Origin of the sequence: Janibacter sp. GXQ6167 (assembly GCF_041365945.1) — a bacterium.
Taxonomy (GTDB): Bacteria; Actinomycetota; Actinomycetes; order Actinomycetales; family Dermatophilaceae; genus JBGFSK01.
Genome location: NZ_JBGFSK010000006.1, coordinates 1 through 57,671, shown reverse-complemented (window position 1 = coordinate 57,671; position 57,671 = coordinate 1). Strand labels below are relative to the sequence as shown.

The 57,671-nt window shown below is 67.5% G+C and carries 46 protein-coding genes and 3 tRNA genes; 20 read left to right on the top strand and 29 right to left on the bottom strand.

The window, feature by feature from the left end; translation table 11 throughout:
• Nucleotides 1-41 precede the first annotated feature (41 nt).
• The 3 genes from AB8K43_RS10400 (at nucleotide 42) to AB8K43_RS10390 (ending at nucleotide 5,788) form a co-directional block, all read left to right on the top strand.
• Nucleotides 42-740 carry a hypothetical protein gene (locus tag AB8K43_RS10400; RefSeq protein WP_370894069.1) on the top strand — a complete coding sequence of 233 codons (699 nt, stop codon included), beginning with the start codon at nucleotides 42-44 and terminating at the stop codon, nucleotides 738-740.
• Nucleotides 737-2,296, top strand: coding sequence for a DNA polymerase Y family protein (locus AB8K43_RS10395; protein ID WP_370894067.1), 1,560 nt, complete (start codon nucleotides 737-739; stop codon nucleotides 2,294-2,296). Before AB8K43_RS10400 ends, AB8K43_RS10395 begins: the two co-directional genes overlap by 4 nt.
• Before the next feature lie 84 nt (nucleotides 2,297-2,380).
• Entirely contained in the window at nucleotides 2,381-5,788 is a 3,408-nt protein-coding gene (locus AB8K43_RS10390) for an error-prone DNA polymerase (RefSeq protein ID WP_370894065.1), read from the top strand.
• Here the strand turns inward: AB8K43_RS10390 and AB8K43_RS10385 are convergent.
• The 6 genes from AB8K43_RS10385 to AB8K43_RS10360 form a co-directional block, all read right to left on the bottom strand.
• A complete protein-coding gene (locus AB8K43_RS10385; RefSeq protein WP_370894063.1) occupies nucleotides 5,785-6,396 on the bottom strand; it encodes a pentapeptide repeat-containing protein in 612 nt (203 codons plus the stop codon). The two genes, AB8K43_RS10390 and AB8K43_RS10385, sit on opposite strands and share 4 nt — an antisense overlap.
• 5 nt (nucleotides 6,397-6,401) lie before the next feature.
• Nucleotides 6,402-8,084, bottom strand: coding sequence for an energy-dependent translational throttle protein EttA (gene ettA, locus AB8K43_RS10380; protein ID WP_370894061.1), 1,683 nt, complete (start codon nucleotides 8,082-8,084; stop codon nucleotides 6,402-6,404).
• A 62-nt stretch (nucleotides 8,085-8,146) separates the two neighbouring features.
• Nucleotides 8,147-8,614, bottom strand: coding sequence for a single-stranded DNA-binding protein (locus AB8K43_RS10375; RefSeq protein WP_370894058.1), 468 nt, complete (start codon nucleotides 8,612-8,614; stop codon nucleotides 8,147-8,149).
• A 178-nt stretch (nucleotides 8,615-8,792) separates the two neighbouring features.
• The gene (locus AB8K43_RS10370) at nucleotides 8,793-10,442 is read right to left on the bottom strand and encodes a GTPase (protein ID WP_370894057.1); all 1,650 of its coding nucleotides are present in this window, start codon (nucleotides 10,440-10,442) and stop codon (nucleotides 8,793-8,795) included.
• On the bottom strand, nucleotides 10,439-12,151 hold the full coding sequence (locus tag AB8K43_RS10365) for a dynamin family protein (protein ID WP_370894055.1): 1,713 nt from the start codon (nucleotides 12,149-12,151) through the stop codon (nucleotides 10,439-10,441). Before AB8K43_RS10365 ends, AB8K43_RS10370 begins: the two co-directional genes overlap by 4 nt.
• A gap of 382 nt (nucleotides 12,152-12,533) precedes the next feature.
• Nucleotides 12,534-12,607 (bottom strand) — tRNA-Arg (locus AB8K43_RS10360).
• Nucleotides 12,608-12,677: 70 nt separating this feature from the next.
• Here AB8K43_RS10360 and AB8K43_RS10355 point away from each other — a divergent pair.
• On the top strand, nucleotides 12,678-13,364 hold the full coding sequence (locus AB8K43_RS10355) for a 4'-phosphopantetheinyl transferase superfamily protein (RefSeq protein WP_370894053.1): 687 nt from the start codon (nucleotides 12,678-12,680) through the stop codon (nucleotides 13,362-13,364).
• Nucleotides 13,365-13,468: 104 nt separating this feature from the next.
• On the opposite strand, the gene AB8K43_RS10350 is transcribed toward AB8K43_RS10355, so the two are convergent.
• The gene (locus tag AB8K43_RS10350) at nucleotides 13,469-14,707 is read right to left on the bottom strand and encodes a PrsW family intramembrane metalloprotease (protein ID WP_370894051.1); all 1,239 of its coding nucleotides are present in this window, start codon (nucleotides 14,705-14,707) and stop codon (nucleotides 13,469-13,471) included.
• Between the two features lie 89 nt (nucleotides 14,708-14,796).
• Between AB8K43_RS10350 and orn the strand changes: the two genes are divergently transcribed.
• On the top strand, nucleotides 14,797-15,432 hold the full coding sequence (gene orn / locus AB8K43_RS10345) for an oligoribonuclease (protein WP_370894049.1): 636 nt from the start codon (nucleotides 14,797-14,799) through the stop codon (nucleotides 15,430-15,432).
• Nucleotides 15,433-15,519: 87 nt separating this feature from the next.
• Here orn and AB8K43_RS10340 read toward each other — a convergent pair.
• Both AB8K43_RS10340 and AB8K43_RS10335 read right to left on the bottom strand, forming a co-directional pair.
• Nucleotides 15,520-15,595, bottom strand: a tRNA-Lys gene (locus tag AB8K43_RS10340).
• Between the two features lie 86 nt (nucleotides 15,596-15,681).
• Nucleotides 15,682-16,461 carry a copper resistance protein CopC gene (locus AB8K43_RS10335; RefSeq protein WP_370894047.1) on the bottom strand — a complete coding sequence of 260 codons (780 nt, stop codon included), beginning with the start codon at nucleotides 16,459-16,461 and terminating at the stop codon, nucleotides 15,682-15,684.
• Between the two features lie 97 nt (nucleotides 16,462-16,558).
• Here AB8K43_RS10335 and AB8K43_RS10330 point away from each other — a divergent pair.
• A tRNA-His gene (locus AB8K43_RS10330) sits at nucleotides 16,559-16,634 on the top strand.
• Here AB8K43_RS10330 and AB8K43_RS10325 read toward each other — a convergent pair.
• The 8 genes from AB8K43_RS10325 to AB8K43_RS10290 form a co-directional block, all read right to left on the bottom strand.
• Nucleotides 16,627-18,306, bottom strand: coding sequence for a recombinase family protein (locus tag AB8K43_RS10325; RefSeq protein WP_370894045.1), 1,680 nt, complete (start codon nucleotides 18,304-18,306; stop codon nucleotides 16,627-16,629). The two genes, AB8K43_RS10330 and AB8K43_RS10325, sit on opposite strands and share 8 nt — an antisense overlap.
• Before the next feature lie 177 nt (nucleotides 18,307-18,483).
• The gene (locus AB8K43_RS10320) at nucleotides 18,484-18,690 is read right to left on the bottom strand and encodes a hypothetical protein (RefSeq protein ID WP_370894043.1); all 207 of its coding nucleotides are present in this window, start codon (nucleotides 18,688-18,690) and stop codon (nucleotides 18,484-18,486) included.
• Between the two features lie 3 nt (nucleotides 18,691-18,693).
• On the bottom strand, nucleotides 18,694-19,272 hold the full coding sequence (locus tag AB8K43_RS10315) for a hypothetical protein (protein WP_370894041.1): 579 nt from the start codon (nucleotides 19,270-19,272) through the stop codon (nucleotides 18,694-18,696).
• A complete protein-coding gene (locus AB8K43_RS10310) occupies nucleotides 19,269-19,706 on the bottom strand; it encodes a single-stranded DNA-binding protein (RefSeq protein ID WP_055345276.1) in 438 nt (145 codons plus the stop codon). The genes AB8K43_RS10315 and AB8K43_RS10310 overlap by 4 nt, the downstream gene beginning before the upstream one ends.
• Before the next feature lie 82 nt (nucleotides 19,707-19,788).
• Nucleotides 19,789-21,567: a type IV secretory system conjugative DNA transfer family protein gene (locus AB8K43_RS10305; protein ID WP_370894038.1), complete on the bottom strand. Its 1,779-nt coding sequence runs from the start codon at nucleotides 21,565-21,567 to the stop codon at nucleotides 19,789-19,791.
• On the bottom strand, nucleotides 21,564-22,115 hold the full coding sequence (locus AB8K43_RS10300) for a hypothetical protein (RefSeq protein ID WP_370894036.1): 552 nt from the start codon (nucleotides 22,113-22,115) through the stop codon (nucleotides 21,564-21,566). The genes AB8K43_RS10305 and AB8K43_RS10300 overlap by 4 nt, the downstream gene beginning before the upstream one ends.
• On the bottom strand, nucleotides 22,112-23,596 hold the full coding sequence (locus AB8K43_RS10295; RefSeq protein ID WP_370894034.1) for an ATP-binding protein: 1,485 nt from the start codon (nucleotides 23,594-23,596) through the stop codon (nucleotides 22,112-22,114). Before AB8K43_RS10295 ends, AB8K43_RS10300 begins: the two co-directional genes overlap by 4 nt.
• Entirely contained in the window at nucleotides 23,593-24,423 is an 831-nt protein-coding gene (locus AB8K43_RS10290; protein ID WP_129392815.1) for a hypothetical protein, read from the bottom strand. The genes AB8K43_RS10295 and AB8K43_RS10290 overlap by 4 nt, the downstream gene beginning before the upstream one ends.
• Nucleotides 24,424-24,466: 43 nt before the next feature.
• On the opposite strand from AB8K43_RS10290, the gene AB8K43_RS10285 reads away from it, so the two are divergent.
• Both AB8K43_RS10285 and AB8K43_RS10280 read left to right on the top strand, forming a co-directional pair.
• A complete protein-coding gene (locus AB8K43_RS10285) occupies nucleotides 24,467-26,260 on the top strand; it encodes a hypothetical protein (RefSeq protein WP_370894032.1) in 1,794 nt (597 codons plus the stop codon).
• 19 nt (nucleotides 26,261-26,279) lie between these two features.
• Nucleotides 26,280-27,098: a hypothetical protein gene (locus tag AB8K43_RS10280; RefSeq protein WP_157732532.1), complete on the top strand. Its 819-nt coding sequence runs from the start codon at nucleotides 26,280-26,282 to the stop codon at nucleotides 27,096-27,098.
• Between the two features lie 49 nt (nucleotides 27,099-27,147).
• On the opposite strand, the gene AB8K43_RS10275 is transcribed toward AB8K43_RS10280, so the two are convergent.
• The 3 genes from AB8K43_RS10275 to AB8K43_RS10265 are packed head-to-tail and all read right to left on the bottom strand — an operon-like array spanning nucleotide 27,148 to nucleotide 30,324.
• Nucleotides 27,148-28,617, bottom strand: coding sequence for a PrgI family protein (locus tag AB8K43_RS10275; protein ID WP_370894030.1), 1,470 nt, complete (start codon nucleotides 28,615-28,617; stop codon nucleotides 27,148-27,150).
• A 3-nt stretch (nucleotides 28,618-28,620) separates the two neighbouring features.
• Nucleotides 28,621-29,994 (bottom strand): conjugal transfer protein TrbL, encoded by a 1,374-nt coding sequence (locus AB8K43_RS10270; protein ID WP_370894267.1) that lies wholly within the window; start codon nucleotides 29,992-29,994, stop codon nucleotides 28,621-28,623.
• A gap of 33 nt (nucleotides 29,995-30,027) precedes the next feature.
• Entirely contained in the window at nucleotides 30,028-30,324 is a 297-nt protein-coding gene (locus tag AB8K43_RS10265) for a DUF6112 family protein (RefSeq protein ID WP_370894266.1), read from the bottom strand.
• Nucleotides 30,325-30,506: 182 nt separating this feature from the next.
• On the opposite strand from AB8K43_RS10265, the gene AB8K43_RS10260 reads away from it, so the two are divergent.
• A complete protein-coding gene (locus AB8K43_RS10260; protein WP_370894028.1) occupies nucleotides 30,507-31,931 on the top strand; it encodes a DUF349 domain-containing protein in 1,425 nt (474 codons plus the stop codon).
• Between the two features lie 14 nt (nucleotides 31,932-31,945).
• Here the strand turns inward: AB8K43_RS10260 and AB8K43_RS10255 are convergent, their stop codons facing one another.
• From AB8K43_RS10255 to AB8K43_RS10215, 9 genes are all read right to left on the bottom strand, one after another.
• Nucleotides 31,946-32,212, bottom strand: a complete 267-nt coding sequence (locus AB8K43_RS10255) for a DUF6112 family protein (protein WP_370894026.1) — start codon at nucleotides 32,210-32,212, stop codon at nucleotides 31,946-31,948.
• A 6-nt stretch (nucleotides 32,213-32,218) separates the two neighbouring features.
• Nucleotides 32,219-33,829: a M23 family metallopeptidase gene (locus AB8K43_RS10250; RefSeq protein ID WP_370894024.1), complete on the bottom strand. Its 1,611-nt coding sequence runs from the start codon at nucleotides 33,827-33,829 to the stop codon at nucleotides 32,219-32,221.
• 13 nt (nucleotides 33,830-33,842) lie between these two features.
• Nucleotides 33,843-34,532 carry a hypothetical protein gene (locus tag AB8K43_RS10245; protein ID WP_370894022.1) on the bottom strand — a complete coding sequence of 230 codons (690 nt, stop codon included), beginning with the start codon at nucleotides 34,530-34,532 and terminating at the stop codon, nucleotides 33,843-33,845.
• 36 nt (nucleotides 34,533-34,568) lie between these two features.
• Nucleotides 34,569-35,570: a ParB N-terminal domain-containing protein gene (locus AB8K43_RS10240; protein ID WP_370894020.1), complete on the bottom strand. Its 1,002-nt coding sequence runs from the start codon at nucleotides 35,568-35,570 to the stop codon at nucleotides 34,569-34,571.
• On the bottom strand, nucleotides 35,567-36,457 hold the full coding sequence (locus AB8K43_RS10235) for a hypothetical protein (RefSeq protein WP_370894018.1): 891 nt from the start codon (nucleotides 36,455-36,457) through the stop codon (nucleotides 35,567-35,569). The genes AB8K43_RS10240 and AB8K43_RS10235 overlap by 4 nt, the downstream gene beginning before the upstream one ends.
• A 93-nt stretch (nucleotides 36,458-36,550) precedes the next feature.
• Nucleotides 36,551-36,955, bottom strand: a complete 405-nt coding sequence (locus AB8K43_RS10230; protein WP_370894016.1) for a hypothetical protein — start codon at nucleotides 36,953-36,955, stop codon at nucleotides 36,551-36,553.
• Complete coding sequence (locus tag AB8K43_RS10225; RefSeq protein WP_370894014.1) at nucleotides 36,952-37,632, bottom strand: DUF2637 domain-containing protein; 681 nt, start codon at nucleotides 37,630-37,632, stop codon at nucleotides 36,952-36,954. Before AB8K43_RS10225 ends, AB8K43_RS10230 begins: the two co-directional genes overlap by 4 nt.
• Nucleotides 37,632-38,564 (bottom strand): bifunctional DNA primase/polymerase, encoded by a 933-nt coding sequence (locus AB8K43_RS10220; protein ID WP_370894012.1) that lies wholly within the window; start codon nucleotides 38,562-38,564, stop codon nucleotides 37,632-37,634. The genes AB8K43_RS10225 and AB8K43_RS10220 overlap by 1 nt, the downstream gene beginning before the upstream one ends.
• Nucleotides 38,564-39,631, bottom strand: a complete 1,068-nt coding sequence (locus AB8K43_RS10215; protein WP_370894010.1) for an ImmA/IrrE family metallo-endopeptidase — start codon at nucleotides 39,629-39,631, stop codon at nucleotides 38,564-38,566. Before AB8K43_RS10215 ends, AB8K43_RS10220 begins: the two co-directional genes overlap by 1 nt.
• A 311-nt stretch (nucleotides 39,632-39,942) precedes the next feature.
• Here AB8K43_RS10215 and AB8K43_RS10210 point away from each other — a divergent pair, with 311 nt between their 5' ends.
• The 11 genes from AB8K43_RS10210 (at nucleotide 39,943) to AB8K43_RS10160 (ending at nucleotide 56,984) form a co-directional block, all read left to right on the top strand.
• Nucleotides 39,943-40,374, top strand: a complete 432-nt coding sequence (locus AB8K43_RS10210) for a hypothetical protein (RefSeq protein ID WP_370894009.1) — start codon at nucleotides 39,943-39,945, stop codon at nucleotides 40,372-40,374.
• A gap of 60 nt (nucleotides 40,375-40,434) precedes the next feature.
• Nucleotides 40,435-40,899, top strand: coding sequence for a hypothetical protein (locus AB8K43_RS10205; protein WP_370894007.1), 465 nt, complete (start codon nucleotides 40,435-40,437; stop codon nucleotides 40,897-40,899).
• Nucleotides 40,896-41,906, top strand: coding sequence for an MAB_1171c family putative transporter (locus tag AB8K43_RS10200; RefSeq protein ID WP_370894005.1), 1,011 nt, complete (start codon nucleotides 40,896-40,898; stop codon nucleotides 41,904-41,906). Before AB8K43_RS10205 ends, AB8K43_RS10200 begins: the two co-directional genes overlap by 4 nt.
• Nucleotides 41,903-43,039, top strand: coding sequence for an alpha/beta hydrolase (locus AB8K43_RS10195; RefSeq protein WP_370894003.1), 1,137 nt, complete (start codon nucleotides 41,903-41,905; stop codon nucleotides 43,037-43,039). The genes AB8K43_RS10200 and AB8K43_RS10195 overlap by 4 nt, the downstream gene beginning before the upstream one ends.
• A gap of 135 nt (nucleotides 43,040-43,174) precedes the next feature.
• Nucleotides 43,175-43,375 carry a helix-turn-helix domain-containing protein gene (locus AB8K43_RS10190; protein WP_300149317.1) on the top strand — a complete coding sequence of 67 codons (201 nt, stop codon included), beginning with the start codon at nucleotides 43,175-43,177 and terminating at the stop codon, nucleotides 43,373-43,375.
• An 89-nt stretch (nucleotides 43,376-43,464) separates the two neighbouring features.
• On the top strand, nucleotides 43,465-47,067 hold the full coding sequence (locus AB8K43_RS10185) for a helicase-related protein (protein ID WP_370894001.1): 3,603 nt from the start codon (nucleotides 43,465-43,467) through the stop codon (nucleotides 47,065-47,067).
• On the top strand, nucleotides 47,064-49,934 hold the full coding sequence (locus AB8K43_RS10180; RefSeq protein ID WP_370893999.1) for a DUF1156 domain-containing protein: 2,871 nt from the start codon (nucleotides 47,064-47,066) through the stop codon (nucleotides 49,932-49,934). Before AB8K43_RS10185 ends, AB8K43_RS10180 begins: the two co-directional genes overlap by 4 nt.
• Nucleotides 49,935-49,937: 3 nt before the next feature.
• Nucleotides 49,938-51,125, top strand: a complete 1,188-nt coding sequence (locus AB8K43_RS10175) for a PDDEXK nuclease domain-containing protein (RefSeq protein WP_370893997.1) — start codon at nucleotides 49,938-49,940, stop codon at nucleotides 51,123-51,125.
• Entirely contained in the window at nucleotides 51,116-54,514 is a 3,399-nt protein-coding gene (locus AB8K43_RS10170) for a DUF499 domain-containing protein (protein ID WP_370893995.1), read from the top strand. The genes AB8K43_RS10175 and AB8K43_RS10170 overlap by 10 nt, the downstream gene beginning before the upstream one ends.
• 8 nt (nucleotides 54,515-54,522) lie before the next feature.
• Complete coding sequence (locus AB8K43_RS10165) at nucleotides 54,523-55,914, top strand: Shedu immune nuclease family protein (protein ID WP_370893993.1); 1,392 nt, start codon at nucleotides 54,523-54,525, stop codon at nucleotides 55,912-55,914.
• Between the two features lie 5 nt (nucleotides 55,915-55,919).
• Nucleotides 55,920-56,984, top strand: a complete 1,065-nt coding sequence (locus AB8K43_RS10160; RefSeq protein ID WP_370893991.1) for a DUF3644 domain-containing protein — start codon at nucleotides 55,920-55,922, stop codon at nucleotides 56,982-56,984.
• Nucleotides 56,985-57,671: the final 687 nt, after the last annotated feature.

Here is a 57,671-nt window from a genome sequence, read left to right as displayed (position 1 = left end):
GGGGATTGACCCGATGATCGAACATGTGTTCGACTTAGAGGGTGTCCGCTGCAGCCGTCGTCGCCGAACTCGCCGCTCGGGTGCAGGCCATGGAGGCAACCCGCCCGGCCCGCACCGCGCTGGCGCTCGACGATGCCGGTCACGCCCTGCTCCCCGATGGCTTGGTCGCCGGGAACACCTACCTGATCGAGGGGTCGACGACCCTGGCCGCGGCCCTCGCCGCGAGCGCCTGCGCCCCTGGCTACTGGAGCGCGGTCATCGGGGTCCCGGCGCTCGGCGCGGAGGCCGCCCACGCCCATGGGCTTGACCTCGATCGCACCCTCCTCGTCCCCGACCCGGGCCCCGACTGGTGCGAGGTCGTCGCCGCCGTCATCGAAGCGGTTTCGGTCGTGGTGCTCACGCCACCGTCGCGGCCGAGCCCTGGTGAGGTCGCGCGCATCTCGGCCCGGTTGCGGGCCCGGACCGCCGCGCTGATCCTGCTCGCCGAGGATGAGGCCGGACCGGCGCGGGCCTGGCCTCGCGTCGCCTCCCGGATCACCTTGCACGGCAGTCGGTGGCGCGGGATTGGCGAAGGGCGCGGACACCTCACTGGTCGTGAACTCGGCATCGAAGTCACGACCCGCAGCGCTCCCCCACGCCGAGTCACCCTCATCCAGCAGATCGATGGCCTGCGCCGCCCGAGCGAGGGCAGCCAAAGCGCCGAAGGGCGCCGCGGCGTCGACATCCAGGTCGCGTCATGACCGCCTCGTTGGCTTCGGCCACCCTCGCGCACACCGAAGGCAGCCGCCGTCTCGTGCTGTGGTGCCCCGACTGGCCGGTGCGGGCCGCCGCCACCAGCATCAGTTTTGGCGAGCGCGTCCCGGTGGCGGTCTTCGCCGCCGGGCGGGTCCACGCCTGCTCGGCGACCGCGAGGCGGGCCGGCGTGCGGCGGGGCTTAAGGACCCGAGAAGCGCAGGCCCGCTGCCCGGACCTGCTTGTCCTGCAACACGATCCGGCTCTCGACGAGCGCGCCTTCGCACCCTTGGTCGCCGCGGTGACCGAGCTCGCGCCCGCCGTGCAGGTCCTACGCCCCGGCACCCTCGCGTTGCCGATCACCGGTGTCGCCCGCTATCACGGCGACGAGACGGTGGCCGCAGCCCTGCTCGCCGAGTGTCTGGTGGGACTTGGCATCGACGACCTGCGGATCGGGATCGCCGATGCCACCTTCACCGCCGAGCAGGCCGCCCGCCTCGCCGCCGCGCAGGAGTGGCGGGTCATCCCACCCGGCGGCGATGCCCACTTCCTCGCACCCCTGCCGGTCTCCTGCCTCGCTCGCCCCGAGTTGGAGAGCCTCCTGCGCCGCCTCGGCCTGCGCACCCTCGGCGAGTTCGCGGGGTTGGACGAGCACGATGTGCACCACCGTTTCGGCCCCGATGGGCTCGCCGCGCACCGCCAAGCGTCGGGCACCGAAGCCACCCCCTTCGTCGCGCATCGGCCCCCGCACGAACACGAAACGAGCGTGCACCTCGATACCCCCCTGCGCCGGGCCGAGCAGGTTGTCATGAGCTCTAAGGAGGCGGTCATCACGCTGATCCGAGAGCTCGACCGGGCGCGTCTGGCGTGTACCGCGGCATGGATCGAGGTCGGCGATGACGAAGGGCGGGTGACCGAGCGGCGTTGGGCCCACCCGGGGTGCTTCGACGCCCACGACCTGCTCGACCGGATCCGCTGGCAACTCGACGCCGAGCCCCCGGCCTCGCCGGTCGTCTCGGTGCGGATCGTCCCGGACGAACTCATCCCCGCCGGTGATCTCGCCGAGGGCCTCTGGGGCGAGCGCGCCGGACCACACGTGCAGCGGGCCGCGAGCGCCGTGCAGGGGATGCTCGGGCGCTCCGCGATCGGCACGGCGGCCCTTGCCGGTGGTCGGGCCCCCGGTGAGCGCCAGGTCTTCGTGCCCTGGGGCGATGCGCCCCCGCGCTCGGTCGCTGCGCCCTGGCCGGGTCACGTGCCGCCACCACAGCCAGCCACGGTCTATCCGCAGCCGCGCGAGGCGAGCCTGCAGGACGCCCGCGGCGAGAACATCGCGCTCACCGAGCGCGGCGCCCTCACCGCGACGCCGACCCACTGTCGCCCCCAGGCCGACGGGCCGATGCTGCCCGTCACCGCCTGGGCCGGCCCCTGGGAGAGCGAGCAGCGCTGGTGGGCGCCCGGCGAGACCCGCCGTGTCGCTCGCGTCCAAATCGTCGCCGTGGACGGCTCGGCCTGGCTGCTCGCGCTCGAGGGCGGGCGGTGGTGGACCGAGGCGCGCTATGACTAGGCGCGCCCGAGACACCCGAGTCGATGTATCCGGACGTCACCAGCGACCACGGGATACATCGACTGCGCGAGAGGGAGTGGGCTGATGGGGTGGGAAAACCGGCCCATGCCCTGGCGCGAACTCGAAGGGACCCTCTCTGGGACCAGGATCGGGCGGACCCGTCCCGACGGCAGCGACGCGCCGGGATGGTCCCACCACCGAGCGCCCTATATCCCGCCGACGCTCACCCCTTCGCCCTCGCAGGTGCCCTACGCCGAGTTGCACGCGCACTCCTCCTTCAGCTTCCTCGACGGGGCGAGTAGCCCCGAAGCGCTGGTGCAAGAGGCGGTTCGCCTGGGCTTGCGGGGCCTGGCCCTGACCGACCACGACGGCTTCTACGGCGCGGTTCGCCTCGCCGAGGCCGCCGAAGGCCATGACCTCCCGACGATCTACGGCGCCGAACTCTCCCTCGACGTCCCCGCACCCCAGGCCGGGGTCCCCGACCCCGCCGGTGAGCACCTCGTCGTCCTGGCCCGAGGCACCGAGGGCTATCACCGGCTCAGTTCGGCGATGACCCGCGCGCACCTTGCCGGGGAGAAGGGGGCGCCGCGCTACGACCGCGACGCTCTCACCGACGAGATCGCCGGGCACGTCCTGGTCCTTACCGGATGCCGGAAGGGTGCCGTGCCCGCCGCCCTCGGCGATGGCCTGCTCACCCCCTTCAACCATCGCGCCGCGGACCGAGCCCTCCATGAACTCATCGAGCGCTACGGCCGCGAGCAAGTCTTCGTGGAGCTCACCCACCACGGTCGGCCCGGGGACGACGCGCGGATCGACGCGCTCGCCGCGGTCGCGGACCGAGCCGGAGTGGGGGTCGTCGCGACCACCGGTGCGCACGCGGCGGCGCCCGACCAGGCCCGCCTCGCCCAGGTCGTCGCGGCGGTCCGGGCGCGCGGGAGCCTCGATGACCTTGACGGCTGGCTCCCCGCGGTCGGGCGGAACCACCTGCACTCCGGAGATGAGATGCACCGCCTCCTCGGCCACATCCCCGGGGCGATCGAACGGACGGTCGAGATCGCCGCCGAATGCTCGTTTTCGCTGCGCAAGGCGACGCCCCGCCTCCCGCGGCATCACATCCCGGCGGGCCACACCGCGATGTCCTGGCTACGCGAACTCGTCCGCCGCGGCCTGCCCTGGCGCTACCCCGAGGCGACGCCAGCGCACCACGCGCGGATCGAGCATGAGCTCTCGGTCATCGAGTCCAAGGACTTCCCCGGCTACTTCATCATCGTCCACGACATCGCCGCCTTCGCGAGTTCGCAGGGCATCCTCTACCAGGGGCGAGGGAGCGCCGCCGCCTCGGCCGTGTGTTACGTCCTCGGGGTCACCGCGATCGACCCGATCCGCTATGCCCTGCCCTTCGAGCGCTTCCTCGCGACGACCCGCGACGAGGAGCCGGATATCGACATCGACTTCGACTCCGACCGGCGCGAAGAGGTGATCCAGTGGGTCTACGAGCGGTACGGACGGCTCAACGCCGCGCAGGTCGCCAATGTGATCACCTACCGGCCGCGTTCGGCGGTGCGCGATGTCGCCAAGGCGCTCGGCCACTCCCCCGGCCAGCAAGATGCCTGGAGCAAGCAGGTCGGCCGGTGGAACGACCTCGCCGGCGGCGAGCACGAGATCCCCGATGATGTCATCGCGCTCGCCGGGGACCTCATGCACGCTCCACGCCACCTCGGGATCCACTCCGGCGGGATGGTCTTGACCGAGCGGCCGGTGAGTGAGGTCTGCCCGATCGAGCCCGCCCGCATGCCGGGGCGCACCGTGCTCCAGTGGGACAAGGACGACTGCGCCTGGATGGGCCTGGTGAAGTTCGACCTGCTAGGCCTGGGCATGCTCGGCGCGATCCAATACACCTTCGATCTCGTCGCCGAGCACCTCGGGGAGGAACTCACCCTCGCGAACCTGCCGAAGGAGGAGGCCGGGGTCTACGACATGCTCTGCCGCGCCGACTCGATCGGCGTCTTCCAGGTCGAGTCCCGCGCCCAGATCGGCACCCTGCCACGCCTTCGCCCCCGCTGCTTCTACGACCTCGTCATCGAGATCGCGCTAATCCGGCCCGGCCCGATCCAAGGCGGCGCGATCCACCCTTACCTGCGCCGTCGCACCGGCATGGACCCCGTCACCTACCTGCACCCCTGCCTCGAACCGGTCCTCGAGCGCACCCTCGGCGTCCCGCTCTTCCAAGAGCAACTCATGCAGATGGCGGTCGCGATCTCGGGCTTCGACGCCGACGAGGCCGATGCCCTCCGCCGAGCGCTGGGCTCCAAACGGGGCATCGAGCGGATCGCGGACCTGCGCGATCGCCTCTTCGCCGGGATGGCCGCCAATGGGATCACCGGTGATGATGCCGAAGAGGTCTACGCCAAGATCGCGGCCTTTGCGAACTTCGGCTTCGCCGAGTCCCATTCGCTGAGTTTCGCGCTGCTCGTCTACGCCTCGTCATGGCTGAAGTTGCACCACCCGGGCGCCTTCCTCGCCGGGCTGCTGCGTGCCCAGCCGATGGGCTTTTACTCCCCACAAAGCCTCGTCGCCGATGCCCGGCGCCATGGCGTCACCGTGCACCGGCCGTGCATCAACGCCTCGGGCGTGCATGCCGGGTTGGAGCCGCTCGAAGGGGGGCCGCGCCCACCGGGGGACCACGTCGCGGCGACCGGCCAGCCCGAGTGCCTCGCGACCGAGCAGCCCACGGTGCCCCCCTTCGTCCCAGGCACCGCCGATCCCACACCGCAGCACCGGCGCGACGGGGCGCTCGCGGTCCGGTTGGGCCTCGCCGCGGTCACCTCCCTTGATGTCGACACCGCGCAGCGCATCGTCGACGCCCGAGAGTCAGGTCCCTTCACGAACCTGATCGACCTCACCCGGCGGGTCGCGCTCACCGCCCCCCAGGTCGAAGCCCTCGCAACCTCAGGAGCCTTCGACGGGTTTGGCCTGACCCGCCGTCAGGCCCTGTGGGGTGCGGGCCTCGCCGCCCAACAACAACCGGGCCAGCTCGAAGAGGTCACTCCCCGGGTGGGAGCGCCCCGGCTGCCCGAGCTCAGCCCGGTCGAGGAGACGATGGCCGATCTGTGGTCGACCGGCGTCGCGACCGGAGACCACCCGATCGCGCACGAGCGCGGCTTCCTCGACGCGATGGGGGTCCTCGCGGCCTCGCAGCTTCGGGACGCGCGCAGCGGCTCTCGGATTCAGGTCGCCGGGGTCGTGACCCACCGGCAGCGCCCGGCGACGGCCGGGGGCGTCACCTTCATCAACCTCGAAGACGAGACCGGGATGACCAATGTGATCTGCACCGAGGGGGTCTTCGCCCGGTGTCGCCCGCACTCGGTGACCGCGCCCGCGCTGCTCGTCCGGGGCCTGCTCGAGATCCGCGATGGCGCGGTCAATGTGCTCGCGGACCGGCTCCAGCCGCTCGCCATCTCCGGGAAGGTGCGCTCTCGCGATTTCCGCTAGTCGACGACGATCCCGAAGGGGGTGAGCAGGCCCAGCGCTTCCGCCGGGTCGAGGCGTAGTCCGGTGACGGTGTTGTCGCGGGGGTCGAGGGTCAGTTCCACGCTCGATCGCAGGTCCGCATCCCGCAGGTCGGTGCGCACAAAACGGGCGCCCGCGAGATCGCAGCTGTCGAAGCGAGCCCGCCTAAGGTCCGCGTCGTCGAAGTCCACGCCGCGCATCCGGCAACCCACGAAGCGCGCTTCGATCAGGCTCATCCCGATGAAGGAGCTGTCGTCGAGCCGCGAGTCGACGACGGTCCAGGGTTCGGCGATCAGACCGGAGGTCCGGGTTTGCGCCCAGGCAACCCCGAGGGCACGGGAGTCGCGAATCGTGCACCCGCCCACGAGGGTGTCGGTGAGGTCGACGCGGCTGAGGTCGCTCTCAACCACCGTGCAATCGCGCAGGGTGCAGCGGATCAGCCCGGCGCCGACGAGAGTGACGCGCTCGAAGGTGCAGTCCTCGAACTCGACGTCGCTGACCCGCTCGCCCGGCTCCAGCCCACCCGTGAGGTGCTCACCGACCACCGACGTGGTGGCGCCGAGCACCTCACGGAGCGGGCGGGCTGACACCGGGATCAGTCGCGCGTCAGCTTGCGGTAGGTGACGCGGTGCGGGCGGGCCGCCTCTTCGCCGAGGCGCTCGACCTTGTTCTTCTCGTACGCCTCGAAGTTGCCCTCGAACCAGTACCACTTCGCGGGGTCCTCTTCGGTGCCTTCGTAGGCGAGGATGTGGGTCGCGACACGGTCGAGGAACCACCGGTCGTGGGAGATGACCACGGCGCAGCCCGGGAAGTCGAGCAGCGCGTTTTCGAGCGAGCCGAGCGTTTCGACATCGAGGTCGTTGGTCGGCTCGTCGAGGAGCAGCAGGTTCCCACCTTCCTTCAGGGTCAGGGCGAGGTTCAGCCGGTTGCGCTCACCACCGGAGAGGACCCCGGCCTTCTTCTGCTGGTCCGGACCTTTGAAGCCGAACTGGCTCACGTAGGCCCGGCTCGGGATCTCGACCTTGCCGACCTGGATGTGGTCCAGCCCGTCCGAGACGACCTCCCAGAGCGACTTCTCGGGATCGATGCCGCCGCGGGACTGGTCGACATAGGAGATCTCGACAGTCTCGCCGATGTCCACGGTCCCGGCGTCGGGCTCTTCGAGGCCAACGATCGTCTTGAAGAGGGTCGTCTTACCCACACCATTGGGGCCGATGACACCGACGATGCCGTTACGGGGCAGGGTGAAGGACAGATTGTCGATCAAGACGCGGTCATCGAAGCCCTTCCTCAGATCCTTGACCTCGATCACCTTGCTGCCAAGGCGCGGGCCCGGCGGGATCTGGATCTCTTCGAAGTCGAGCTTGCGGGTCCGGTCGGCTTCGGCCGCCATCTCCTCGTAGCGCTGAAGGCGGGCCTTGGACTTCGTCTGGCGGGCCTTGGCGTTGGAGCGAACCCACTCAAGCTCGGACTTCAGGCGCTTGGCGAGCTTGGCGTCCTTCTTGCCCTGGATCTGCAGACGCTCCTGCTTCTTCTCCAGGTAGGTCGAGTAGTTGCCCTCGTAGGGGTAGAGCCGGCCGCGGTCGACCTCGGCGATCCACTGCGCGACGTTGTCCATGAAGTACCGGTCGTGCGTGACCGCGACGACGGCGCCCGGGTAGGCGGCGAGGTGCTGCTCGAGCCACAGCACCGACTCGGCGTCAAGGTGGTTCGTGGGCTCGTCAAGGAGCAGAAGGTCCGGCTTGCTGAGGAGCAGTTTGCACAGGGCCACGCGGCGGCGCTCACCACCGGAGAGGTTGGTCACGGGCAGGTCCCCGGGCGGGCAGCGGAGGGCATCCATCGCCTGCTCCAGCTGGTTGTCGAGGTCCCAGGCGTCGGCGTGGTCGATCTCCTCCTGGAGCTTGCCCATCTCCTCCATCAGCGCGTCGAAGTCGGCATCCGGGTCGGCCATCTGCTCGGAGATCTCGTTGTAGCGGTCCAGCTTGGCCTTGATCTCGCCGGCGCCCTCCTGGACGTTTTCAAGGACCGTCTTGTCCTCGGTAAGCGGCGGCTCCTGCAGCAGGATCCCGACCGTCGCGCCCTTCGCCAGCTGCGCTTCACCGTTCGACGGCTGGTCGAGACCGGCCATGATCTTCAGGATCGTCGACTTGCCCGCGCCGTTTGGACCGACCATGCCGATCTTCGCGCCAGGGAAGAAAGACATCGAGACGTCGTCGAGGATGACCTTCTCGTTGTGCGCCTTGCGCGCTCGGGTCATGGTGTAGATGTACTCGGCCATGAGGGCAGGCTATCCAGGCGACCCCGTCCCGCCCGAATCCGCGCCCGAAGGTCAGCGATCGGTCATGCCGCCTCCCCACTGCCCGGCTCGTCCTCGGCGGCCGTCGAGGTCGTATCCACGGGCGGCTGAGGGTCCGAATCCGACGGCGGCGACGGCGCGGCCGCTTCGCCGTGGCGGACCCTGGTGAACTGACATTGACCGCGGCGCAGATCGGGACCGACCGTGTCCGCGGTGATCTCAGCCGTCGCCGATGAGCACCCGTCCTCGCGGGTCCAGGACGAGACGCGAAGACGACCGCTCACGATGACCGGCTGGCCCTTGGTGAGGGACGCGTGGACGTTCATCGCGAGCGCGCGGAAGGCCGCCACCCGGTAATAGCTGGGCGTCCCCTCGCGATAACTGCCGTCCGGCAGGCGCCAACTCTCGTTGACCGCGACCCGGAAGGTCACCATCGGCGCCCCGCTGCTCGTCGTGCGGGCTTCGGGGTCGGCCACGAGATTGCCCGTGATCGTGATGGGGGTGTCATACATCGCGTGCTCCTTCGCCCGATCACGCGCCTCGGCGGCGCGATCACCTCTTTTAGGATCGGGCGGAACTCAGCGCGCGGCCCTCGAAGGAGCTCGTTCGGTGGATAGCCGCCGGCATGGGTGACGCGCTGTGGACGGCCGCGGAGGCCGCCCGTCGGCCGTCGGCCCGCCCTTTCGACCGTCAGCCGCGAGCTTGTTCGAGCAGGTGCCGGGTATTGGCGTGCCGGGTGAGCACCCCGCGCACCGGGTCCAAGACCCGCTCGTCGGCGACCTCACGGATCGACTCGTGCAGTCGACGCTCGATCAAGGCGGCGCGGCGCTTGGCTCCCGCGCGAGCGGCGGCCCGAGCCACGGCGGCGAGCACCAACCCCAAGATCAGGCCACCGGCGACCAGCAACAAGGGCGTGGCGAAGGGGCCGACCTTGGCCGTCGGCAGCGGCGGCAACTGCAGCCAGGCGACCACCGCGGCCGCGATGAGCCAGACCGCGCCCACGATGACGGCGAGCGCGAAGAGATTTTGCAGGAGGCCCACAACGGTCCACCACATCGGACGCTTGTCCCGAAGGGGGGTGCGCACCACGGCCTGGTCCAGAGAGTCTCCGAGGTCATCCGCCGAGGGAACCGCCGCATCGGCGACCGCATCGGCCCAGCGCGATGGGAGCCACTCGCTGCTCTGCTCGCCGACCCGGCGGGTCGCGAGGTCGACCGCTGCCCGGGCAGCCGGGGTCGGCGGTGGGAGCGAGGAACGGCCCAGCACGGCGCGGATATCGGCCTCGGTGAAGTCCGGCGCCTCGCCGGTCTTGTCCAGGCGCAACCGCTTGAGCGGCGCCGGCTTAAACGCCCGCATCCATCGGCTAAAGGGCCATCCGGTCTGGGCCAGTGCTTCCATCACGAAATCGCGCCGCACGGCATCGACCACGGTCGGCACCCCCGCCGCGCGAGCCAACGCCACCACCAACTCCTGCTCGGAGCGCTGATCGATGTCGGCCTCGGTCCCACCGACGGAGCGCTTCAACTCGCGCGCGGTGGTCGTCAGGTCTGCTGCCAGCCGGTGCCGGGCGGCCTCGGCGGAGGAGACCGCGACGTGCAGGCGGTGGTGCAGTTCGTCGATCCCGGTCCCGTCCTTCACCGAGGTCGAGATCACCTGGGGGTTCGCGATGCCGTCGGCACGAAGGAGCCTCCCGAGATCGGATGCGCACTGCTCCCGGCCTGCTTCGGAGAGCCGGTCGACCTGGTTCAGGACGGCGACCATGACCGCGTCGTAGTCATTGAGCGCCGCCACGTAGTCCTCGTGGAGGATCGCATCGGCGTACTTTTGCGGGTCGGTCACCCAGACGAAGACATCGGCCAACTCGAGCACGCGGCGCGATTCCTCGCGGTGAGCCGCTTCGCGGGAGTCGAAGTCGGGCAGATCCAGCAGGACCAAACCGTCGAGATCGGAGGCGCTACCCCCTTCGACCCGGTGCCGGTTGGACACCCCCAGCCAGTCGAGGAGTTCGCTCGCCGGCTCCTCACCCCAGATCGCGGCGGTGGGCGTCGAGGTCATCGGGCGCTTGGCTCCCGCCCGCGCCACCTCGGCCCCGACGACGGCGTTAAATAGGCTCGATTTGCCGGAACCGGTGGCGCCAGCGAGAGCCACGACCGTGTGGCCGCCCACGAGCTCGATCCGCTCGGTGACCTTCTTCAGGACCGCCTCAGCGCGCTCGCGCGCCAGTGGGTCGAGTTGCTCTCCGCCCTGCCAGAGGGCGTCGCGCAAGGCCTCGGCCCGAGCCGCCAGGACCTCCCCAGAGACCGCCTTGACCTTCGCCTGACCTTTGATGAGGGGACTCACTGCGCTGCCTTCACTGCGTTGGCGGCCTGCGTGAGGCGCCGCACCTGCCCTTCGGTCACCGTGACTTCGCCGACGGCCCGGCCGTAGCGATCACGTTCGTTGGCGTACAACTCGGTCACGCGTTCATCGAGCAGTTTGCGGGCCTTCTTCGCCATATCGCGCACGGCCTGATCGCCGAAGATCGCCTCGAGCACCTTCTGCGCGAGGACCGTCGTGCCGCCGGCGATCGCGGCCTCGGGGGCCACCAGGGCGCCGCCGGTGTGCGCGAACGAGACCAGCATGAGGAAGAGGCCGATGCCGTTAACCCCGTAGGCCGCGATCCGTGCATTGGTGCGACGGTCGCTTCCTTCGGCCCGGACGAGGTCCAAGATGTCGCTCTGCCAATCGCGCACGATGCGCTCGACCTCTTCGCGTAACTGGCCCGACGACCGAGTGAGGCCGGGATTCTGCTCCAGCAAGTAGGGGCCGGCTTCGGTGGCCCGCCACTGGCGCGCGACCGACGCGGCGGCGGTATTGGCCTGCGCCTCGATCATCGCGGCCACGCCGGAGTGCAGGGCCTCGTCCAGCGGAGCGGAAGGGCGCGGATCCCCCTTCACCGCGGCCGCCACCCGGTCACGGAAGCGAGAGATGCCCTGCTCGACCTTGCGGAAGAACTCGCCGGTCCCGACGAACTCCTGCCAGCGGGCGAGGACTTCACCGCGAAGGAGCTGACCATCGCGCATGCCGTCCCGCACGCCCTCTTCGGCGCGGTCGTACTCGGCGTACGCGATCTGCTTCAGGGTGAAGGTCTGCTCCTGCTGGGCGGTGACCGCCTGCACGAGCTCGTCGGTCCGCTCCTCGAGTGAGCGCAAGGCTCCCCCGAGCGTCTGGCGGATCACGATGCCGCGAGCCCGCTGGTCGCTCGCGAGCGCGGTGAGCCAGGAGCGCAGCCGTGCGATATCGGCGCCCGGGATGAGACCCCCTTCGGTCAGGGTCGTCTCCGGGACCGTGAACACCGGCGAGGTCTCCAGGCCCTGATCGCGCAACATCTCGAGCAGATGGCCGCGCACCTCATCAACGGCCTCGCGGTCGATCCGGTCGAGCACGATCGCAACGGCGGTACCGCGCTGCGAAGCGGTCCGGAGCAGATCCCACGGAATCGCATCGGCGTACCGCGCGGCCGTCGTGACGAAGAGCCACAGATCGGCGGCGGCGAGCAACTGGTTCGCGAGTTCGCGGTTGGCAGAGACGACCGAGTCGATGTCCGGGGCGTCGAGGAGCGCCAACCCCGGCGGAAGGGCGTCGGCCGGGGTGAGTCGCACGGTGCCCGGTTCGGCCTTGACGGCGACATCGCCGGTGACGCGGGCGAGCAACGGAAGGACCCGGTTCGTCGTGAACCAGCGCGCATCCGACGGGTGGTGGATCAGGACCGGGGAGGTCGTCGTCGGCCGCAACACACCGGATTTACTGACCTCACGGCGCAGGACCGAGTTGACGAGCGTGGACTTGCCCGCGCCCGTGCTCCCCCCGACGACGGCGAGGAGTGGAGCGTCGATCGAGGCCAGCCTCGGGATCACGTAGTCATCGAGTTGGCGCAAGAGAGCCTCACGGTTGGCCTTCGCCTCCGCCGTAGACGGCACCTCCAGCGGCAGCGACGAGCGCTCCACCTCGTCACGCAGCATGGTGACGCGACGCAGCATCTCCGCTGTGTCGTCAGTTCGTATCACCATGCTGTTCACCCTACCTACGCCAGCGGGTGCTCCTCACCGTCGCCACGCGGGCCATAACGTGCCAAACCTCGGGTGATTTCGCCGGTTGAAGGGGGTGAAACTGCCCCCTCCCCTCCCTTTGGATACCTACTGGCGGGTACGGCCGCGACCGGCTCGCGGCGACCTTCGCACCTGTCGGTGCTCTCCCCTCGCTGCGCCCGTCGGTGCGCTCCCCTCGCTGCGCTCCCCTTGTGCGCCCCCGTCGGTGCGCCGTTGGCTGCGCCCCCGTCGGTGCGCCCCCGTCGGTGCTCTCGACCCGCTCGCACGCTCGCGTGTCGAGAGCACCTATTACTTCTGCCGGGGTTCGCTCGCGATACCGCTCGCGAGCTCGCGCTATCGCGAGCGCCCCCGGCAGGACTCGAACCTGCGACCTCGGGATTAGAAGGCCCTTGCTCTATCCACCTGAGCTACGGAGGCAACAGCCCGAGATGACACCACGGACCGAGACCCGAGTGTAGTGATTGCGATGACCTGCGATGATCGTCATATGCCAGCCCGAGTGGTCGTGACGACATGCCCCGTCATCGACGACCCCTCGCTCCTTGCCGTATTGGACGCCAGCGAGGTCGAGCGCGCCGATCGCAAACGCGAACCCTCGCCCTATATCAGCGCCCACGCCCTCATGCGCCGCGCCATCGGCGCCACCTTGGAGGTCGATCCTCGGGGCCTTCGGTTCGAGCGCCGGTGCGCCACCTGCGGTTCGGATCGGCACGGCAAGCCCCACATCGTCGACCGACCCGACTGGTCCTTCTCGCTCTCCTACACCGGCCGCGCCGCAGTCGTGGCGCTGAGCCCCGATGGGGAAGTCGGCGTGGATGTGGAGGAGATCGCCGAAGCGGACTTCGGTGGCTTCGATCAGGTCACCCTCGCGGCCAGTGAACTCGACGCGTTCGCCGATCTCACCGGCGAGGCTCTCCTTGTCGCGCGCGCTCAGGTCTGGGCGCGCAAAGAGGCGATCCTCAAAGCCACCGGCCACGGTCTCGTCGTCGACCCGACCGAGGTCGTCGTCACCGGGCCCCTCGAACCGGCAGCCCTCGTCGATTGGCAAGCCGACCCCGAGCCCCCGCAGGCGGTCGCGCTGAGCGATCTCGAGCGCGTGCCAGAAGGTCACCGCGCGGCCGTCGCCGTCCTCGCTGAGGGCCCGATCGAGGTGATCTGGCAGGGCGAGGGTTAACTCCTCGCCGAAGGGAGGTCACGTCGCCACCCCCTTCACCTCGGGATGGCGACGTGACCTCGCTCCCCCTTCGTCACCGCAGCGACCGACAACGGGGCCACGGGTCAGCGCAACGAGGTCCCCGCGAGTTGTCGGCGCCGGACGGTCATCGAGTCCAGGAGTCTGCGTTCGCACTCGAGCGAGGCCGGGTCAGCGGAACGCAGATGCATCCGGGCACGGAGCAGGGCGAGTTCGGTCGCGGTGTCTTGGAAGGCCTGCATCGTCTCCAAGCCGCGCTCGCCGCCGTTGAACTTGGCCCAGGTACGCGCTTCGCGGCGCTGGCGCATGGACGAGAGCATCACGACTTCGCCGACCGAGAGCCACCCGGTGTCCACGTACGGCTGCAGATGGACGGCGATCAGTCGCCCTTCGCGCGCGCGGACCCACACCACGAAGGCCATAAAACTCACGAGCACCGCCAGGCCGACGACATAGGCGAGGGCGAAGCTGCCCGGGCCGGCGATCGCGCTCAAATTCCACAGACCGTGCATGAGCACAGCGAGACACCACCCGGTGATCGGCGCGACGATCCGCACCAGGATCGAACGCGTCGACAGCGCAATCCCGATCCCGATCCCGGTCATGACCGTAAAGAGCGGATGGATGAAGGGCGAGGCGATCCCCCGCAGGACGAAGGTCTGCAGCAGCGCCTCGGAGCCGAAATCTGTGTACGCCTGACCCAGATAAAGGATGTTTTCGGTGAAGGCGAAGCCCGCAGCCACGATCCCGGCGTAGACGATCGCGTCGGTGAGCCCATTGAGTTCGCGCCTGCCGACGATCAACAACAGCACGAGGAAAAGGCCCTTGAAGGACTCCTCGGTGATCGGCGCGACGATCACGGCGGTGACGGCCCCGGCGGCTGACTCGTCACCGCTCGCCCCGAGGACGATCTGGGCAGTGGTGTTTAAGACCCCGGCAAAGAACGCCGCACCGAGCGCGCCCCAGCCGAAGGCGGTTAACAGATAGCGGGTGGGTTCGGCCTCGAAGCGGTCGAGCCACAGGAAGACCGGGATCACGATCCCGAGCGGCACCGCCGAGAGCAAGACGGCGAAGAGGCTGACGCGCACCCCAAAACTGGCGTTAAACGTCGCCGCAAAGACGCTCGCGAGCAGGGCGAACCCGACGACGATGATGCCGCCGAGCAACCATCGCCGGATCATCGGGCGGCCCGTGGGGTTCGGGACGGCATGCAGGGGCGCGTAGCGCGGGTCGTATGGTCGTTCGCCGCCCCACGATCCGCCGGTGCCTGGAGCGTGGGTCCCCGGCATATGGGTCCCCGGCGGTGTCGCGTTGGGCCAGTTCATGGGGCCAAGGCTATGCGAGAGCGCCGACATGGGGCCTGCCCGAACCATTCGCGCGCTTACCCCCTTCGCTGGTCGATATCCTTGCGCGGGTGACGACGAACCCCACCGACCGCAAACTGACCGACCGGATCGTCTGGATCGATTGCGAGATGACCGGACTCGACCTGGAGCAGGATGCGCTGATCGAGGTGGCCGCGCTGGTCACCGATTACGACCTCAACCAACTCGGCGACGGGATCGACGTCATCGTCCGCCCGCCCGCGGAGGCGTTGGCCCAGATGGGTGAGTTCGTCCGGGAGATGCACACCTCCTCGGGTCTGCTCGAGGAACTGGAAGGGGGCGTCACGCTCGCCGACGCGGAGGCGCAGGTCCTCGCGTACGTGCGGGAGTGGGTTCCCGAGCCTGGCAAGGCTCCGCTCGGGGGCAATACCGTCGCGACCGACCGCAGCTTCCTCGCCCGCGACATGCCGGCGCTGGAGTCACACCTGCACTACCGGATCATCGATGTCTCCTCGATCAAGGAACTCTCCCGCCGCTGGTACCCGCGGGCGTACTTCCAGGCTCCGGAGAAGCATGGCGGGCACCGGGCGATGGCCGACATCGTCGAGTCGATCGCCGAGTTGCGCTACTACCGCGAGGCGGTTTTCCGGCCCGAGCCGGGTCTCGACACGCCCACCCTGCGCGATGTCGCGAGCCGCCATGCGGTGACCCCCCAAAGCGACTGAGACGAGCGGCCCGCCAGCGCCTGCAGGCGGGCCATCGCGCGACAAACGAGAGGCGCCCCGGCTCTTGCCGGGGCGCCTCTCGTTTGGTGGTGCGCCATCAGGGACTCGAACCCCGAACCCGCTGATTAAGAGTCAGCTGCTCTGCCAATTGAGCTAATGGCGCGCGAGGAAGAACATTACATGACCTGCGGACGGGTGCGAAATCCGCTCCGCCCGAGGGCCACTCATGCCCCTCCTCGACGGACGGGGTTACCGGAAGCGGCCGTCGTCCTCGTCCTCGTCGTAGAGCTCGTCGTCGTGTCGGCGACGGTTCCTCATCGCGAGGGCCATGCCGATCCCCGCGATCACGAGGACTGCGGCGACGGCGATCCCGATCCACGCTGCGGGGCTCAACCCGCCGGACTCCGACTGCTCGGATTCGCCGGCCGCCCCGTCGGTGCCATCCCCACTCGCGGTGGTGGACTCCGACGCCGTCGGCGACTGCGTCTCGGTCGTCGCGGTCCCATCTGAGGTCGTGGTGGTGCCGCCCGGGCTCGTGGTCTCGGTCCCACCCGGACTGGTCGTCGCGGTGGGATCGGCCGGGCTCGCGGTCGCGGTCGGCGTCTCGTCGTTCTCACCCTCACCGGCCTGCGAGCCGTAAGTGAAGTTGTACGAACCGCTGACCGCGTGGCCGTCCTTGCTCACCACGCGATAGGCGACGGTGTACTTCCCCTCGGCCATTTCCGGGTTGATCGCCTGGTAGACCCGCGGGCCCTCCACTTCGGCCTTACCGGTGCTGACCTGACCCTCTGGCCCCTTCACCGTGACGGTGGCGAACTCCTTGCCGATCTCCTCGTTGAAGCGCAGCGTGACCTCCGGAGGAACCGCCGAAATCGTCGAGCCCTTCGACGGACTCGCCCCGATGAGCGCGGCGTGGGCAGAGGCCGGTCCAGCGCCGGTCACCAGTCCGGCGACGACCAGCGCCGCGGCAAAGAGCGCCGCAAACCAGGCACGAAGGGGGATCTGCGGGCGAGTCAGAGAAGCAGTCACTCCCCCATGGTGCCCCATGGTCATGACCACTCCGAACACCGATGTACGATGGTCGCCGCGCCGCCAACCGGATCCGTACCGGATGACGGCCGCCATGGTGGGTGTAGCTCAGCTGGTAGAGCATCGCGTTGTGGTCGCGAGGGTCGCGGGTTCAAGCCCCGTCACTCACCCCAAACGGGTCAGGTGTGAACTTGCGACCAAGGGTCCGCCCTTGGTCGCGGTTCGCGCCTGGCCCATCTTCTTCGCCTCGGCGGCCCAGCTCAGGGCGTCGGCATGGAGGCCGGGGACGCTCAGCCCGTCGTACGGGTTCCGGTAGCCGACGCAGACGTCGTTGTCCTCGTCTATGTAGATCGCCCTGAACAGTGCCTGGTTGCACAGCCTGCGGTTCGCGTCGTCGGCGTGCTCGTAGATGTCGGCGGCGTTCGACAGCAGTTTCAGCGAGTCATCGAGGTTCGCCCGCGCGTCGGCGTAGTGGCCGTGGTGAGCGTTGATCCGATGCTCGATGGTCTCCAACGACGCTGTGATCCGGTCCTGCTCCTTCTTGAGCAGGTCGAGCGGGATGGCTCCGGCGTAGTGAGCTTGGAGCAGCTTGTGCTGCTCGCCTTCGAGCTGGGTTCTTCGTGTCGCCAGGTCGGTGAGTTCGGCGGCTCCTTCGGCCATCATCTCGTCGAACCTGGCATGGAGCATGGCCGAGACCGCCTGGGTTGTTTCGGGGTCGATCTGCACCTTGGCGTAGAAGCGTTCGATGAGCCGTTCGACCTGCTCGATGAGCACCGCTTGCCGGGTGCAGTTGCCTCTGCCTCCGTGACGGCTGGCGCACACGAAGTACGGGTAGATCGTGCCCTGACTGCTCTTCGCGTTGCACACCAGCAGTCGCGAGCCGCACTGCCCGCAGAACACGGTGCCCTTCAAGTAGTGCTCGTGCACCTGCGTCGCGTCGGCTGCCGAGCGGTGCGTGCCGAGCACGGTCTGCACCTGATCCCACACCTCGTTGGGGACGATCGCCTCGTGCACGCCCGCGTACGTGACTCCCTGGTAGCGGACGCTGCCCTTGTAGTACGGGTTCGTCAGCATCCGATGCACCGACGACTTGCCGATGGGTCGGGATGGTCGTCGCGGCGACGCCGCAGTCGTGAGGCCGCGCGCCACGAGTTCGTGGTGGAGCTGGCTCGTCGTCCAGTCACCAGATGCGAACACCTGGAACGCCCACCGCACCAACGGGGCTCGTTCCTCGTCGATCTCGACGGTGCGTACCTCCCGCCCGAACTCGTCGCGCACGCCGACGTTGCGGTAGCCGATGGGTGCCTTCGTCACGGTGCCGCCCTGCGCCGCCTTCTGCGACAGACCCTTGACGACCTCGGTGGCAAGGTTGCGGGAGTAGAACTCGGCAATCGAGGACATGATGCCGTGCAGCAGCATCCCCGATGGGGTCTCGTCGATGTTCTCCGTCGCCGACACCAGCGTCACGCCGGCGTCCTTGAGCGCGAGGTGGATGGTCACGTCGTCGGCACGGTTGCGGGCCAGCCGGTCGACCTTATGGACGATGCAGTAGTTCGTCTTGTGCTTGGCGACGTACTGGATCATCCGCATCAGTTCGGGCCGGTCGGCCTTGCGCGCGGACTCGCCCGCGTCGACGAACTCCTCGATGATCGTTGCGCCGAGCTGGTCGGCCTTGCGCTGGTTCGCCTCGCGCTGCGCGGGGATCGAGAAGCCCTCTGCTTGGCCGCCCTTCTCCGCCTGCTCCTTCGTGGAGACCCGCAGGTACGAGACGGCGAATGATCCGGGGAACGGGGTGGGCGCTACGAGGCTGTCTATCGCGGTGCGGTCCGCGTCGATGATCGTCATGGCTCTTCTCCACAGTCACTGGTCCTGCCGACGCGGACGGTGTGACGGCGGATGTTGATCGTGAGAAGAGCCCGAAGGCTGTGGGACTAGGCCGAGTCGGCCACGTTTACTTTGCCTCGCCGTGGCGGCGAAGCGCTAGGACCACAACATCCGCCATCCGCGACGGATGCCTACATTCTACGACGACGTGCTCGCCGTGGCACGAGGGCGCTTCGATCGCGTCGCATCTTCAGAGCGGCACGAGCCAGACTGCTGGAGCGCCAGGCGGATCAGCAGCTCGCAGAGCTTGTCCAGGTCGGGCGGCTCGTGGAACTCGGCGCGGATCGTCAGCTCGCGCTCGCTCTGCTGGCGCTGACCGGTCTTCCGCTCATAGCGACGCGCCACGATTCACACCTCGCCGGTCTCCGGGTCGACGCCCGCGAAGAAGGCATCTTCTGCCTCCTGGCGCGCGTCCACCATGTCGATCACGAACCGCACGAAGTCCTCATCGCGATCCGTGATCGGTGAGTCTTCGATGGGTTGAGTGGGGTCTTCACCGGGCCAGCTCGTCTGGCGAGTCGGGCGGTCCCGGTCGAGCCGAGTGCCGCACGCCGCTACCCAATCGCGAAGGCGAGCGCGAGCGTCGGCGAAGTCGCGGTGCCAGCCCAGCGGCGCGGACCCGTTCTGCTCCGGGTCGTACGCGCACAGCCAGTGCAGGTGCAGCGCGGACAGCTCCCAGAGGAGTTCGGGGTGGCGGTGCCAGTACGGCGGTACGACGCTTGCGGGGAGTCCGTAGGTGTGGCGGAGCCAGTCCACCCAGCGGTTCAGTTCGAGCAACTCGGCTTCGAGATCGTTGGCGGTCAGCAGGTTCCAGTTGACCGGGTGAGGCGGCTCGGGCACATCGAACCGAGGTGATGCCGGGCCTGCCTCGGGCGGCGTGTCGTCGTGCTCAGGGAAGAACTGATCGGTCATCGCGACGTCGCTCACATTCCGATGGCGGTCGCGTTGGACGGCGCAGCCTGCTGCGGAGCGGCGAAAGCCGTTGCGTCGCGGCCGGAAGTGCGTTCGCTGCGGTCCACCTCGTAGCGGGTTCGGGCCAGGTCGTGACCGATGCGCGTCGCGATGAACTCCTCGCCTTCGTACCGCTGGCCACCTCGCTCGTAGGAGTAGTCGCGCACCCGTCCGTCGGCGATGATGTTGTCGCCCTTGGCGAGCCGCTCGGCTCCCTGCTCAGCAGCACCGCGATACGCGATGAGATCGTGGAAGGTCGTCTCCAACTGCGTGAAGGTGTTGTCGGGCTCCTTGCGGTAGTGCTCGATCCCGACCTTCATGTACAGCCGAGCATCACCGCGCTCGGTGTAGCTGAGCTGCGGGTCCGAGGCGACGAAACCGGAGATGGACTGGTGGGTGCGAATGGCCATGATGGCGTCCTCCTGAACTCGGGCGACCAGCCGTGTGTGGCCGCTGTGTCAGGCAGGTGCGCTCGCGCGCCCAGGTCCACGCTCAGGAGGCAGGACGACGACGCAGCAATGCTTCGAGTTCGTCGCGATTCCTGCGGAGCTGCGCGGCGTCGGGCCGGGTCGGCCAGGCGCGCAGATCGGTGACGATGGGTGGTGCGGAGCGGAGCATCGTGATGCCGGTGCCGAATGGCAGGGTCCGGATGCGGTCTGGCGGCAGGATCGGGACGCGGCGGATCGAGCGCTGGTTGGAGCGGGTGCCGTGGTCGCCGAGGGTGATGCTGTCGGTGTACTCGTCACGCTCACCGATGAGGGTGGAGAGGTCTTGGAGGTCGCGGCTGTTGGATGCGCCGCCGAGGATGATCTTGACGATGCTGGCGTCCCAGATCGCGCCGGCCTGATGCTCACTCCACCTGTCGCGAGCCTGGGCGAGGGACTGCAAGACGGGCATCGTCGTGATCCCGGTGCCGCCGCCTTCGGCCATGAGCGTGGGCAGTGACGGTAGCGGGGCAAGGTTTCCGATCTCGTCGAGCGCGAGCAACAGCGGCGGATCGAGTCGGGCTCCCGGCGAGCGTGCGGCGAGTCGGCGGGCGGTTTCGATGAGGTCTTCGACGAATGCCGCGACCAGTGACGCGGAGGCTCCTGCTCCGGCCCCTGTTGCGAGGAGGTAGAGGGTGCCTTGCTCGGTGAGGAAGGTCTCGGGGTCGAAGTGCTCGTGCGGGCCTGGAGTGACCGCGTCGAGTACGCGTGGGTCGGCGAGCGCGGCGAGTGCGAGGGAGACGCCTTGCCAGATGCTGTCGCGGGTCTTGGGGTCGGCGTCGATCATCGCGGCCAGGGAGTCGTCCCAGCCCCTCGCAGCATTCGGATGGGAGCTGAGGATCGCGACGGCCTCGGACGCGGCGCTGGGGTCGAGTGTCCACCTGAACAGTTCGGCGGGCGGGCGGCCGTCGAGCGCGGCGGCGTGCAGCAACGACTGGAGTGCGGTGCGGGTCTTGCCCTCCCAGAACCCGCCGGACTCGACCCCGCCGGCACTGAGGCCGGTGGCGGCGGCGAGTCCGTTGGCGCGGATCATCGCCGTCAACGGATCGTCGCAGCCGCGAATGGGTGACCAGCGCAGCCCGGCGGGGATGCGCTCGGCGAGGTGATGAGGGTCGAACACCGCGACCGGCCCACCCTTGCGCCGTCGGGCGCGGAGGGTCGCGGTGAGGTTGTCGGGCCTCGTGCTGGTCGTGACGACTGCACCGGGCGCGTCGAGGATCGCGTTGACGACGACGTGCAGGCCCTTGCCGGATCGTGGTGGGCCGATCAGCAGGATCGAGTCTTCGACCGATGCCCAGACCTTTGTGCCACGACTGGCTCCGAGGAGGTAGCCGACATCTTGCGGTGCTGGCGACTCCAAGGAGGGCCGCAGAGTGGCCGCGCGGTGAAGGAGCGCTTTCGCGGATGCGGCGGTCTTGACCTCGTGGCTGGTCGCGATCCCGGCCAGTCGGTGCGGGTCGGTCTCGGTCTTCCGCGTGTGTCGGCGCAGCACGATCCATACCCAGACGATCCCGGCGGCAAGTCCGCCGAGCAGCGCCGCGCTGACGAGCCAGTAGACGACTGGGTTGAGCCCGTCGGCAGCGAGCGCGGTCGCAGGGTCGCCGGGGTTGAACAGCACGGCGAGCCCCGCCGCTGCGCCAGCGTCGGGCTGGGGCGTGCCGGCGAGGAACGCGGCGACGCTGCCGGCCGCGCGGAGAACGAGAGCGATCCCGAACATGCCGATCAGGCCAATGAGGGCGGCGTTGGTGAGTTCGTCGCCCATGCCCCCGGCCTGCCGCTGGTTCATGTCAACCGCCGCACCGCGAGCGTGCCCGAGATACGTCCGAGCAAGATCACCTCGGACATGCTTCCGTCCGGCAGGTCGTCGAGGTCTATGAGCGTCCGCGCTTCGCCGGTTCCGGTGGCGTCGGTGTGGGAGGCGATCGTCGCGACGGCGACATCCTCGCCAGGCACGAACCCGCCCGCGGTGACCTCCGCCAAGCGCGGCACCCGTCGGACGTGACGACTCCGACGAGTCTCCGGCACCGGGGCCTCAGACGGTGCCGCCGCGCGTCGGGGCTTGCGGGTGCGGAGGATGTCGGTGAAGACGCTGCCGTCGCTCTCGCGAACTTCGACCCGGACCGCGATCGTGCGGTCCTTGGTGATGGCATCCATGAGCGGCCCGAACGTCGCCCGAGTCCACCCGCTCCCGTCCGGCGACGGAAACGATGCTCCATCGACCGTCGCGGTGAGCGTGCCGTCTTCGGCGACGGTGACGAGGACGTGCGGCAACTCGACCGGCGCGGTCGCATCGTCGTCGTTCGGGCCGGATCGGCGCGGGCCAGTGAGGTTCATCGGTGGCCTCCCGCGGCGCGGCTGCTGGTGTCGAACAGGGCGAGTTCGTCGGGGTGGAGCTGGTGCTGGCAGACGAAGCTCCTGGCCTTGATTCGCCACAGGCCTTGGCCGACGCCGAGGTTCGGCAAGAGCTGCTGCTCGGTACCGGTCAGGCCGAGGGCGGTCGCGGTCGGTCCGAGCTGGTCGGACTCCTGCCGGTACACGATCCGCGTCTCCGCATTCGCCAACAATGAGTTGGCCAGCGAGCGCATGGCAGAGCCTTGGTCTCCCACGTTGTCGAGGTCGGTGAGCTTGTGGAAGATCAGCATGTTCGCGATCCCGTAGTGCCGTGCGAGTCGCCAGTGCGCATCCATCCGCCGCAACAGAGCCGGGTGGGACATGAGCCGCCATGCCTCGTCGTAGATCACCCACCGCTGCCCGCCGTTTGGATCGAGTAGCGCGGACTCCATCCACGCCGATGAGCACGTCATCAGGACTGAGATGAGTGTCGAGTTCTCGGTGACCCGCGAAAGGTCGAGAGAGATCATCGGCAACGACGGATCGAACGCGACCGTCGAAGGCCCATCGAACAACCCGGCCAGGTCACCGGCGACGAGACGGCGAAGCGCGTGGCCGACGAGCCTGCCGTCCTCGGCCAACCGGCCGTCGGCATCCGCGCTCGGGGCGAGGATGCGGTCAACGACCATCGGCAGGATCGGCACCTCGTTCTCCCGCACCGTCTGCGTCAGGGCGATGTCGATCGCGGTGTGCTCCAACGGCGACAAGCCCCGCGCGAGCACGGTCTCCGCCAGGGCACCGATCAGGTCACGCCGCCGCGCCGCAACCGTCGAGGCCCACTGCACATCCGACAGGCCACTGGGCCGGTTGCCTTCATCGAGCGGATTCAGGCGCGTGTTGAGGCCGTGGCCGAGGACGATGGCGCGTCCTCCGACGGCGTTCGCGACGGCGGTGTGTTCGCCCTTTGGATCGCCGGGAACGTACACGCGCCGCCCGAACGGTAGCGACCGCGTGTAGAGGGACTTGGCCAGCGATGACTTGCCGGAGCCGACGATCCCGGCCAGCACCACGTTGGGTGCGGTGATGATGCCGCGTGCGTAGAGCACCCACGGGTCGTAGACGAAGCTCCAGCCCGAGTAGAGGTCTTGGCCGACGAACACGCCGTCGGCGCCGAGACCGCCCTCGGCGACGAACGGGTACGCGCCCGCCAGTGTCGCCGACGTGTCCTGATGCCGCGTCAGATGAAACCGACCTGGGGTGCGCAGCCGCGCAGCACCGGACTCGCCCGCCTTCGGCAGGTAGATCGTCGCGCGGCGCTCGGCGCGCTCCTGCTCAGCCTTCGCCTTCGCGGCGGCGATCGCGGTCCTGTGCTGCTCGGCGTGGAGCCTCGCCTCGGCCTTGCGGCGCTGCTTGCGGAGCTTGCGCCGCTCCTTCGACGGTGCCACCAGAACGGCAGTGTGCAGCCGCGCGCGATCCTCGGTCACCGCACCAGCCCCCGCGCCTGCTTGACCGCCGTGATCTTGGCCGGCTCGAACCACGACCCGTCTCGCTTCGGCGCGGGCAGGTCGGCCCGCTCTGGGGCGCCCGGCGACGAGTACGACACCAGCAGTTCCGGCCCACCCTGCACCGGCTCGGGCTCGATCTGTTCGGCGGCCTGGGTCTCTGCCTCCGGTTCGGTGTAGCGGCGCAGCAACGAGAGGTAGCCGACGTGCGGGTTGACGACCAGCGCGTAGTCGCCCGAGAGCGCCACCCGGTCGTTTGTTCCCTCGCCGGGCTCGTCGTAGACGTATCCGTTCTCCAGCGCGGCCTGCGTGGTCTCGTCGCCGTAGTCCCACTGCGCGAGGAAGTCCACCGCATCGACATGGCCCAGCTCGCCGAGGATGCGCAATGGCCGGTCGGCCTCTTCGCCCTGGAGGAACACCACGCTGACCCACCGCGACGGCGCGGCCTCCTCGACGGCGGGCTCGGGATGCCAAGCGATCCGCCCCGCAGCGATGAACCCCTCCGCGAGCCGGTCATACGCCCGGTCGACGAGACTCGCGGCCTGACGCAACTCCTCCGCAGTGGCGAGCGCGTCCCGCACTCCTGCCTCGTGGCTGCCGGCGTCGTTGAAGGCGTGCGCGGCCTTGCGCTCGTGAACATCAGCGATCTGGTCGAGCGCCTGCCGCAGCGACCGCATCCCCGAGGACAGGTCACCGATCACCCCGTACATCTCGGCTGGCTGATCGAACCCCCGGCTCGCGTGAGTGAGTCCGCGCAAGGCTTCGGACGCCTCAGCGGCATCGGCAGTCGAATCGAAGAACGTGGGCATGGTCGGCCTCCTCGCAAGTCGTGTGACCAGGAGGTGTGCTGCGATGACCCAGGCGCTGTCGAAGGCGGCTGATATACTTGATGGAGGCGTCGGAGGGAGGCACGAGGCAGTCACCGGCGAGAAGGAGAGCCACATGGACGACCCGCGCGACGAGTCCGGTAATGATGACGCCGTTGGCAGGCAGACCGCAGAGGATGGTCAGGTCAGGTCCGACGCGCTTGAGCTCGCAGCGTCCACGACCCTCGTCGAGGTGACGCCAGGCGTCGCAGTCGTATTCGGCGAAGTCCCCGACGGTCTTGAACTCATCAGCCTTGACATGGTGCCGTCCTTCGACCGCGCTCAGCTCTCCACCGCTCTCGGCTCCTTCGGCAACGCAGGCACGATCGTCGGGAACGTCGCAGAGGCTGTATCGAGCGCGCAAGGCCTCTTCCGCGTCAACGATGCGACGCTGTCTCTGTTGAAGAGCGGCGGGGAGATGGCAGCAAAGGACGGCGCCAAGCTCGGGGCGATCTTCAAGAACGGTGAACTGGTCGCCCAGGCGCGATTCATCCCAGCCTCCATGACGGCCGCCACGGCGATCGCAGCTATCGGCCCGGCCGTCGCCATGATCGCGCTCCAAATGCAGCTCGGCGAGATTTCCGGCCTCGTCCGCTCCAACATCCAGCTCACGACGCAGACGCTCAAGGCCATCCGAAACGAGCAATGGGCAGAGCTTGAAGGGCTGGCGGAGTCCGTCGATGAGGCAGTCAAGGAGACCCGCGAACTCGACGCCATCACAGACTCTGTCTGGGAGCCCATCGCTCCCAGCGGTCCCAACATCCGCAAGCAATTGAAGCTATACCGCAAGAACGTGGCAGGCCATGTCCAGGAACTCGGGAAGTTGGACGGTCGCGCTCGCCGCCAGTACCTCGAATCCAACGCCGAAGCAATCGTCTTCGATACCTACGCGCTTCTCAGCTCACTCAAGACCCACGCGGAGTACCAGGCTGTCCGGGCCGCCCTCGCCAGAACACGAAGCACCAACGACGAGAGCGAAGCGCAGCTCTTCGACCGGATCGCCCGGAACACTCCCGTCGAGATCGACGAGTCGCTCTCCGAAATCCGATCGCTGACCGAGTCGCTCGTCCGCGAGTTGCGGATCATCGCCGAACTCCCCGGCCGCGCCACCGTGCCTCTCACGAAGAAGCGAAAAGACGCCAAGGCTTCTCAACTCACTTGCAGGCAGCTCCTCGAAGCGATCGACCCTTTGGCCAACATGCTCCAGCCAGCAGTCGAGATGCCAGCAGTACCAGCGGCGGTATGCGCACCCGAAGGGCTTGAACTCGATCCGTATCTGCATATCCTTCGGTGGTTCCTTGAGGATGGCGAGACGCTTCGCAGCGTGGCCTTCCCATACGAAATGGGAACTCACAACTTCGCTGGCGTCGTGCCGGCCATTCTCGCCAGAAGGGTTGATGCGACCTGGGATGCGCTCGCGCCAGGAAGAGCCAGTGCCATCGTTGAGAAGTTCCCGTCGAGCACGTTCGTAGCGGTGACTGACCGACGGATCGTCACCGCTAACCCAGGGAACCTCCTAAAGCGAGGCGAACTCGGCCCGATCTACTCCCTGGATGACGTGCGGAATGTACGCGGTCGCTCGCACCGCGGAGCGGGCGTCCGACCCACTATCGACGTGGCCACAGAGGAGCGCGACCTGCATTGGATGTTCCCCGACGCCGCGGAGCACGAGGACATCGACAGCCTGGCGGCGGCTCTCTCCGAAAGAACGCCCCACGCTGTTTCGGCCCCGACAGCGATTGAAGGACTTGCCACAGCAGACTCCGCCATCGACGCCTAGAGATTGCGCGAGTGCAGGCATGAGTGAGCAGGAAGGCTTCCGGCCGACGGGTGGGCGGGCAAAGAGCGGCAAGTGCGCGCTGTGCGGGGCCCGGGCAAGACTCACCAAGGCACACGTGCCACCGAGAGCTGCATTCAACAATGGGAGCTTCTCTTGGGGCGGCACGACAGCAGGCAACCGACTTGCCCACGGGCGTCCACGACTCGGTGGCGCCAGCCTGTATGCGCATTGCGAACCTTGCCGGGCAGCCACATCCCCTTGGGATGACGAGTACATTCGGTGGGCCTACACCTTCGCAGGCAACCTGCTCCACTCCCAATGGAAGGGCGAGCGGACTCATATTGAAGGAAAGCTCAACGAGGTTCGCCCGGGCCGATTCATCCGCTCCGCGCTCGCGGGCATGACAGCGCTGACTCCGAAACTCATCGATTCACACCCTGACCTGGTCGGGGCCGTGCGGCATGGAGTCGCAGCCCCAGCGCCAGAGGGCATCCGGCTCTTGGCGGCGATCGCGCCGGACGGAGCGGCGGCGGTCCTTGAGGGAGCACACGAGGGCTTGGCCGTAAAGCTGTCGCGGGATGGTGGAAGGGACGATGAATGGACGACAACCACCACACCGACAATCTCTGCCGTGATTCACTTCCCTCCGTTCAGCTTGCTGCTCGCGGATCGCCAGCTGGTGAGCGCTTTGCCACATGCCGACTGCACGGACTGGCTAGAACTCGGGGTCGACGACCTCGCAGACGTGTCCCTGGTGCTTCCCGTGGTCGATCTGCCACGAACCCCAGACGCGCCGGTTCCTGTTTCGATGCTTCGGTTCATCGAGGCGCGAGCCTGATCCACTGCCGGAGCAAGGGTCGGGTCACGCCGCGGCGGTGGCGGTTGACTTAGACCCGGCGGCAGAGCGGGAGCGCGGCGGCAGTGAACGCGGCGGCTTGCTGGCCGACGAGGAGCCGGGTTTCGCAGGATGCCTGGATCGCGGCCTGCTCAATCGCGGCGACAGCGGCGTCGAGTTCCTCGACGGTGGGCGCGGAGACGGCGATGAGGCCGGTGTAGCGGAGGATGCCGTGACCGGCGGTGAGGTCGGCTTCTTGCTGGAGCACGTCGTGGTACTCGGCGGTCTGGGAGGCGTCCTCGATCTGGCCGATCTTCGCCCGCTGGGCCTGGTCCGAGATGTGCTCGACCTTCTTCTTACGAATGTCGCGAGCAGCGGCATCGGACCGCATCGGCGTGCAGATCAACGAGAACGACCGCTGGATGCCGGTGGACAGCAGCACCGGCGACAGGAACCCCGGATACACCAGCGACCGCGGCCACTCGCTGACCCAGAGCACGGCGTGGTGAGCGGAGTCGGTGCGCAGCTTGCCCCAGGTCTCCGTGACCGCAACCGGCCCCGCAGTCGCGAGGGACTGGCCGAGCCTTCCGTGGCGTTCCAGTGTGGCCGCGATCGCCGGGTCGTAGGCGGAACGCAGCATCACCGCGATCTGCCCCGGTGTCAGCCATCCCGACGGCGAGAGGTCGGCGGAGCGCAGCGCCGCGACGAGGGTGTTCATCTCCTGCCGCAGCACGGCGGCAGCACCGCGCATCCCGCCGCCGGCGGTCCTGATCTGCCGGGCACTGGTCTTCATGTCCAGCGACAGCGAGAGCGTGGTGGCGTGGCGTTCGCCAGCGGGTCCGGCGCGGTCGATGAGTTCGGCGTAGGTGTCGGCCGCCCAAGACCCGTCCGAGGTGCCGTGGGTGGCCCACCATTCGGCCAGTCCGGTGCCAGAGTCCGGCAGCGTGCGCTCCAAGACCTGAAGAGTGGCGATCCGCCCGGAGCGGCAGACAGTGGCCAGCACGCGGCCCCAGGAGCTGACGCGGCGTTCCTGCTCGCCCGGGTCAAGGAGCACGAACGCGGGATGGGTGACCTCGCACACAACGGTCAACGTGGCGGCGTGGGGGTCATGGATCATCCCTGCGCTGGTGTCGGGGTCGGTGTATTCACGCAGGCGCGCCATGTCGCCGGGCAGTGCGAGGGTGCCGACGGGGCGCGGGACGACGATCCTGCGTCGGTACAGCAGTTGCCCGCCGGTGGTGCGCCACAGCCACCAGCAGGCGATGGGCAGCCACTCCACGATGGGACGGCCTGCGATGGGTATCCAGGTCAACGCCGCGGCGAGCACCCAGATGGGGGCGGTGTAGGCGAGCAGCATCCCGCCGCCGGCGTAGAACGCGCCGATGAGCGTGGCTCCGCCGATGGCGAGCGTGAAGAGCTGGGTCAGCGACAGGCCGAGAAGGACACCGCGGCGGGTGAGGCGGGAGAACTTCACCGGCACGAGTTCGCCCGCAGTGGGACGGTCGTGGTTCGTGCTGCTCATCGTCTACTCCTTCGGTGGGCGTGGCGCGGGCGGCGGGGGCTGCTTCGGCGGCGGTGACGGGTCGCTGCTCGGCGGTCGTGGTGCCAGGCTCGACGGCGGTGCCGCAGGCGATGCTGCGGGCGGTGGCGGTGTCTGAGCGGCCGCGTCGGCGGCATGCTCGCCCTGGGCCCCTAGCGCGGTTCCGGCCTTCGGCCCGGCGGTCGCGGCACCCTTGGCAACACTCGCCCCGACCACGACCCCGGCTGCCACGGGACCGGCCGCGGCTGCACTGCCTCCGCTTGCCGCCGCTCCACCACCGGCGGCACCTCCGCCGCCCGCGGCGGGTGCCGGGGCTGGGGTCCTCGGCGGTGGCGGGGCGCTGCTTCCTCCACCGGAGCCTCCGCCCGCGTTCCCGCCGCTGCTGGTTCCGCCCAGCACCTTCTTCGGATCGCCGCCGCCTTGCGGCTTGCTCGGGACCGGGATCGGCCGGTTGAGGGCGCTCTTGGCATCCTGCTCGGAGCCGATCGCGTGGTACATGTCGAACCCGACGAACGCGATGAACTTGTACGTCAGGTACGGGGCGAACGCGGCCATCGCCATCAGCACGATCCCCGCGATGGGATCGCTGACCGAGGCGAGGTCGGCGTCGATCGGTGCGGAGACCTGGGTGATCGCGACGAGGAACATCACGACGAGCACGAGCTTGGAGCAGATCAGCGCGACGACGAACATCGCCCACTTCCCGATCCACCCCCGCGAGGCATCCCACGAGGCACCGCTGAACGCGAGCGGCGCGAACACGACCGCCACCAGCAGGAGCGCTTTCCGAACGAGGAGTGACAGCCACACGATCGCGGCGGCAGTGATCGCGAGGCCGGCCATGAAGATCGTGATGATCGCACCGACGCCGGGAGCGGCGATGTTGATCCCGACCAGCCCTCCGGCGAGGAGGGCGATCTTGTCACCCATCGACTCGGTGGTCTCCCCTGCGGCCTGCACGATCCCGATGCACAGCTGATCGACGACTTCCAGCAGCAGCGCCGTGAGCGTGATGACCACGAACGACCCGAGGACGGACTTCGCCAGGCCGAAGGCGGCGCGGGTGAGGGCGGTGGGGTCGCGGCGGATCAGTCCCGTGATGAGTTGGAGGCAGAAGAAGATCAGCATCACGAAGACCGCGATGCCGAACAGTAGGTTGTAGACGGCGAGGTAGCCGGGCTTGGTGACATCCACCAGGGTCGTGGTGTCGAAGACCGACCAGACCGCCTCGAACAGCCACCCCGCGGCGGCACCCATCGCCTGGGCGAGCCAATCGAACGGGGCCGCGACCAGAGAGGCGGCTCCTTCGCCGACGGCATCGCAGACCGAGGAGATCACGGGAACGTCGCACACGCCCATCACGAACACCAGCACTCTCGACGACGGGGCGGGTCAGACGGACTGGCCGACGTTCCAGAAGAAGTTGATGAGCGTCACGCTCGCGCCACACATCACCGCAGCACCGCAGGAGACGAGAACGCCGATCTTCCCGCGTGAGGCGAGGTGCGGGTTGGAGGAGTTCGCGCCGAAGCCCCACACAATCGCGGACACGATCAACGCCAGCACAGACAGGATCAGACCGATGGTCATCACCGCGCCGACGATCGTGCGCAGCTGATTAATCCCCGGCAGGCCGTTGGTGTTGGGGTCAATGTTGATGTCCATCGGCACCAGCAGAGGCGCGGACATGACGTTGGCGAGCAGATCGAACACGGTAAGTCTCCTTGGCGACGGGCGACCCGCCCACGAACTCGCAGACGGGGTACACGCCACAGGTGCGCAAGCGGTGCTCGGGGGGCTCGCCTCGCCCTTTCTGACGGCGCGCGTGAGCTTGATTGCGCGAGGCCTGCTGTCTGGGCGATCATCGTTGTGTGAGCGACGGCAAGTGGGACAAGGACGACCTCGTCCACGGGTCCACCGAGCGCGGCGAGAAGGTCACGGTCAAGTTCACGAAGGACGGCAACGAGGCCCTTGTCGCCCGTGGACACGTCCCAGACATCCAGCGCGACGTCGATCACGTCCACGCCTGGCAACAAAAGACTGGTGACCCAGGGCACCACGACATGCGGCACACGCGGAAGCTCTTCCCTGATGTCAAGGACAACTGGACGGTGGCCCGCGAAGCGAAGGCGCGGTTGGTGTCGCAGGCCGACCGGCTCGCGACATCGACGAACTGGAAGCAGGGTGGCGAAGAGTTCCGGCGTCTGCTGGACGAGTGGAAGTCTGTCGGGCGAGGCGAGAAGGCCACGGATGATGCCCAATGGGCGCAGTTCAGCGCGGCACGGGATCGATTCAACGCAGCACGCAACGCTCACTTCGACCGGGTCAAGCAGGAGAACGAGGCATCTCGCCGCGAGAAGGAACGTATCGTCAGCCGGGCCGAGGCACTCACCCATGCCAGCGATTTGAGGACAGCTTCGGACGAGTTGAAGCGCCTGATGGATGAATGGAAGCGCGCAGGTCGAGCTGGCAAGGAGGATGAGCAATCGCTCTGGAGCCGATTCGAGGCTGCCCGTAATCGCGTGTACGACCGCAAGAAGCAGGAGTTCGAGAGGCGACAGCGCGAGTGGGCGTCGAACAAGGCCGCCAAGGAACGACTCGTCTCGCAGGCGGAGTCGTTGGCGAACTCATCCGATCTGCGGTCGGCATCGGACCAGATGCGCAAGCTCGGTGACGAGTGGAAGCGGATCGGCCCGTGCGAGAAGGCCGACAATGACCGGCTGTGGTCGCGGTTCAATCAGGCCCGCACCCGTCTGAACGACCGCAAGAAGCAGGAGTTCGAGAAGCGGCAGCGTGAGTGGGCGTCAAACAAGGCTGCCAAGCAGCGACTTGTCTCGCAGATGGAGTCGCTATCACACTCCAGCGACTTTCGGGCAGCGAAGGATCAGGCCCGAGCCCTGGATGCGCAGTGGCGTGCCACAGGGCCATGCGCGAAGACGGACAATGACCAGCTCTGGCAGCAGTACAAGTCGGCGAAAGATCGTGTGTTCGAGGCGGCGAAGCGGGCCGGCGAACAACGGCGAGCTGAGGCGCGCCAACGAGCACAAGACCGTGTGTGGCGCCTGGAGGAACAACTGCGCAACGTCGAGGCAGCGATCTACCGTGCCAACGAGAGCTACTCACGAGCGCTCTCCGCTCGTTCGCCGTCCACGAGGAACCCCAACTGGATGACCATCGCCAACAATCAGCTCGCGCGCCAGTCTGCAGCCCGAGAGAAAGTCGCGTCGCTTGGACAACGGAAGTCCGAGGTGATCCAGAAGCTGATGGACGCGCGGTCACGGCTGAATCAGTTCTGACTGGTCAGGACTGTCTACAGCGTCTGGCCGAGGTTGAGGAGCCAGTTCATCCAGGCCACGCCGCCTCCGGCGAGGACAGCAGCGCCGACAGCAACCAGGACACCGACTCGGCCCTTGCTGGCAGTCGCGTAGTTGCCGTGTGCCGCGGCGATGGCCCACACGATCGCCGAGACGATCAACATGAGGACGGCGACTATCAGGACGAAGGTAAGGAGCGCGCCGACGACGGCGCGGAGGTCTCCGATGCCACCGAGCCCGTCGAAGTCGGGGAAGACACCCATCGTCGATCACCCCACCTTGACGGTGACGTGGAGGTGGTCGTAGTGGCCTCCGGTGATGGAGGCGGGGTCGTGCATCCCGCCGCCGTTGTAGGGTCGCCAGCCCTGGGCGTCGCGGGCGACGGACCAGATTTGGCCTTGCCAGATGAGGTACTCGACGCCGAGCACCTCGGCGTTGTCCTTCATCCAGTTGGTGACCTTCCAGCCGGCGTCGAGCTGGGCCGGGGTTGGTCGCTGGCCGATGCGGTTGCCGAAGGTGATGTCGCACGCCCGCCCGAGCGGGTGCTCGGACTTGGTGCCGGGGCGGGGTGAGTAGCAGCCCCAGCCGGTGTCGGGGAACGCGGCGAGGGTCTGTTGGTAGAGGTGGAGCGTGCGGGCGGTGATCTTGCCCGAGCTGGTGGGATCGTCGACGAGCCGGTCGGGGTCTCCATCGACACCGGTCGGCGCACCGGCGGTGGCGTTGTTGCAGGAGGCGGGTGATCCGCTGGTCGCCGTCGGCAGGTTCGCGGCCCCGTGCTCGTTGAGCCAGGCGGCGGCGTCGATGGCCTCACCGTTCGTGCCGCCGGGCCGGACCTCGAAGTGCAGATGTGCGCCGGTGCTCATGCCCGAGGAGCCGACATCGCCGATGTGCTGCCCGGCGCTCACCCGATCGCCAGGACGGACGTGGATGCCGCTCTGCCACATGTGCGCGTACGCGGTCGCGACAGTCTTGCCGTCGATGATGTGCTCGATGACGATGAGACCGCCGTACCCGCCGGAGAACTCCGCGACGGTCACGGTGCCGTCCGCGGCGGCGAGGATCGGGGTGCCGTCGGGCGCGGCGAAGTCGGTGCCGGTATGCAGCTTCCGCTCTCCCGTGATCGGGTGCACCCGCATCCCGAACGGCGAAGTCAGCACCCAGGTGCCCTCGGGCAGCGGGAACACCACCCGCGACGACGAGACTGCCGGACCACCCACGCCAACCGGAGTGCTGCCGCCGTTGGTGAGGGCGGCGAGGATGCTGTCGGCGACGGGAGCGTAGTTGCGGTACCGGTCGGGGAAGGCGGACACCTCGACGGCTTGGGCGGCTTCGCCGGGGTCCATCTGTTGCCAGCCGGGGATGTCGAGCAGGCCGCGCGGCGAGGGGTAGTTCGGTCCGGTCGGTCCACCGAAGAACGCCCGCGCCTGATAGTTCGGGTCCATCAACTCGGCGACGGTGCCCCACCCGGATTGCGGGCGCATCTGGAACAGGCCGAGGGAGTCGTGGTCGCCGCCGTTGCCGTCGTTCGGGTAGTTCGCCGACTCCGGGTAGGTGCCGGTGTTGGTGAGCATCCGCAGCGTGGACTCGGTGAGCGCGGCCATCAGCGCGATCTTGATACCCGGCTGGCCCACATCGGTGATGCCGTTGCCGACGGCGATGATCGTTGCCGCGTGCGTGAGCTGCTGACGGTTCAGGGTGAAGGTCTCGCCGTTCGCGGCGGTCACGGTGAGCGAGTCCGGGATCGGGCCAAGGTTCAGGCTCCCGGCAGGTGTGGCGCAGTAGGCGGCAGCGGGGTTCATCAGCAGCCCGACCCCGAGGAGCGCTGCGGCGGGGGCGAAGAAAAGCAGCGCCAGGGCTGCGATGGCGGCTTTGCGGAACACGACGCCAACCCCGTCAGCGCAGCGGGTTGTCGAGCTGCGAGAGCCGCAGCAGATGGCAGGTCGGATAGCTCGGGGCGCAGACGATGAACACGGTGAACGCGACCGGATGCTCGCTGGTCACCGGCTGCCCGTTCCAGACCCCGGCACGGTGCCGGGTGCCCTCGATCGTGACTGCCGTCGTCCCTGCCGCGAGCTGCGCCGGCTGAGTTTGCGCTACCGCGGACCAGGCGTCGGGGACGTACGCGGTGTCGATGGTGAGGTGCTGGCGGGTGGTGTACTGCCGCAGCTCGATCCAGGCGTCGCGGGTCGGCAGGTACGCGGCTACGTCGGATGCCAGCCCGGCTTGTTCGTCCCCACTGGGGTCACCGACCGCGAGGGGCGCCGAGGTGTAGTCCAGCGGCCACAGCCCCAAAGCCGTGTCCCACGCGAACAGAGCGGACGCGACCCCACGCGCGAAAATCTCAGGATCGGCCGAACGCGGAACCGCTGGAATCCGCGGTGGCCGGGGTGTGCTCGGGGCCACCGTCGGCGGTGCCGTCGTGACCGGGCCGGGCTGCGGGTCGTGCTGGGGGCTGGTGCTGTTGCGGGGGCCGGTGAGGAGTCCGTACACGCCGACGCCGGCGAGGATCAGCAGGATGATGCCGGCGGCGATGAGGGCGACGAGTCGGCGGCGGTTCCGAGGATCAGTGGGTGCAGGGCTCATGCCGAGCAGGTGCACACCCGACACCCATGCCAGCGGTCAGAGAGCCCGGAGTCGTGGCCGCTCCGTCGTGCCTTCGCGGGCGGCTCGGAGTGCGTCGGCGAAGCGGACGGTGCCGTCGGCGGTCGCGAGGAAGTTCTCGAACTGCTCGTCGGTCAGCTCGGCGGCAAGGGTGTCGGCGTCGTAGTGGGTCCACCAGTCGGCCAGCTCACCCCAGGTCTGCACGAACGCGCGCAGCGGGTAACGGACAGGTTGCCCATCTCCGGTGACAAGCGGCAACGGACGCGGTGGGGTGCGCTTGCCCTTCTTGATCGACTTCGCGCGAGCCACTGCTGCCTCGGCGCGGGCGTGCAGCTCTGCCTCGCGCCGCTCCCGCTCGGTGGTGTCGGCGTCGCGCATCGCCTGGTAGATCGGATGCACCGGGTCCCCGGCCTCGATCCGCTCCAGCCCGGCGGCAGCCTCGGCGCGCAACGCCTCGGGCTGAGCGGGGTTGTTGGCGATGTCTTCGAGGTAGCCGATCTTCTCCAGTGTCGTGTGCGATGCACCGCCGGGAATCATCGCCGCCGCCTGCTCGCGAGCCTTGCCGAGCGGCCCGTTCGACGGTGGTGCAAAGTTTGCACCACCGCCGTTTCCCGGCTGGTTCTCAGCACTGAACTGTGTCGCGGACTTGCGTCGGGCAGCGTCTTCGGCCATGACCTGCTTGAGTTCGCGGTACAGGCCGGCGGCTTCGAGCTGGGTATAGGGCTTGTGGAGCATGTTGTCGTCCTGCTCGGCGAGGAGCTGCCCGAGCCGGTCGGACAGGCCGCTGCGAACCCACACGTTGACGGTGCGCCAGCCGAGCTTCTTGATCGCGGCCAGGCGTCGTGCTCCGCACACGAGCACGCCGTCGATGGTGATCGTGAGCGGTTGCAGCAGGCCGTCGCGCCCGATGGAGGCGGCGAGGGCGTCGATGTCGCCGAGGTTGGCGCGGTGCCGGGTGCCGACGAGGATCGAATCGACGGTGCGGTCGAGCTGGATGCTGCCGATCTGTGGCTCGGTCACGTTGGCTCACCGCCTCCACCGCTCGGGGCGGCCAGTGCGAGGGCGAGGATCAGGTCGTCGTCGCGGAGCAGCAGGTCGAGGGTCTCGCCGAGCAGCAGCCGGAGCAGGACGCCGCGACCGCTGCTGGTGGCGACGTAGGCCGGGTGTGGGTTCCCGAGTAGCGCTTTCAGGAGCGCGGCCCAGGAGCGGCGCGGCAGGTCGAGCAGTGCCCGTGCGTGCTGATCGCGGCGCAGCGTCTCGTAGGCGGACTGGCGGCTGCCGGCCTTCATCAACGCCCCGCAGACGTGCTCGACAGCGGCCCGTGCGGTGTCGGTTGGCCAGTCGAGCAGGCACAGCATCGCGATGGCGTCCTCGGCCGCCAAGCCAGCGGACATGCACGCCTGCGCCGACCCGAGTCCCTCGCGCGGTTCCGGTTCGAGGTCGCTGGGACGATTGTCGGTGGTGTGGAACGCGGGATGGTAGTCGGCCAGTGCGGTGTCGCGTTCGGAGAACCGTTCGGGGTCGTGGAACGCCGAGACGTGCGCGCGGCGGGCCTGGTGCACCGAGCAGAGCAATCCTTGGGCGCGTTCCTCGTAGACGCAGGTGATTCGCACGGCGTGGGTGATGATCGCCCACGGATCGTTGGCCTGGCGGGTCGAGCGGTACTGCATCGCGTCGAACGCTGCCGTGACTGCTTCCCAGGTGTCGAGCTTGTGCTTCCTCGCCAGAGCGCGGTACTTGTCGGCGGCGAACTCCATCAGGTCGCGGGCTACCGGGTCGTGAACCCAGGCATCCTCGCCGCCCTCGGCGAGGCGATGGAGCAGGGCGCGCAGGCCCTCGCCGGTGGTGAAGTCCTCAGCCCCGTAGGCCGTCGGCTGCTCGGCGCTGGTGTGGGTTGGTGTGGTCATGGTGTCGGCACCTCCTGGCAGGCAGGTGCGCACTCGCTCCCATGAGCGCGTCTCGCATGCCGATGCCGTCGCAGCCATGACCTGTCACCACCGTCAACTCATCGAGACCCCAGGGCGGGACATCTGCGACGCCGGTGCGGTGCTGCGTCCGAACGCCGAGATCGGCGGCAACCGCCGGGCGCGATCCCCGAGACGACGAACACCGGCACCGATGGGGGTGCGGGTGCGGCGTGCGAGTTCGGCCTGGAAGTCGAGGCCACGACCTGCCGCGTGCGCCGAGTGCCGGGCGATCAGGTCGGTGGGGCGCACCCACTCCACGCCGCGCCCACGAACGAGCGCATGCTGCTTGTCGTCGCGGGCGACCTGCGCGGCCCGCACCGCCTCCGGCGTGCTCGTCACTTCGACCGACTCGGGGCGTTCCCTCGGCTCCTCGGGCACCAGCCGTGCCGGATCGGGCCTCGCGGGATCGTTGCGCTGCGGGTTGTCGGTGGTGTTCATGGGGTCGTCTCCTCCCGCTCGTCTGCGGTATCGGTGGTGTCAGTGAGGTGCGCGACGGCGAACCAGCGGCCCACGGTCGAGGGATGCACCCCGAGTTCGCGGGCGATCCGCTTGTTCGACCAGCCCGCCTCGCGCAGCTCCCACCCCAGAGCCCGCCGATCAGCCACACCGTCCTCGCGACGGCGAGGCTCCGTCTCGTCAGACGGCAGCGCAGGCATCGACTCCGTAGCGGCCGTCGAGAACGACGCGGCGTCGGCAGGTTCTTGGTCGTGGTCGGTGGTGCGGGTGAGGATCACGGTCAGGTGCGTGATGGCGAGCAGCACGACGGGCGGCACTGCGGCGACCGAGGCCGCGAGCATCCTGGGCACGTCGGCGTCTGCGGCGACGGCGGCGTGAATGGCGTTTGCCGTCACCGAGACGAGCGCGCCGCCGACCAGCAGCGCCCACGGATACCAGGCCGAGCGTTGCCTGGCGAGGGCGACGACGGCGACCGTGGCGACGACGATGATGCCGTCCACGATCAGCGGCCACGCCCATGCCTGCCCCGCCCCGATACCGGAGCGAGCGGCCAGATCGGCCAGGGAGGTGAACGACAGCCAGAATGCCCCGGCTGCGATGAACACCGTCCCCGCGACCGCCGTCATCGCGGCCCAGCGCCGCCCGTCCGACTCGCGCATCACAGCCCTGCCCTCCCCAAGGCTGCGGACGGTGGGCTCGCCGTGCGACCGAAGCACCGATCCGCGCCCTGGCTCCGCCGACCTGACGTGGCCTCGGGTGCGGGGTGGGTGGCTCGGTAGGCGGAGCGCACGGTCGTGGCGATCTCGCGATCGCCTAGACCCGCCGACTGTGCCGCAGCACCCAGCGCATCGAGCGCATCGGCGGCCGAGACGCCGTTCTCGGCGAGGCGGCAGGCGGCCCAGAACAGGCCCCGGTTCCGCTCGCCCTCACCCCGGCCGGCGACCCACGCCGCCAGCCGCTTCCCATCCACGACCATCGAGGTGCTCTCGGTGCGTGGTGGGGCGACGGGACGCGGGTCGAGGAAATCCCGCAGGCGGGCCGCGTCCACATGACCGACCGAGTGTGCGGCGATGTCGGCGACTTCGTAGCGCCGCATGTTCCCGTCGACGATTCGCCGGGAAGGCGGAGCGATGATGTAGCCGCCGTCTCCCCGGAAATCGACACCCGCGGTGGCTGCCTGCCACGACCGCTGCTCGCTGCCCGGCGTCGCCGGGAAGTACACGTGCGCGCCACCGGTGGGTGTGCGCACCAGCAGACCCGCTCCATCGACGAGCCCCGCGTCGGTGGCGCGCTGGTACGCCGCGCGGCCATTGTGGGGGCCGTGGACATCGACATCGACGACGACAACGCCGGATGGAGCGCCGGTCGGGATGCCGATGTTCGCGTTCGGTGTGCGCGACCACCACGCGGCAACCTGTTCCGGGTCGCTGCTCGCGTCGAGGAACCCACGGCGGGTCAGCGGACGCTTCCCCTCGAGGAGGCACGGGAACACGGGCACGCCAGCCGCCGCGAGACTCCGCGCCGCCCACGCCAGGCTGGGCGAGCGATCCACGCGGATGAGCGCCGCCAGGGCGTCGAATGGCTCGGGCATCACAGCCCCCGCCCTGTCATAACCGGCACAGCACGCGGTCGATCCGCCTCCGCCGCAGGCGTGCGGGAGGTGCGCGGAGTGGGGGTGTCGCGGTCGAGGCCGGGCGGGGTGCCGTCGCCGACCTGGAGCGTGTCGAGCTGGTCGAGGATCGCTAGCGCGGTCTTCCGCACTCGCTCGCCGGTGGCCTGCACCACCTGGACGGGCTCTTGGCCGTCCACGCGGGCGGCCCAGGTCGAGACGTACGGGATCGTGTACCCGGCGGCGTCCATGCCGTGCGCGGCACCGATCATCAGCGCGACGGACTCGGCTTCGACCTCGCGGATGCCGCGATGCTGCCGCGCCTCCTCGTCGTCGGGATCGTGCATCACCACGTGCGCCAGCTCGTGCGCGAGGGTCTTGACCTGCGCGGCAGGGTCCATGTTCTCCCGCACCGCGACCGTGCGCGCCTCGTAGTCGGTCATGCCGTTCGCGCCGGAGATCATCCCCTCGTGCGGCACCCGCAGCACCTCGAACCCCGCGACGCGAATCTGCCCGGCCAGCCCCTCCCACAGCCCCGAAGGTGCTTCGCCTTCCAGCAGCGTCGGTGTGGGCGGCACCGGCAGCGGTTCGCCGTCGGTCTGCGAGGCATCCCACACGTAGGCCGGCCGCGCTCCGACCATCCGCGAGCGCACGATCTCGCCTGCCTTCGGCTTCTCCCTAGGCCCGAGCCGCCGCCACGAGCCCGCATCGGCAGGGGTCGCGCTGGCGAACCGGCCCGTCACCGGCGCGAAGATCATGTAACCCGGCTGGCCCTTCATCACCTGCCGCCCGAGGCCCTGCCACTGCCGGTACCCGGCGACCAGGGTGGGGAAGGGTTCGGGCACGCGGCCTGCCTCGAATGCGGCTTCGTGCTGCACCCAGATCAGCATCGTGTTGTTGAACGACCGCGACCGGAACCGTGCCGCGAAGGCCAGCGCCTGCCGCCAGTCGTCACCCGAGACCAGCGACTCGACCGCGCCGGTCAGTTTCTCGTGCAGCTCGCCGAGCTTCGCTTCCCTTGCCGCGCGGGCGTCCTCATTCGATGCCATGCTCCGGCCTCCTCTTCGGCGGGCCGCGCCAAGGTTGCGCGCGGCTGTACACCTGGCAGGTGGGCGCGAACACCCGCGCCTAGACCGTGAGCTGGACATCGTTCACCTCCTTGAGGTAGCTCGAGCCGAGACCGGGACGCGGCATTGAGCATGCTCAAAATGTCCTGGGGTCCTGTTCTAACACTGACCGTTGAGCATGCGCAAGCCTTGATTTGTGCATGCTCAACGAGTACGGTTGAGCATGCACAACCACCCTTCGGGTGGATCACATGGATGCCTTGCCCGTCGCGAAGGGAAGGGGGTCAGCCACCATGACCGAAGACGAGAGCCAGGCTGCGGCCGAAGACCTCGCCAAGCGTCTACGGCTCCTGATGGATGTCGCCGTTGCCGAGTCCGGCGCGGAACCGACCTACTCGCAGATCGCCGACTACCTCCACGAACGAGGCACCAACCTGTCGCGGTCGCGCTGGACGTACATGGTCAACGGCCACCGCTACGTCCAGGACCCCGCCGTCTTTGAGGGACTGGCGGCGTTCTTCGATGTGGACGCCGCGTTCCTGCTCGGCGAGGACGGTGCCGCTACCCCCGAGAAGGTCTCAGCGCAGCTCGATCTGGTTCGGTCCATGCGGGCAGCGAAGGTGAAGTCCTACGCAGCGCGCACCCTCGGCGACATCTCGCCGAAAGCACTCAATGCCATCACCAAGTTCCTGGACGAGGAAATGACACCAACGCCTGAGCACTGACAGGTGTCGCGCAGGGCGAAGCCGATACCGGTCGCTGCTCCCCACTGAGAGGGGCGAACCGTGAACATAGAACAGGCCGTATCGGCGGCCGTGGCGGGCCTTCAGCTCGGTGATACCTTCACCTTCGACGAGCTCCTCCGCTCTGTGCAGGACCAGCGGCACCGCAGGCTCCGCGTCATCGAGCTCGCCGACCTCGACACGCACGACGGCCTCTGCGCGCTCTGGGTGGCCACTGATACCGACGACCTCGTGCTCCACGCCCACACCGACTCGACACTCCACCGCCAACAGTTCGTCCTGCACGAGTTCGCGCACATGATCCTCGGCCACTGCGAAGGCGATGACTGCACCGTCGACGAGGCGCTGCTGCCCAGCATCCCGCCCCGCACACGCGGACGCCTGCTCCGGCGGCATGACCTCGACAGCGAAACCGAGATCGCCGCCGAGTCCCTTGCCGACCAGCTCGCCGCCGGCATCCGAGGATCGGTGTTCGCCGAATCGGCCTTCTCGGAGATATTCGGATGATCCAGACGCTCGTCGCGACGCTCATGTGGGCGCTCGTGGCGAGCCTGCTCATCTTCCGCCGCAAACGCACCGACCGAAGCATCACCTACGCCGCGCTCACCATCGCCATCGCGATGACGCTGAACGTCGATGGAATCTACACGGCCGTCGATCCGCTCCTCGGCGGAACGAACCTCGCAACACTGCTCGCGGACGCGCTGCTGATGACCGGACTGTTCTTCCTCGGGCGGGGCGTCATGAAGTCCGGCGAGTACCGGCCCGCGCTCGTCCGCGCCGCCGTGAGCGCACCCATGCTCGTGATCTCGCTCTCCGCGATCGCCGTAACGTTCCTGTTCATCGACCGCGGCCCGACGACCACGCAGTTCATGAGCGATCTCGGCGCGCAACCCGCGACGGCTGCCTACTCGATCATCACCTTCGTCTATGGCGGCATCGTCATCGCCGCGATGCTCACCCTCGCTGCCCGGCGATACCGGCACAGCGCCGGTGTCCAGCGCCTGCCCGCAGCACTGCTGACGCTCGGGTCAGCTTTCGGCGTCGCCCTCTGCCTCGCCGTGATCGTCATGGACCTCGCCCACGCCACCGGCCACCTCGACCTCCTGCATGCCATCCAGCCCGCCTACGGGCCGCTCTCGCTCCTGACGTTCCTATTCCTCTGCGCCGGGTTCGCCGCGCAACCCGCCGTCCGCCGCGCCCAGCACCACGCCCGGCAGAGGCACACCATCGCGTACACAGCGCAGCTGGAGCCGCTCTGGCACCGGGCCACGCTCGCGCGGCCCGGGCTGAGCCAGGCCGACCCCCTCGCCGCCAACAGCGAAGACCCCGAAGGACACCTCCACCGCGTGATCGTCGAAATCCGCGACGCGATGATCGACCCCCGCATCACCTTCGACACCAGCCGAACCGAACGCGCCCTGCTCGAACGCGCCGAGAGACACCTCGTCGGAAGCGATAGCGCCGTCGCGAAGCCTCTGCCCGTTCCCAACCTTGAGGAGCGGGAGACGTGATCGGCCGCATCGCCCTCGGCGGCGGGATCACGGCGACCGTGGCCGCCGGAATTGGGTGGGCCATCGCGCGGCGGCTCACTGCACCCGCCGGCCCACGAACGTTCGACCTGACCGTCCGCGGAGTCGAGCACGACGGCAGAGGCGACTTGATCGTGCTCGACCGCACCGACCAGACCACCGCGCCCGGCATCTACAACCTCTGGTTCGAGCACGACCGCTGGGCACAGCTGTCCGCAGACATCATGGATCGCGGACCTACTCGCGTCGCCCGCAGGATCACCAGCACCGCACCCGGCCTGACCCCGAAGGTCGGCGACCATGCCTCCTGGAGCGGCATCTACTACGCCACCCCAGCCGACGCCGAACTCCACGCCCGCGACATCACCATCACCACCCCGGCAGGATCGTGCCCGGCCTGGCGCATCGACGGCGACCCTTCGACCTGGGCGATACACATCCACGGCCTCGGCAGCACCCGCGCCAGCACCATCCGCAGCGTCCGCGCCGCAACCGAACTCGGCTACACCTCCCTCGTCGCCAGCCACCGCAACACCACAGAAGGGCCGCGCATCGGCAGCGGCCGATCAACCCTCGGCCACACCGAGACCGCGGACGTTGACGAGGCCATCGGATACGCCGTCCGACGCGGTGCCCGCCAGATCGTGCTCTTCGGCTGGTCGATGGGAGCCGCCATCGCCCTCCAACTCGCCGACCACCCGCGACACGATGGACTGATCGCCGCGCTCGTACTCGACTCACCAGTCCTCAACTGGACCGAAGTCATCAAGACCAACTGCGTTCGCAGCGGACTGCCCGCAGCAGCCGGGCATCTTGCGATCCCGTGGCTCACCCTTCACCCGCCGCCGCGCGCCGTCGGGTTGCTGGGCCGCATCCCCCTTCACTCCTTCGACTGGACCGCACGATCAGCAGACCTCAGCACGCCGATCCTGATCCTCCACGGCGCCCGAGACGACTCCGTGCCGATCCGGCTCTCAGAAGCATTCCGAGACGCCCGCCCCGATCTTGTGGAGTTGGAGACCTTCGACGCCGGCCACACCCTCTGCTGGAACGCCGACCCCGACCGATGGCAGAACGCAGTGACAACCTGGCTTCAAACGCGTGTCCCGCGCTGATCGGCCGAGCAGAGCGACCACCCTCCGCACCCATCTCGTTCGGCCACGCCCGGAGAAACCCCACTCAAGCCGTACCTCCACCGGTATCATCGTGAGTGTTGGCCTGCCTGGGCCATAGAGCGAGGGAGGACCAACGTGGTCGAGCCGTGGCTGTCCGCAGACGACATCGCCGCCCACCTCGGGGTCACCAAAGACACCGTCTACACCTGGATCGCCGAGAAGGCCATGCCCGCCCACAAGGTCGGACGCCTCTGGAAGTTTCAAGCCAGCGAGATCGACGACTGGGTGCGACGAGGTGGGGCGGCCGCCGACTCCGAACCCTCCCCGCCGGGGTGAGCGCGTCGCTCACTTCGGGCCGCCGCTGACACTTTGTCGGTGGCACTCCATATCCTGATCCACTGCCCAAGACCGGAAGGAGGCGCCTCGTGACAGAAGCGACGACCGACGCGACACTGACGCTTGCGACGCTGCGTGCGGGCCAGCGCCTCCGTGGCTTGGTGCCGGGGCAGACGGTCACCCTGATTGCCATCGATCCCATCGACGCCGAGCTGTTCGAGGTCTTCTACCGTGACGACTCCGGTCGCAGTGGCGCACGTGCGATCACCGACGCCGACGCGGCACGGTTCGAGGTCGCGGGCGACTTCGACTCCGCTCCCGCCTACGATGCCGACCCGGACGAGTTCCGGCTCGCAGCCGAGGCGCTGCGGATCAAGTACGCGGCGCTGTACGACCCGATGGTCGCGGTGAACAGTTCCGATGTTGACCCGCTGCCGCACCAGATTCGCGCGGTCTATGAGGAACTGCTGCCACGTATCCCGTTGCGCTTCCTGCTGGCCGACGACCCCGGCGCGGGCAAGACGATCATGGCTGGCCTGTACTTGAAGGAGCTGATCCTACGGTCGGACTGCGAGCGCGCGATCATAGTCGCCCCGGGTGGGCTCGTGGAGCAGTGGCGCGAGGAACTCAGCCAGAAGTTCGACCTGCGCTTCGAGATCTTCAGCCGCCAGATGGTCGATGACGCCCAGGGTCGCAACGTCTTCGCCGAGCACCCGTTCCTGATCGCCCGCATGGACCAGCTCTCCCGCAGCGAAGACCTGAGCGAGCAGCTCGGCGAAGTCACCTGGGATGTGGCCGTCGTTGATGAGGCCCACCGCATGTCAGCCCACTATTCATCGTGGGCGGGCGAGGTGGATGAGACCAAGCGTTTCAAGCTCGGGCGTCTGCTGTCGGAGACCGCGCACAACTTCCTGCTGATGACCGCAACCCCACACGCAGGCAAGGAAGAGGACTTCCAGCTGTTCATGTCGCTGCTGGATCGCGACCGGTTCGAGGGCCAGTACCGGCAGGGCGTGCACCGCACCGACACCCACGGCTTGATGCGCCGCATGGTGAAGGAAGACCTGCTCACCTTCGAGGGCAAGCCGCTGTTCCCCGAACGCAAGGCCTATACCGTCGAGTACGAGCTGAGCCCGGCAGAACGCGACCTCTACGAACAGGTCACCGAGTATGTCCGCACCGAGATGGGCCGGGCCGAGCGGATCGCCCAGGCCGGGGACAAGAAGCGCGGCAACAACGTCGGGTTCGCGCTCACCGTGCTGCAACGCCGCCTCGCCTCCAGCCCCGAAGCGATCCTGCGGTCCCTGGAACGACGCCAGCAGCGCCTCGACACAAAACTGCGCGACATGCAGCGCATTACCGACGATGCCCGCTTCAGCGCTCCTATCTCCTCCCACATCGACGAATGGACGACAGGCAAGACCACGCTCGACTTCGGGAGCGACGCGCTGCCCGCGTTCTCGGTCGATGATTTCGAGGACTTCGACGAGGAAACGACCGACGAGGAACGCGCCCAGTTCGAGGAACAGGCAGACCAGGTTGTCGATCTCGCCACGGCCGCGCAGACCATCCCGGAGCTGCGGGCTGAGATCGCGATCCTCGAAGACCTCATCAAGGTCGCCCGGCGCGTCCGGCTGCAAGACGATGACAAGAAGTGGGTGCAGCTACGCGCCATCCTCGACGAGCAGCTTCTGACCCACGACGGCTCCGGCGATGCTCGCAAGATCATCATCTTCACCGAGCACCGCGACACCCTTGACTACCTGCAAGCCAAGATCACCGCTCAGTTCGGCCGCGCCGATTCGGTCATCACCATCCACGGTGGCACCCGACGCGAAGACCGCAAGCTTGCCCGCGAACGCTTCACCCACAACCCCGACACCGTGGTCCTGCTGGCCACGGACGCCGCCGGGGAAGGTCTGAATCTTCAGCGTGCGCACCTGATGGTGAACTACGACCTGCCGTGGAACCCGAACCGCATCGAGCAGCGCTTCGGCCGCATCCACCGCATCGGCCAGCGCGAGGTCTGCCACCTGTGGAACATGGTCGCCCGCGACACCCGCGAGGGCGACGTGTTCACCCGGCTGCTGGCGAAGATCGACCAGATGTCGATCGCCTACAACGGCAACCTGTTCAACGTGCTCGGCGACGCCGACGCCTTCCAGGAGCGTTCGCTGCGTGACCTGCTGATCGAGGCCATTCGCTATGGCGACCAGCCCCAGGTCAAGGCCAAACTCGACCGGATCATCGACGCCGGCGTCTCCCACGGACTCGACGAGATGCTCGCCGAGCGCGCACTCCACCCCGAGATGTTCTCCGCGCTCAACCTCGACGAGGTTCGGGCACGCATGGAGAAGGCCCGCGAACGCCGACTCCAGCCCGGCTACATCGCCGCCTTCTTCCTCCCCGCGCTTACCCGGCTCGGCGGGCGCATCCGCAAGCGAGAGAACGGCCGCTACGAGATCACCCGAGTCCCGGCCCGCGTGATCGACACGGCGCGTCGCCTCAACCGGTGGGCGCCCGTCGCTGAGCAGTACGAGCGCATCACTTTCGAGCTCTCACGGATGCACCCCGACGGTCTCGCCGATGCCTCCCTCATCGCACCGGGCCACCCGCTGCTGCACGCCGTGATCGAGGCAACCATCGACGACCTCGGCCCCACCCTCAAGCAAGGCACGGTGCTGGTAGATCGGCGCACAAAGCAGGCAGATGCGCCGATGCTGATGTTCAGTGTCGAGCAGCGCATCGAGAACACCGCGGACGACGCTGACACCGTCTCTCACCACTTCGACTACCCGCTCCTTGAACAGGATGGCACCGTCACGGTTTCCGCTGCACCGCCGTACCTCGATTACGACCGACCGGACTCGACCGAGACCGAGGCCGTGGCTGAGATCGCGGGCGGCGACTGGGCGCGGCAGAACCATGAGAAGCTCGTGCGCGCCTGGGCCTACCGCGAGGGGCTTCAGCCCCGCATGGACGAGATCAAGACCCGCCTCGACATCGAGACCGCGCGCACCCGGGCGCAGGTGAAGGATCGCCTGCTGGCCGAGATCAACCATTGGGACCGCGAACACAACCGCCTCGAAGCCCTTGAACGGGGAGGCACCGTCGGTCGGCTCCGCGCCGAGACCGCACTCATCCGCGCTCGGCAGCTCGATGAGCGGCTGAGCCACCGGCTCGAACAGCTCGATGAGGCCACCAACCTTGTCGCCGTGCCCGCCGTCATCCGCGGCGCCGCACTCGTCATCCCCAGTGCGCTTCTTGTCACCGATCCCGAGCCTGAAGCGCAAACCTTTGCCCGTCAGACCGAGGAAGTCGAGCGTCGGGCAGTCGATGCGGTGCTGGCCGCCGAGCGAGCACTCGGACGCGAACCTGTCGAGATGCCGCGCAACAACCCCGGCTACGACATCCAGTCCACCGACCGGAACGGCTTCGTCCACTACATCGAGGTCAAGGGCCGCATCGAAGGTTCGGACACCTTCACCATCACCACGAACGAGATCACGTTCGCCCAGACCCAAGGCGAACGACACCGGCTGGCCCTGGTCGAGGTATCGACAAACGGCGCTGCACACGACCTGCTGCGCTACGTGAGCGACGCCTTCACCCACCTGGAGCCATCCGCGACCACACGTTCCTATAACGAGGTCTGGCGCGACTACTGGAAACGCGGAGGACCGCCGCGATGACCCACACCACTAACAGCAACCAGCCCGACGCCAGCGAGAGAAGCCCCGTGACCACCGCACCCAAGAAGAAGCTCATCGAAGTCTCGCTGCCGCTCGAAGCAATCAATGCTGAAGCAGGACGAGAGAAGAATATCCGCCACGGACACCCATCGACTCTTCATCTGTACTGGGCCCGGCGTCCTCTCGCGGCTGCTCGCGCCGTACTGTTCTCGCAGTTGGTTGACGACCCCTCTTCACGACCTTACGAGTTCCCGACTGTTGAGGAGCAGGACGCAGAGCGAGCCAGACTGCATCGTCTTATAGAGCGCCTCGTCATGTGGGAGAACATTCATGATGAGTCCCTGCTCGCTCAGGCGCGGGACGAAATCCGCAAGAGCAACGACGGCACGCTTCCCGCTGTGCTCGACCCGTTCGCTGGTGGTGGCTCTATTCCGCTTGAAGCTCATCGCCTCGGTCTAGATGCGAACGCAAGTGACCTCAACCCACTCGCAGTTCTAATCAACAAGGCGCTAGTCGAGATTCCGCCTAAGTTCGCGGGGAGGGCGCCCGTGTTCCCCGGTCTCTCCTCGACTCGACTGGGCTGGGATCACGTCGAAGGACTGGCAGCGGATATCCGCGCGTACGGCGAGTGGATGCGGGATCGCGCGCAGGAGCGCATCGGCGATCTATACCCCAAAGCGGTCCTTCCCGACGGCTCGCGCGCCAATGTGGTGGCGTGGATATGGGCCCGAACCGTTCTCTGCCCCAACCCCGCGTGCGGGATAAGGATGCCCTTGGTGAAGTCGTGGTGGCTGAGCAAGAAGAAGGGCGACGAAGCGTATCTCTCAGCTTCTGTCGTGGAGGACCCAACTAGCCCGGCTAGTAGGCGTATTGGGTTCACCGTCAGCAGGGACAAATCAGGTGCTCCCACCGCTGTGAATGACGGAACCGTCGGGCGGAAGGGCGCCCAGTGTGTGGCGTGCGGAGCAGCTGCGCCTCTCACATACGTGCGGTCTGAGGCGCAAGCAGGTCGTATGGGTCAGCAACTCATGGCGATTGTGGCTGAGGCGAACCGCAAGCGGGTCTATCTGGAACCAACGGAAGAGCACGTATCTGCCGCGAACATCGATCGACCCGATTCTGTTCCTATGGGGTCGCTCCCGCCGCACAGCGTGAGCCCTAATAGCAACCAGACCGTTCGCATCTATGGCTTCACCGACTTTGCCGACTTGTTCACGAATCGACAGCTAGTGGCGCTCACAACGTTCAACAGCCTCGTCGCTGAGGCTCGATCGAAGATACGCGCGGACGCCGGACTCGCACCCTGGGCCTCGGTCGATGAGGCCGAGGTCGAAACCGAGGCGGGCGCCTACGCCGACGCGGTTGCCACGTATCTTGCGATGGGCGTAAGTCGTCTCACTGATATCGCTAATGCGCTTTGCCGCTGGGAGAACACCAAGACGCAGGTGCGCAACCTCTTCGGCAGGCAGAACATACCGATGGTCTGGGACTTCGCCGAAGCTCCTCCATTTGGCACCGCGGCCGGCTCGTACCTGGTGAGCCTCGGCAGCCTGGCCAAGGTCGTAGACGCACTACCTGCTGCGCGTGATGGGCTCGTTAAGCAAGCAGATGCGTCGAGCCGCGACTACTCGAACCTGGTCGTCTCAACTGATCCTCCCTACTACGACAACATCGGATACTCGGACCTGTCGGACTTCTTCTACGTCTGGCTGAGGCAGTCGTTGCAGCCGATCTATCCCTCGCTGTTCTCTACTGTCTTGGTACCCAAGGCCGAGGAATTGGTTGCCAACCCCCATCGAAAGGGCAGCAAGGCGGCCGCCGAGAAGTTCTTCGTTGATGGCTTCAATAGGGTCTTCCATCACATCCGGGCTGGGTATGAGCAGGACGATCAGAAGCTCCTCACCGTGTATTACGCCTATAAGCAGCAGGAGGCCAACTCCGAAGGCGCGTCATCGACAGGCTGGCACACCCTGCTGGACGGATTGATTGAAGCAGGATGGGAGATTACGGCCACGTGGCCGATGAGGACTGAGACATCCAACCGAATGATCGCGAGTGGCGCGAATGCTCTCGCCTCATCGATCGTCCTTGCCTGTCGTCCTCGCCCGACGAATGCTCCTGCGACAACCCGTCGCGCATTTGTGGCCGCGCTAAAGTCTGAGCTTCCTGAAGCGTTGCGCACTCTCATCCAGGGCTCCATTGCGCCAGTTGATCTCGCTCAGGCAGCCATCGGTCCTGGCATCTCAGTGTTCTCTCGCTACTCTCGCGTCCGGGAAGCCGACGGCTCGGCCATGAGCGTGAAGGATGCGCTCTTGCTCATCAACTCAACCTTGGACGAGGTGATTGGCGAGCAGGAGTCGGACTTCGACCCGGACACGCGCTTTGCGGTGAAGTGGTATCGACAGTACGGATGGGGGCAGGAAAACTCCGGAATCGCGGACCAACTTGCGCGCTCCTCTGACACGTCGATCAGCGCGCTGGAGCGCGGCGGCATCTTCGAAGCGAAGGGCGGCAAGGCCCGCTTGCTGTCGCAGTCTCAGCTCGAAGAAGCCTGGGATGCAGCAGCCGATGAGCGAGTCAGCGTCTGGGAAGCAACAGTCCGCTTGGCCGCCGTGATGGCCAAGGACGGCGCTGACAAGGTAGCGGAACTGCTGCCGTCGGTTCAGACGCGCGTGAACTTGGATGCGGTGAAGGAGTTGGGCTTCCTGTTGTTCCATGAGGCCGAGAAGAAGAAGAACACGAAGGACGCGATCCTCTTCAACGGTTTGGTGAGTGCGTGGGGCGACGTGAACGAGCAGGCCCGCAAGTCCGCTTCAACGCCGCGTTCCTCACAGCAGGCGTTCGACTTCGACGAGGACGAGGACTAGGCCATGCCCGGGAAGCGAGACCAAGCCCAGAGCCGTGGCGCAGCCGCGCGCCGCTCTGGCCCGGACCTGACTCCGTTCCGGGCCATCGCAGAGTCGGTCAGCGCCGGTGGTGGTGAGCTCGTCAATCAGGTGTCGGCTCTGATTGAGCAGGCGCAGGCGTTCGCGGCCACTCAGGTGGACGCGACGCTCACTCTGCGGAACTGGTACATCGGGCGGATGATCGACGTGGCCGTGCTGCGCGAGGGGCGCGCCGGGCACGACCAGAAACTTGTTGCATCGCTGGCGCAACAACTGACCTCACGGTACGGCCGAGGCTACGACCGAACGAACCTGTATCGGATGGTGCGGTTCTCCCAGCAGTTCACCGAGCCCGAACTTGTTGCGTCACTGGCGCAACAAGTCAGCTGGACCCACTTCCGCGAGCTGCTTCCGCTCGCAACCGACGACGCACGAGCCTTCTACGGGAGGGAGATCATCGAGCGCCACTTCAGCGTCCGTGAGCTGCGCTACGCCATCTCCCGCAAGGCGTTCGAGCGTCGCGAGATTGCGGACTCCCAGATTCCCGAGGGCTCGGCGGTCCCGCTCGATGCCTTCCGCGACCCGATGCTGCTGGACATGCTGGGCCTGGCCGACACCTACTTGGAACGCGACCTCGAATCAGCACTGGTCCACGACATGGAGGCCTTCCTGCTGGAGGTCGGTCGCGGGTGGGCGTTCGTCGAACGCCAGAAGCGCATGACCTTCGATGGAGACGACTACCACCTCGACCTGCTGTTCTACTCCCGCCCACTGCGTCGGCTGATCGCGGTGGAGCTCAAGGTCGGGAAGTTCAAGCCGAGCTACCAGGGGCAGATGAACTTCTACCTGAAGTGGCTGGATCGGCACGAGCGCCAGGCGGACGAGAACCCGCCATCGGCCTCATCCTGTGTACCGAGGCGAGCCGCGATCAGATCGAGCTGCTCGAGCTCCACAAGGACGGGATCGTCGTCGCGGAGTATTGGACGACGCTGCCGCCCAAGGCAGAGCTCCAAGCTGGTATCCAGGCGGTCTACCGGGAGGCACAGGAGCGGATCGCCCGAAGGCAGCTCACCGCAGCGACGGAAGAAGACTTCGATGAGTAGGGATTGGCCGGCGCGGAACACAGCCTCGGCGGCAGCAGTAGTGGGTTCTAGGAGACAACGATGGCGATGAACAACCGAGATCGAGTAGGCAAGGCGTTCGACCTGCTCTCCGAAGGGCTCCTGGACGAGGTCGATGAGGTCATGACGCGGGCCTACAAGACAGCCGACTGGCCAGCCGCGTGGGCGAAAGAAGATGCCCAGCGCCGGGGCGGGCCACTACGCACGCTGACCAAGCACGATGTGCAGGTACAGCTCCGTGCCATTACTGAGCAGGGCTACCACTTCAAGGACGTGCTCTCCCGCGCCCAGCAGGGCTTCGCGTCCGAGCTACGCGAGACTCGGAACCTGTGGGCGCACAACGAGCCCTTCAGCTCCGACGACGCATCACGCGCACTCGACACGATTGAGCGGCTGCTGCACGCGGTCGGCGCGGTCGATTCCGCCGAGGACGTACGGAAGCTGCGCGTCGATCTACAGCGCACGGTGTTCGAGGATCAGACCCGCAAACAGGTGAAGCGTACGAAGGTGTCGCTCGAACCTGGCTCCGGGCTGCGTCCGTGGCGTGAGGTGATCCGGCCCCACGATGACGTGGCGCGCGGCGCGTTCACCGCATCGGAGTTCGCCGCCGACCTTCACCTTGTCCGCACGGGTCAGGCGACGAGCCCCGAGTACGGCGATCCAGTCGAGTTCTTTACTCGCACCTACCTCACCGAGGGCTTGCGCGACCTGCTGTCGCGGGCGCTGCGACGCCTGAACGGGGAAGCCGGCGCGAGCCCGGTGGTGAACCTGCAAACCAACTTCGGTGGTGGCAAGACCCACTCGATGCTGGCGCTGTACCACCTGTTCAGCGGCACTCCAGTCAAGGACTTCCCGCAGGAGCTTCAGGAACTCGTCGCCGCGAACGGCAACCCTGACCTCAGCGCACTCGATGTCCGAAGGGTCGCACTCGTCGGCACCTACCTGAAGGCCGGGTCGCCGATCATCAAGGACGACGGCACCGAGGTTCGCACTCTCTGGGGCGAGCTCGCCTGGCAGCTCGGTGGGCGTGAAGCCTACGACCTGATCGCCGAGGACGACCGCGCCGGCACCAACCCCGGTGAAGCGCTGCGCACCCTGATCGTGCGCTACTCGCCGTCCCTGATCCTGATCGACGAGTGGGTGGCCTACGCCCGCCAGCTCGTCACGGACAAGGAACTCCCGTCCGGCTCATTCGAGACGCAGTTCACCTTCGCGCAGTCCCTGACCGAGATCGTGCGCTCCGTGCCTGGCGTGATGCTCGTGGTCTCGATCCCGGCCTCCGACACCGGCACCGAAGGACGCGGCAGCGACATCGAGATCGGCGGCGCGAACGGGCAGCTCGCGCTCGAACGACTCCAAAACGTGATCCGCCGTGTCGCCGACCAGTGGCGGCCGTCGAGCAAGGACGAGTCGTTCGAGATCGTCCGCCGCCGTCTGTTTCAGGCTCCGAACGCCGAAGGACTCACCACGATCTCCGCTGTGGCGCGCAGTTTCACGAACCTGTACCGGAACAACACCGCGCTGTTCCCGCGCGATGCGGCATCGCCGAACGACGACTACGAGAAGCGCATCCGCGCCTCGTACCCGCTGCACCCCGAACTGCTGGACCGCTTGTACGAGGACTGGTCGACGCTGGAGCGGTTCCAGCGCACCCGTGGCGTTCTGAAGCTCGTCTCGTCGATCGTGCACGAGCTGTGGGCATCGAACGACGCCTCGCCGCTGATCCTGCCCGGCAACGTGCCACTGGATGCGACGACCGTGAACACTGACCTGACGCAGTACCTCGAAGATCAGTGGAAGCCGATCATCGACTCCGACATCGACGGCCCCGGCTCGACCGCGCAGCAGATCGACCTCGACCGCCCCAATCTCGGCCAGCGCTTCGTCACCCAGCGCATCGCACGCACGATCTTCATGGGCGCAGCACCTCGGATCAAGAGCACCCGCAAAGGGCTCGACAAGCAGTACCTCTGGCTCGGCACCGCGGTTCCCGGTGACACCCTCGGGAACTTCGGCAGCGCCGTCGAACTACTCGCGCAGCGCTCCACCTACTTCTACGAGGAGCAGGGCCACTACTGGTTCGACACCCAACCGTCCGTCACGAAGACCGCGAACGACTACGCCGAGCGGCTCCGCGAGGACGTTGAGACGGTGTGGAACGAGATCAGCCGTCGCCTCCAAGGAGAGGAGCGCGTGCGCGGTGTGTTCGACCGGGTTCACATCGCCCCGTCGTCCTCCGCCGACATCCCCGACCTCGAAGACACGCGCCTGGTGATCGCGCACCCGCGGCACGCCCGACGCAAGCAGGACGGCGCCGACTCGGCCGCGCATGCGTGGGTCCGTGACGCTATCGAGAGCAAGGGTGCGAGCCAACGCATCCACCGCAACACGCTGATCTTCATGCTCGCCGACAAGAGCGAGCTGGAGAGCCTCGAAGCCGCGACCCGCAGCTACCTCGGTTGGAAGCGAGTTCAGGCCACCAGCGACAGCCTCAACCTGTCCGCGCAACAGCGCAAGCAGACCGACGACTGGGTGTCCCGACTCGATCAGACCGTCTCCGACCGCATCCGCGACACCTTCGTCTGGGCGGTCTACCCCGAGCAGTTCGACCCGACCAAGCCGTTCGAACTCGTCGCCGACAGGGTGCCCGATTCCGGCGGACGATCCCTGGCCGAGCGCGTCAGCGCCAAACTCGGACGTGAGGATCAGCTCGTCACCGACTTCGGCGCGCCGATCCTCGGAGCCACCCTGCACCACGAGCTCGGTGCGCTCTGGCGAGATGCCGGGGAGATCACCGTCGGCGAGCTGTGGGGCTACTTCACCCGCTACACCTATCTGCCCCGCCTCGTCCGACGCGAGGTCCTCGACAGCGCCATCGAACAGTCACTCTCGGCAGTGCTCGTCGACAACGAACGGTTCGCCATCGCATCAGGCAAGGACGCAGAGACCGGTCGCTACCGCAGCCTGCTCATGGCACCGAACCCGAACACCCGGATTCAGATCACCGACAGCACCCTGCTCATCGAAACCGAGCGCGCCCAGAAGCAAGCCGATGCCGACCGGATCGCGGCCGCACGCGAAGCCGCGATGAACGCCGCCGCTGACGGTGACCTCGCGGCCGTTGGGCCGGTTGACTTCGTGTGGACTGGCAGTTCGTCCGCCGAGGGCGATGAGCCGTCCGAGGCCGAGTCAGCGCTGGAGGCGGTGCTCGCTCGCTTCTTCGGCTCGGTGAAGATCGACTCCGACCGCTACGCCCGCGACATCGGCAACGTGACCCGCGAGGTGATCGACCGCCTCGCCGGAGCAGGCGCACGGCTCGACATCACCATCGACATCCAGGCCACCAAGCCTGGCGGCTTCGACGAGTCCGAGGTCCGCACCATCGGCGAGAACGCCCGCGTCCTCAAGTTCGACCCCAGCTCCGGCTTCGAGAAGAGCTGAGGGCGCCGGTGGCTCGATTCGGAAACGATCAGACGAACATCGGTCGCCTCGATGTCCGCACGGTGGACGAAGGCGGTCGAGTTGAGGCCTTCTTCATTCCGACCGAGCCACCACATGAAGAGTCCTCGGCACACCGGCGCTTGGCTGAAGGTGTGAAGCTCGTGGAGCTCGACGCTGCAAGGGGCATCCTGAAGATTCACCCCATCAACACACTCTCAAACCACAGCGAGTACCTTGGCCCGAAGTACGAGCAGGTGCAGACACTCTCCCTGGAAACGTCGTTGCTGGACGAGTATTACGAGGGCTCCGACTTGGAGTCAATCTTCGAGACGCTGCCGCCCGGATTCGTCAAGGACTTCGCCTACGGTCTCGGGTTGCTCAAGGACTGCAACCGGCTGATTCGGTTGATCGAGACAAATACTCCCTGCACAGAGATCATCTTCACTGACGGCGACAGTGCCGCAGTCAACGGGACAGGGTTCCACCTCGGCCTATCGCGGTTCGCTGCGATCTGGGCCGAGATCGGTCGTATCAATGACCGGGGAAATCGTGCGGCGGGTCGAGTGAAGGACGTATTCGTACACAACGACCTCGCCGCGACGCTTGGTCTCGCCAGCGCCGACTTCTCGCTTGGGCGACACCCGGACTCGCGCGTGATCGCGAAGGCCGCCGACGGGATCGAAGAGCTCAGTAGCGTTGAACGTGATGCGTTGGTCGAAGCGGTTGCGTCCGAGTCGGCAGCGATAGCAGCGGGATCGCCCCAGAAGTTTCAGCAGCTCAAGCGAGATATCGAGCTCGTCAGCCTTGACCGTCTTATCGAGGCGTACGCAGAGGCCTTGGAACAGGGCAAGGCCGAGCCGTACTGGCAAGCCTTCTTCGATGACAACGCCTTCGCGCTGCAACAGGTCTTCGGAGCCCCGATGGTCAGCGTGCGCTCGGGAGCGAGCGTAGGCGGTCGTGGACTGTCAGGAAGCGGCGACAAGATCGCGGACTACTTGTTCAAGAACTCGCTCACGAACAACGTCGCTCTGGTGGAGATCAAGAAGCCGACTACGCAGCTGCTGGAGGCTCGTGAGTACCGCCAGGGCGTGTTCGGTCCATCGAAAGAGCTGAACGGCGCTGTCTCCCAGGTGCTCGATCAGGCGTACAACCTGACGAAGAACCTCACCGGCCTGAAGGAAAGCTCGCGTCAATGGGACTTGGAGTCCTACGCAGTCTCGTGCTTCGTGGTTGCCGGACGGACACCATCTGCCAGCGATCCTGCAAGGCAGAAGTCGTTCGAGTTGTATCGGGCGAACTCCCGCAGCGTGACGATCGTGACCTATGACGAGATTCTTGAGCGACTGAGACTGCTTCGCGACTTCCTCACGCCGGCCTCGCGCACAGCCGAAGGGGTCTGATCGAGATGGCACGCCCACCTGCATGGAGGCACACGCTCGACGAGGCTCGGCGACAGGCTCTCGTCGCGATCGACTTCTACAACCGTCCCGGTGATCGGCGCAGCTTCAGTGACTTCATCGTCCACATCCACCTCGCGTGGCAGAACCTGCTTCATGCTGACCGGATGCGCCGCAAGGCGGAAATCTTCTACCGCGAGTCAGGCCCTCGACGTCTCTTCAAGCGAAACCCGGACGGCTCGAAGAAGACCTGGGACCTGAGCCAGTGCCTCAGGCATGAGTTCAAGGACAACGACCCGATCAGGGCCAACGTAGAGTTCTTCGTCGGGCTGCGGAATCACGTCGAGCACCGATTCCAGGATTCGGTCTTGGTTGCTACGGCCGCCGAGGCGCACGCTTGCATCATCAACTTCGAGGCGGAACTTGTGCGCCGGTTCGGCTCCCGCGAGACGCTGGGTTCAGAGCTGAAGTTCCCCGTCTTCGTGCAGTCGCTCAGCCCTTCGAGGTACGAGGAGCAACGCAATCTCCGGCGCGGGCTTCCGGCGGCCGTCGCAACCTTCATCACCGAGTTCCAAGTCGGCCTACCTGACGAGGTGCGCAGTGACGAACGATTCGCCTACCGCCTCCTGCTGCTTCCGATGAAGGGACCGAAGACGGAGGCGGACCTCGCGCTCAACTTCGTGCGACAAGAAGACCTCAGCGAAGAGGAGCTTCAGGCGCTCCTCGGACAAGAAGGCAGCGTGATCGTTGCTGAGAAGTACCGCGAAGCAGTGCACGGCGATGAGATGCTGCCCAAGGCGGCTGCGGCTGCGGTGGAGAAGCGCATTCCGTTCAAGTTCAGAGTCAACGACTTCACCGCCATCCGGAAGGCGTGGCAGATCGGCCCGGCCAAGAGCGGTGACAAGGAGCAGTTGCCGAAGTCAGACGGCTACTGCGTCTACTCACCCGCGTTCAAGCAGTTCGTCTACCGGCCGAAACTCGTCGACCGGATAGTCGGAGCGGTCGATACCACCGAGAAGTACCAAGCGCTACTTGGCCGCTCACCGACCATGAAGGATTTGGACGGACCCTGAGCGGGCGCCCAGAAGATCGAGTGCCTGCGCAGCCTGTAGCGGCAGAACTCCGTTGCCAAGCGCGGTGATCTGCTGGTTCTGTGTCAGCTCGGCGTTGCCGGTGACCCATCCGCCGGGTAGGCCCATGAACCATTCGACGAATGCCGGTGCTGGGCGTGGGCCGTCGGCGTCGTTCAGGAGTGCTGGCGCGGGCGCTGCCCGTCCGGTGATGTGTTCCCAGCGGGTGATGGCGTCGGCGTAGCGTCCCCAGCGCTGAACAGTCCGTCGATCAGGGACCACAGCGTCTCCGACTCGGCCCTCCTGCTCGGTGAGCCAGCCGGTCCGTGGAGCGCGAAGTCGATGATCTGGTGCGACAGCCCGATCGTCCCGTGCCTCGCTCGCACCTGGTCGAGCGTTTCCCCGCCGCGCGAGGAGTCCGTCGCCAGTGGGGTGCGGAACAGTGCGCCGGGCGAGGGCGAAGATGCGGAAGCGTTGGTGAGGAGCACCGACAAGGGAAGCCGGTAGGCCGATCCATCGCGCATCCAGCCGCAGGTCGGCCAGATCGCCGAGAACATCGCTTATGCGGAATTCCGCATAAGCTATGGTATGTCGACCTTGGGGTTATGTTGACCGGCTCGGTGGGTGCCCTGGCCGGGAGGGGCTGACCAGGTGAGCTGGTCGACATAACCATCGCAGGGTCATCGGTTC

Excerpts from the sequence above, each read along its gene's own strand:
- AB8K43_RS10270 (WP_370894267.1), bottom strand. The coding sequence starts at position 29,994 with ATGGGCGTGTGCGACGTTCCCGTGATCTCCTCGGTCTGCGATGCCGTC.
- AB8K43_RS10325 (WP_370894045.1), bottom strand. The coding sequence starts at position 18,306 with ATGACGATCATCGACGCGGACCGCACCGCGATAGACAGCCTCGTAGCG.
- AB8K43_RS10235 (WP_370894018.1), bottom strand. The coding sequence starts at position 36,457 with ATGACCACACCAACCCACACCAGCGCCGAGCAGCCGACGGCCTACGGG.
- AB8K43_RS10245 (WP_370894022.1), bottom strand. The coding sequence starts at position 34,532 with ATGAGCCCTGCACCCACTGATCCTCGGAACCGCCGCCGACTCGTCGCC.
- AB8K43_RS10200 (WP_370894005.1), top strand. The coding sequence starts at position 40,896 with ATGATCCAGACGCTCGTCGCGACGCTCATGTGGGCGCTCGTGGCGAGC.
- AB8K43_RS10180 (WP_370893999.1), top strand. The coding sequence starts at position 47,064 with ATGACCCACACCACTAACAGCAACCAGCCCGACGCCAGCGAGAGAAGC.
- AB8K43_RS10365 (WP_370894055.1), bottom strand. The coding sequence starts at position 12,151 with ATGGTGATACGAACTGACGACACAGCGGAGATGCTGCGTCGCGTCACC.
- AB8K43_RS10375 (WP_370894058.1), bottom strand. The coding sequence starts at position 8,614 with ATGTATGACACCCCCATCACGATCACGGGCAATCTCGTGGCCGACCCC.
- AB8K43_RS10300 (WP_370894036.1), bottom strand. The coding sequence starts at position 22,115 with ATGAACCTCACTGGCCCGCGCCGATCCGGCCCGAACGACGACGATGCG.
- AB8K43_RS10285 (WP_370894032.1), top strand. The coding sequence starts at position 24,467 with ATGACCCAGGCGCTGTCGAAGGCGGCTGATATACTTGATGGAGGCGTC.
- AB8K43_RS10310 (WP_055345276.1), bottom strand. The coding sequence starts at position 19,706 with ATGGCCATTCGCACCCACCAGTCCATCTCCGGTTTCGTCGCCTCGGAC.
- AB8K43_RS10210 (WP_370894009.1), top strand. The coding sequence starts at position 39,943 with ATGACCGAAGACGAGAGCCAGGCTGCGGCCGAAGACCTCGCCAAGCGT.
- AB8K43_RS10215 (WP_370894010.1), bottom strand. The coding sequence starts at position 39,631 with ATGGCATCGAATGAGGACGCCCGCGCGGCAAGGGAAGCGAAGCTCGGC.
- AB8K43_RS10255 (WP_370894026.1), bottom strand. The coding sequence starts at position 32,212 with ATGGGTGTCTTCCCCGACTTCGACGGGCTCGGTGGCATCGGAGACCTC.
- AB8K43_RS10175 (WP_370893997.1), top strand. The coding sequence starts at position 49,938 with ATGCCCGGGAAGCGAGACCAAGCCCAGAGCCGTGGCGCAGCCGCGCGC.
- AB8K43_RS10225 (WP_370894014.1), bottom strand. The coding sequence starts at position 37,632 with ATGCGCGAGTCGGACGGGCGGCGCTGGGCCGCGATGACGGCGGTCGCG.
- AB8K43_RS10170 (WP_370893995.1), top strand. The coding sequence starts at position 51,116 with ATGGCGATGAACAACCGAGATCGAGTAGGCAAGGCGTTCGACCTGCTC.
- AB8K43_RS10305 (WP_370894038.1), bottom strand. The coding sequence starts at position 21,567 with ATGAACCAGCGGCAGGCCGGGGGCATGGGCGACGAACTCACCAACGCC.
- AB8K43_RS10160 (WP_370893991.1), top strand. The coding sequence starts at position 55,920 with ATGGCACGCCCACCTGCATGGAGGCACACGCTCGACGAGGCTCGGCGA.
- AB8K43_RS10350 (WP_370894051.1), bottom strand. The coding sequence starts at position 14,707 with ATGAACTGGCCCAACGCGACACCGCCGGGGACCCATATGCCGGGGACC.
- AB8K43_RS10220 (WP_370894012.1), bottom strand. The coding sequence starts at position 38,564 with ATGCCCGAGCCATTCGACGCCCTGGCGGCGCTCATCCGCGTGGATCGC.
- AB8K43_RS10265 (WP_370894266.1), bottom strand. The coding sequence starts at position 30,324 with ATGTCCGCGCCTCTGCTGGTGCCGATGGACATCAACATTGACCCCAAC.
- ettA (WP_370894061.1), bottom strand. The coding sequence starts at position 8,084 with ATGGCCGAGTACATCTACACCATGACCCGAGCGCGCAAGGCGCACAAC.
- AB8K43_RS10290 (WP_129392815.1), bottom strand. The coding sequence starts at position 24,423 with ATGCCCACGTTCTTCGATTCGACTGCCGATGCCGCTGAGGCGTCCGAA.
- AB8K43_RS10390 (WP_370894065.1), top strand. The coding sequence starts at position 2,381 with ATGGGGTGGGAAAACCGGCCCATGCCCTGGCGCGAACTCGAAGGGACC.
- AB8K43_RS10395 (WP_370894067.1), top strand. The coding sequence starts at position 737 with ATGACCGCCTCGTTGGCTTCGGCCACCCTCGCGCACACCGAAGGCAGC.
- AB8K43_RS10230 (WP_370894016.1), bottom strand. The coding sequence starts at position 36,955 with ATGAACACCACCGACAACCCGCAGCGCAACGATCCCGCGAGGCCCGAT.
- AB8K43_RS10355 (WP_370894053.1), top strand. The coding sequence starts at position 12,678 with ATGCCAGCCCGAGTGGTCGTGACGACATGCCCCGTCATCGACGACCCC.
- AB8K43_RS10280 (WP_157732532.1), top strand. The coding sequence starts at position 26,280 with ATGAGTGAGCAGGAAGGCTTCCGGCCGACGGGTGGGCGGGCAAAGAGC.
- AB8K43_RS10275 (WP_370894030.1), bottom strand. The coding sequence starts at position 28,617 with ATGAGCAGCACGAACCACGACCGTCCCACTGCGGGCGAACTCGTGCCG.